Genomic DNA, 55,523 nt, shown 5'->3' on the forward strand with positions numbered 1-55,523 from the left:
AGCGGGTCTCTCAGGCCGGCAATATAGAATTGGCCATCGCGCACCTTTTGTTCGGCAACGATGATGCCCGGCTGGGTTCCCAGTCGCGACACATAGGCCTGCCAGTGCTCCGCCGCGCGTGCTTCGGGGCTCACATCACGAACCTTGGAGATGTCGAATACCGGTCCGCCTGCCTCAAGCTGTCGGGCCGCTGCGCGTGCCCGATCTATCCAGGTGTCGGGAGCGTCACCCTCGGCAACGATGCGATCCTCGACGATCGAAAGCCGAACCGATTTCGGCGGGGTCAGCGACGCCTTCAGCCGCTTCAGCACGAACTCCGGCTCAAGGCTCTGATAGAATTGCCACTGCGAATGAACGCGGGCGGGATCGACCTGGGTTCCGGACAACAGCGACTGCGGGTCGGCGGCAAGCGGGTCTCTCAGGCCGGCAATATAGAATTGGCCATCGCGCACCTTTTGTTCGGCAACGATGATGCCCGGCTGGGTACTCAGCCGCGACACATAGGCCTGCCAGCGTTGCCCGGATTGCCAGGAAAGAAAGAACCAACCGCCTGCCGGAATCAAAACCAGCAGGACTGCAGCCACCACCAGCCACGGAAATCCCTGGTTTGAGTCCTCCTGCTTCAGTTCAACGCAGGATTGCAACTGCGTCTCTATGCCGGCCAACTGCGAACTGTCGCCGTCAAACTGCTCTAAAGCCTGGGAGTATTCATCATGGATGCGAAACAACACATCGCGAACGATTTCATGTAATTCCTCTGGCGGATTTCCCCGGATCACCGCGACCAAGGTCGCAAACGGTCCAACTTCCGACCAGAGACGAAGCTCTCCGAAACGGATAGTGTCCAGGCCGCTTTGTTCTCTCTCGTTAAATGAGTCTTTCACAAAATCTTGAATAGCACTAAGCATCGAAGAAATGAGTTGAGGATCTTCGCTCGTTGCATTATCGGCTGTTACATGCGCTATCAAAATCCCGGAATTGCGGTTGATGAGAAATACATGCTCTACACGATAGACAAGAGAATGCTTAAGAACAACTTCTGAGAAGCTTGCACCCGTTCTCCAAGCTTCAAATCTCCACTTGAGCCCATGCCAGGTAAATATATGTCTTAGAGTTTCATTCAGCGACTGAAAGGTCTGATCGATCTTTTCCCCGATCGACTTGCGAATTGCCGGCAGAAACACCGGGTATAATATATCCGTAAGCGTGCGCGGGCTCTTCTGGATGGACCGCTGCACGGCCCTCTCGACAGCTGGCGCAAGGGCCTCGCCGAGTTGCGCATGAGGCGCACGTGCGGCTGCACTGGGGAGAACACCCCCCACTGCAGCCGCAAGCTGCTCAGGTTCGTCGAGCAGGTGCGCAACTCGTGAAAGCTCCGAAATTTCGCGGCCGACCAGCAACTGGCGCAGCGTCTCCATGCGAGGATCGGCGGTTGGAACTCCGTAGAGACGCGCACGGTAGTCCGGATCGACGTTCCGAGCAATTTCGACCAAAAGATTAGCCAGAGCCTCGCGATCAATCTCTGGATCGTTCGAAGCTGCTCTTTGAGGAAGGCTGATTGGGTCGACGGTCGACGTCAAGTTCCGATCAACTCACTTTCCAGCTGCGTTCCGAGTTGTGCTTGCTGCCGACGGGATCCTGATTTAGACATTTTGCAACCTCGACAAACAGGCCGGCCAAAAGATTTCGGTCGGTCTTGACGTTGCTGAGATCGGAAAACATTTTCTCAATCAGCATCTGAATGCTTTCATTCTTTTGCTTGATTTCCTCACGCAGCAATTGATCGCTTCGATTTATCCGGTCCGCGACTTCGCGCTCAAGCTCGCTCAATTGATCCGACAACGCGCGCACCTGCTTTTCAAGCGCCTGATTTTGCTCGCGAAGATTCCGGTCAATCTCCTTGTCGGCCTCCGCTCGTGCATCTTTTTCGTTCCGCAATTGCGCCGCGAGCGATTCGACCTGCTTCTTTGCATTCGACTCGTACATTTCAAGATTGCGCTTGGCCTCGGATTCGACATCCTTGAAGCGCTGCAAGAACCGTTCTTCAAGCTTGGAAAAACGGCGGTCGTAGTCCTGCATCTGGTTGCCGAACAGCAGATCACGTATCTTGTCGACACCTACAGCGTCGCCGGACACCCCGCTCTCGCGGGCCTGGACCCCCATGAAGGCCAGCCCGTTTCCATCTGCATTGCTTATCAGATTTTCGTCCGCTTTACTTGCCGAAGAAGCGGTACTCGAAGATTCCTTAGCCATCCTTATGCCCCTTCATTTGAACACCTGCCACAGTGCAAAACCCAAAAACGCCCAAACATGTCAGCAAAATAGCCGGATCGCAAGCCGGAATCTTCTTGGCTTAAGCCAATTCGTGGGTCCCTTTTACATCTCTTGACTAGCGGCAAATGAACGGGTTCCGAGTTACGTCGCTCGCACATCTCTTCGTGATAGCAGGCATAACCGGCTAAGCTAATCGACCATTTGACGAAATCTACTATAGAAATTAGTAATACAATGTCAGTCTATAGCTACTTGGAACTCAATTAAGTAGCGCATATTCATTAGAAGTATCTAAAATAGCGGGTCTGGCGGTGCACATACTGTCTCGCACCCGGCTGTATACTGCGACGATCAGCTTCCGATGCGGGCCCAACGGTAGAAGGAAGGTCTTGTTTCGCACGGAGAGTGGCTGTTCGAGAATGCACCTCGGAATCGAGGCGTTGCGGTCGATAGCAGGGGAGCAATAGTCCCAATCACTGCAGTCATTCCCCCCAACGCTTCAGTGGGCTTGCATCTATTGCGTCCCGATTGCAAAAGACGTCAGGTTGCCATAGCTATTGCACGATGCCAGGGACCGCAGCTCGTGGTCATGGCGCCGACTCCGGGGATCGACGACATGAGTATGCGGCATGCTTGGCCTTGACGTCCCTCTGCGACAGCTGGCGCCCAAGCTCGGCGGCACGGATGCGAATGCTGCGCCCGGCTTCCAACATCGGTAGCACGACAGGAGCAAGCTCGCTCTGCAGCCAAATGGCGGCGTCGCGGCGGCTCGGAAGTGTTCGCAGGAGACTGTTTGGACGCAGTGTCGCTGAGGACCGTTTCCTTTGGCAGGAAATCGCCGGCTATGTTTCGGGACTTTTGTTCTACCTTCGAACCAGGCGCGGGTAAGACGGCGTGGCGCATAATCCCTTGGTTTCAATCGTGGTTCCTGCGCACAACGCGGAGGTAACGCTGCCGCGCGCACTCGATTGCCTTGTCGATCAGGAAATAGTGGATTGGGAGGCGATCGTCGTCGACGACGTCTCCACGGACGCCACCGCCGCGATCATCGCCGGCTATGTGGAGCACGATGCCCGGTTTCGGACGTTGAGCGCTTCTGCGTATAGCGCCGCGGGCGCGCGCAATAGCGGGATTTCGACATCGCGCGGACGTTGGCTCATGTTCCTGGATGCGGACGATTGGGTGGACGCCGGCTTCCTTGCGAAAATGCTGGCCGCGCTTGAAGCCGCGCCCGATGCGGTCACCGCCTATTGCGGTTCCCGGCGCGTGATGCCCGATGGCGAACTCACCCCGTCGAGCATCCCGACGGAGGTTGCGATCCAGCCCTTCGAAACATTCGCGCGCCGTTGCCCCATCCGCACTCACGCGCTGCTCGTCGACCGGAAGACAATTGTCGAGTTGGGCGGCTTCGATGTTTCGCTGCGCACCTGCGAGGACTGGGATCTGTGGCAGCGCCTGGCACGTCTAGGCAAACGTTGGGTGATGGTCGACGAGTCGCTCGCTTTCTATCGGACCAGTCCCAACTCGCTCACCCGCAATTCGACACAGATGCTGGCCGATGCGGAAATCGTGATCGCCCGCGGCTTTTCTCCTGATCCCAGGGTCAAAAAGCCAGCATCGGCTCATGCCAATGGTGCGATCGAAACGAACGGCCGCACCGCTTCCGAAGCACTCGCGTGGTTCGCGTTGTGGAACGCCGCGTCGGATTGCGGCAGCGGCCGCTGCTCGATCAGCCCGCAGACCCTGCGCGCGCTCCCGGCAGGACGTAAGTGGGCGCGTGAGATCGCCAAGGTGGCCTTCGATGGCCTTATGGTAGGAAGCCTATCGGTGCCAGCGCAATTGGCTGCCAGATGGGACAGGTTCGGCGGCTCCCTCACCGAGTTGATCACCGAACTCGGCAAGGTCTGGGACGATCCCGTCGCGGGTCGCCGCGTCCAGTATCACCTTGAGGAAATGCTTCTCGACTTCGACGATCTTGCCGCGCCGCGCCGGCTGGCGCGGACGCTTGGAATTCGCGTCGATATTCGAAATCCGACCTCGATCGAACTTCCGGAAGGAATCGACCAAATTTATGCCTATCTGATGATGGATGGCCAGATCGAGGCTGTCGTGCAGTTCGGCGTACTCGGGAAAGTGACAAGGCGCCATTGGATTGAATTGGCCCGGGATTTCGTGCCCCCTGAGCGGCTTATACACAGTGCCGCACGGCTTGCGAGGCGACCGCCTGTACGTGCCCCGCAACAGGGCGCCCGTGCCGACATGTCAGACATATCTGCAGCCGAGGCATTGTTGTCCATCGCCGGACGCCGGTCCGATCGGCACAGCCACTTCGGCAAATTCGCGCGGTTGGCCGCGGAAGCGCGGAGGCTGGTTCGGTCGAGCGCCGAAGCTACAGAGCCGCTTGCACCACCGCGCCGTGCATCGGCTGCGGATGGGCACGACGATGATCGCAGGTCGTTCTGGAATCGCCGTTTCGCGACCGAGGATCCCTGGAACTACGGTTCGTCCTATGAGCAGGAAAAGTATGAGCGGCAGCTCGAAATTCTGCCTGCCGGTCCGATCGGACGGGCGCTCGAGCTGGCCTGCGCGGAGGGGCACTTCACGCGGCAGCTGGCGCCGCGAGTGGCCCATTTGACCGCAACCGACATCTCCGCCGTCGCTATCGGGCGAGCGCGCGCGCGATGCAGCGATCAGCCGAATGTTGAGTTCGGCGTACTGGATTTCTGCGCGGACACGCTGCCTGGTGAGATGGACCTGATCGTGTGTTCGGAAGTGCTCTACTATCTGGATGATCTCGCCGAGTTGCGGCGCATCGCCAAAAAAATCGTCGAGGCATTGGCGCCTGGCGGCAGTTTCATCAACGCACACGCATTCGTATTACGCGACAATGTTGAAAGGACCGGCTTCGACTGGAACACATTCGGTGCACAAGCGATCTCAGAGACGCTGGCAGGGACCGAAGGCCTCGTCCTCGATCAATCGATCCAGACCGAGCTCTATCGCATAGACCGCTTCCGCCGCCTGTCACCGGACGAGGTGGCGACGGAACCGATGATCGATCATGCGCCAATCCGCGCGCGCCTCGAAATCGGCGTCGCGCGAAATATCGTCTGGGGCGGGGCGCGGGCCCTGCGCCGCGACGTTGCGCGTAGCGAGCGGCGGCAGCGTATCCCTGTCCTCATGTATCACAGCGTCGCCGATGAAGGTCCGGCCGCGCTCGCCCGTTTTCGGCTCACGCCCGCCGCATTCCACAGCCAGATGGCATGGCTGCGCGCCAATGGGTTTCACGCGATTAGGTCCGAGCAGCTGGAACGGTTCATCGCCAGCCGTCAACCTTTCGCTGGCCGCCCAGTGCTCATCACCTTCGACGACGGCTTCCAGAACTTTGCCGACCATGCCTGGCCGATCTTGCGAGCGAACGACCTGACCGCGGAAGTGTTCCTGGTGACGGACCTAGTGGGTGAAAGTGCACTGTGGGACGCCGACAGCGGTCCGCCGACACAGCTTATGGACGCCGGGACGGTGCAACGCCTCGCCGCCGAAGGTGCGTTCTTCGGAAGCCATCTGGCGACGCATCGCGCCATCGATGGTCTGTCGAGCTCCGACCTGGCCGCCGAGCTCCTGCGCTCTCGCATGTTCATCGAACGGTGGACCGGTCGGCCAACCACGGCGTTCGCGGCACCCTTTTCTGTCACCGACCGACGGCTTGGCCGGCTGGCCAAGGAGTGCGGCTATCGGATCGGCTTCGGCGGCAGACACGGGCCGGCGGACCTCGATTGCGATCCCATCGACCTTCCGCGCATCGAGATTCGCGGGGATCGCTCACTCTATGACTTTGTAGCCAAGGTCGAGGCCGTGCTCGAAGAACGGTGAACTCGTCTCGTCAGTGTCATTTCAGTGTCCCGCCCGTTTACCTTACCTCGTTCGCAAGTCTATTGGGCGACTTGGGACACGGCTGACATCAGCTCCTGCGGGCTTGGCGCCCCAAACATGTATCGCCCACCCTCTGGAACCTCCGTGAAGCTCCAGCGGACGATCCCCTGCCGGTCCAGCAGGAACTGACCGACCAGTTGTCCGTGTCCCGTTGCCACCATCTGCTCGTCGGCTTCGGTCACTTCGTAATGGTCCATCTTGTTGAGGATTTCGGTGGCCGCAATAGGATCCATAGGACCGGGCAACTCGCCTGGTACGTCGACCCGCATATCCTTTACCGCTGCCATCGAGACCTTGTACGGCCAGTTCGTCTCGTTTTGGGTGAATTCGAGATTGGGCAGTCCAAAAGCACGATGTGAAGCGCGCTCAGGGTCGGAGGCCGCAAGCAGATTCGGCATCGGGTGGTAGCGGAAATAGAGGCGCGCCCGTTCGATCGGGGTGTTGACCACCGTCAGGCTCTCCACGCCCTTTTCGCGCAGCTCCGGATCAAGCCGCGCCTGGGCGGCGATATAGCGCCGGCAAAACGCACAATGCAGACCTCGAAACAGGCCGACCAGCACCGGTTTTTGTCCGCGATAGTCGTCAAGCGCGATCTTGCCTTCCTGGGTAATGGCGTCGAGTACCAAGTTCGGCGCACGGTCGCCCGGTTGAAGCGGTACCAAGTCACTACGCGCGGACATTTCCAACCTCCAACCCGGCTAGTCGAGAAAAGGCAGCACCACAAGCGCTTCCGGGTCGAGCCCGTGCTGGGCGCATATGCCCTGCGCCAGGGAAAAGTAGCGTTCGGCCTCGGCCAGATTGTCGAGGTCGAGATTAAGCGTTGCGAGACCATCATAGCACGGAAACAGCAGTTGGGGTTCGCCCGTTTCGCGGGCTACGTCCAGTGCTTCGTGGAACAAGCCGACCGCCAGTTCCGGACGGCCGTGGCACTGGTGGATCTGCCCAAGCACGATCAACGGCACCGCCAGGTGCTCGCGCTGGTCGAGCGCCCGGTCGATCTCGATGGCCTTCTCGGCAGCAGGCACGCCCTCCGTTGGACAGCGATCCGTGAAAGTACAACAAGCGACAGCCAGATTGGCGAGAAGGCGCGCCTGGAAACCCAAATCACCAATATGGCGCGCCACTTCAAGACCGCGCCGACAGACCTCCATCGCCTGTGCCGGATCGATAGTCGTGTAAAGCACGCCGAGATTGGTGTAGCCGCGACAGGCCGCGCCCAGTAGACCGGCGGCTTCGGCCAATTCAATGCTACGCTCAACCTGTCGCACGGCTTCACGGCTTCGCCCAAGGCGAGCCAGCGCAACAGCCTTGGTATTAAGTGCCTCGGCGGTCACAAGAGTGGCATCACATCCTACCTCGGAGACATGCTCCGTTGTCAGAGTGCGTACGCAATACAGCGCCGCGTCTGCCCATTTTACCGCGAGAGCGTGATCTCCGCTACGGAACGCCTGTCGGCCACGTTCTTGCCAGAGTTGCGCTTGCTCGATCGGAGCATCCGCTCCATCGAGGAGCGCTGCCGCTTCAGCATAGCGGGATTCTGCGTTGTCCCGCTTGCCGACGTCCCAGAGCAGCCGACCGATCTTACGCAAAACTCGCGCCGAAGCGACACGATTGGCTGACTCGCGGTATGCCTGCAACACCGTCTCGTAGTGGTGGTGCGCGATCTCGCGGCGGCCTACCGGGCCGCTCAAATCGGCAATGCGCTCTGCAATTGCCAGTTTGAGCGGTGTTTGCCCGATCGCGCCCAACGCAGTCAGTGCTCGATCGTAGAAACGAAGGGCGTCGTCGTTGGCGTATATCATGCGAGCGCGATCGCCCGCCGCCTGCAGGTAATGCGCGCCCTTCTCCCGCTCGGCGCTCTGTGCGAAATGATAACCGAGCACGGTCAAATCCTCGAGCCGTTCCGGCTTGTCGCCGCACAGTTGCTCCAAGGCAGCGCCGACCCGCCCGTGGATGTCGGTCCGGCGTTGCAGGAGCAGATTCTGGTAGATCACGTCCTGCAGCAGTGTTTGCGTAAAGCGGTAGCCTTGCGACGAGACCGAGCCTGATCCGGCAATTTCCTCGATGATTTCCGCATCGCAAAGCAGTTCGCAGCCGGCTTCTAGCCGGCCAGGGTCGGCTGTGACGGTTTTCAGAAGTGTGGCATTGAAGCGCGGGCCGATTACCGCGGCTTCCTGGGCCAACCGGCGCGCCTCTTGGGGCAGCCGGTCGACGCGAGCAAGCAACATTGCCTGGATAGTGGCGGGAATGCCGGTTGCCACTTCGCCTGCCACAGTCCGCCATCGCTGGCCCTCGCGCATCAGTACACCGCGATCGATAAGGCCGCGAACGATCTCCTCTACAAAAAAGGGGTTGCCGCCCGCGCGCTCGAGGATCTGGTCGAGAAGCCCTCCCGCGGAGTTTACCCAGCTCTCGCCGAAAAGCGCCGCCAGCAGGCTGCGTCCGTCATCGCTGTTGAGGGGCGAAAGCCTCAGCGCTGTGTGACTGACCCGACTTGAGTCGAGCTGGTCATTGTCCGGCGCCGGACGATGCGTGACCAGCACCATCAACCGCGTGCGCACTAACCTGTCCATCACGAAACGTAGTGCCTCGAGCGACACGGCGTCGGCCCAGTGCAGGTCTTCGACGACAATCAACAGCGGCGACAACGCAAGCCGCCGTTCGATGATTGTGCGGACTGCGTAGAGAATTTGCCGCCGCAGCTGCTCGGGCTCGACATGCTGCAAGGTGGTATCGGGGTCGCCAAGGCCAAGCACATGGTAGAGCAAAGGCATCAGCCGCTTCGCCTCCTCGCCCTGCAGGCCGAGATCGGCAAGCAAGCCTGCGAGCTTCCCCCGCATTTCGTCCCCATTGTCGTTTTGCATCATCCCGGCAGCGCTGCGCACCACTGCGCCCAAGGCGCCAAATGATTGTTCGCCCAGCGGTGAGCACGTGGCCTGCCGCACGGCGACGTTGCGAAAACGATCCTCGTCGCCGACGCGGGCGACGAACTCGTTCACCAGCCGCGATTTCCCGATACCGGCTTCTCCGACGAGGCGGACAAGTTGGGCCGAGCCGCCGCACGCCTGGTCAAGGCTCGCCAGCATTCTATTGAGCTCCGCACCACGACCTATTATCGGCGCACTGAGGCCGAGCGCCTCGAGCCCACGCGCTGCACGCGGCGCCGCAAGCGGTGCATCCAGTCGATGGACGAGCACACTGCCAGCCTTGCCGCGAAGCACGACATCACCCAGCGACTCGTAAGAGAAGGCGTGCCGGGTCAGCCTGTGAGTGAGCTCGCCTACCAGCACCTCACCCGGTGCGGCCAGCGATTGCAGGCGTTGCGCCGTATTCACTGTATCGCCGGTCACCGAATAGGATTTGGCGGTGCCGACGCCCAATCCGCCAGTGACGACCGGACCAGTGTTTATGCCGATATGGAGCGACAGAGGCGAGCCGGAGTGGGGGGTGCTTTCGCCGAGCCGCGCCGTCCGGGCGATCATGTCGAGAGCGGCGCGAAGCGCACGTTCCGGATCGTCCTCATGCGCGACCGGCGCACCGAACAAAGCGAGCAGTGCATCGCCGATGAATTTGTCGACGAAACCGCCAAAGTTTCGCACGGCCGCCGTCAATTCCTTGAACAGTTCGTTCTGCAGCGCTTGCATGACCTCGGGGTCGAGCTGCTCGCTGAGTGTTGTGAAGCCGCAAAGGTCGGCGAACAGGACCGTTACCGTCCGGCGATCGGCGTCAGAGACGGGATACTGCCCATCTTCGCTTTCGATGTTCGGAAGCAGCGACGGAGTTCGAGAAGGCTGCACAATGGTCCGGCTTGGCGTCGGAGCAGGCCGTTCGACGGCTTTTGCGGGCGCACCGACGCTTGCCCCACATTTCGGACAGAACTCGAAATCAGGTGCGCAGCGGTAGCCGCAACTGGCGCATGGCACGGGCTGGCGCCTGCCACACCTCGGACAGAAAGCGTAACCGCCCTCAACCTCGAAACCGCAGCCCGAGCAGTCCATCGAACAAGACCTCACTAGGGGCCGTGACGGCGTGATCTCGCTACGCACTTCACGGCCAAGGTTCACAAGAATGAACCGATAGCCGTCGACCAGCAAGCGGCAGCGCAAATGGGCATCGAGCGATCCGTGTGGGTCCGGTGGCAGAGCGCTGCCGATCGAGGGCGGAAGCCGTCGTCGAAATCCCGAAAGGCATCAGCGCCGAGGAAGCGGCCGGATCAGACGCCAGAGGCTCACCGATAGATCGCCGTCGCTTGCGGTTGCGCACCAGAAAATCAACCTGAAGTAGGCTCAGTTCTCCTTGATCTCTGCCTGGCCGATCTTGCGCCATCGGGCGTTTTCGCGAACCAGCTTCAGGTCGTCGGTCGCCTCGGCAAACGTCCGCAAACGGTATTGCCGGAGCAGGGCCGGGAAGAGCGCCCCTTCCGGCAGGCCGGCAAGCTGCTCGCGGACCGAGATCTTTTCGTCGATGACCCGCATGCCCCAGGCATTTTCCCGAACCTGCAATTCCGCAGCCAGATCGCGCTCTTCCGGCGCGTTTTCATCTAGCGCAGCCAGCAGGATCGAGTGGAAAAGCGCTACATAACCAATCTGTCTCAGGCCGCCCACAACCCGCACGCGCGGCAATATGGCAAGGACCAGGAACATCAGGAACAAGTTCGGCAGCAGCACGCCGTCCAGCAGCGCCTGCCTGAGATGCGGCCGCTCGAACGGAATGGAAAGACCATGCGGCCTGCCAGGCTCGATCAGGTGCCCGTTCTCGAGGACGAGCTTGCGCACGCGCTCCTCGCGGATGCCCCAGAAATAGGCCGTGGCATTGGGCAGGAACCTGCCAAATGGGCTCGATGCGGCTGCTTGCAAGGCACGTTCGAGACGCTGGCGCCTTGCGGGCTCAAGGAGCAGCCTGGAAACAAGGCTGCCGTCATGTTCCAGATGCCGCGCCATGGCAGCCGCGGCGAGCCGATCATCGATGAAAATCGGCTGGGCCATGCCGGAACGATCCCAATCGGCGACCAGATCCTCGTTGAGGGCTATCAGCGCATCGGCGGCGGTTCCAAACACCTTGTCCTGGCTGGCAAGCAGTGTACCCAGCCAGCGGCTGGCATCCGTTTCGTCGCCCACCGCTTCGAGCGCGCGCTTGTTGAGGGAGACGGGACCGGCCACGCAGGCGCTTTTGCGGCACAGTTTGTGGCGCCCCATTCCAAACAGGTTAACCTTGTCGTCGCCGACATCGAGCCATCCCGGCCCCTCCCGGCCAATTGTCTCCATGGTCATCGTCGTTCCCATGAAGCTGAAGAAGGCCGACAGCCCGTTTTCGACCGCGCCGAGCCAGGCAAGCAGGAGGGCATCGAAGGTGATCCGGTCCATCAGAAGCAGGCAGTGCAGGCCGGACTGAATCACCGGTCTGTGCTCGAATTCTTCGAGGGCCTTGCCGATCTCTTCGGGCTGCATGAACACCTCAAGGCGCTGATGCAGGACTTCGCGCAGGATCGAGCGGGCAGCGATTGCCGGGCCCGATGCAGGCCTTGCCACCGGCCGCCACACATGGCGGGCATAATCTGAAACCGGCGCATTCCAGTTCTGCTCGATGTCACGCACGACTTCCGGGCAGAGCAGCGACAGCACCGCCAGAATTTCCACCGGAGGCGTAGGGGTTGGGTCAAAGACGGCGGTCATTGGTCCCGTCTAGCCGCTTGCGGTGCAAACGCCAAGGGAGACCAGACAACAGCGGATATCAGAACCGCAGCCGGGCCATGCTCAGGAGGTCGTGGTACTGCCCGTCGGTAAACCCGGCCTTCACATGCCGGCCTTCGACCTCGAAGCCGTGGCTTGTGTAGAGACGGACGGCCGGCTCGTTGTCGGCAAAGACGGTCAATTCGACTCGCTTCAGGGCGCGCCAGTTGTCGGCCACGTCAAGCAGCGCGCCAAGTATGGCAGAGCCGATACCCTTGCCGACAAAGGCATCGTCAAGCCCGATATTGATCTCGCCGATATGCGAACGGCGCGGCGAACCCTGCACGACCAGGCTGCCATGGCCGACGACCTTGCCGTCCAACTCGGCAACGATCCAGGTGGTTTCCTGGCCGGACTTGGCGATGCGCCGCTCCACCTGCTCCACCATCTCGAAGGGCATCCTGAGCGTGCCCCAGCGGAAGCCCGGCATGTTGAAGATAGCGCAAAGCGCCTCCGCATCGCTTAGCCGGACGGACCGGAGCTGCGGCTGGATTTTCTTTGGGGATGGCGAGGTCGTGCTGGTCATGGCTTTCCCGGCAAAGGCGATCGGCCCGGCACGATGCACCGGACGTCACCTGAAAATCCAGCGGTCTCTTCAACCTATGACGCCGATTGCGAGCTAAAATACCGAGAGGCGGCGTAGAATTTGAAGACGCCGCTGATGCCGATCCAGCCGAAAAGGCCGAGCCAGCACAATGTCCTGGTCGCTGTCCAGTCAATCCGGTGCACCGCAGCGTCGGTGATAACGAGGCCAAGGATGGCAAGCAGGCCAGTGAGAAACTGCGCCAGGCCGAGCACCAGCAGTTCCTCGCGCGGCGCGCTTCTCCAGACGAGATATACACCGGCCGCACCGGCCAGGAAGATGGCGCTGTAGACCTGAGCATGGAAGGCATCGATCGGCCATGGCCAGAGGCTGCCGAATGTCAGGGGAAACAGCAACAGGCCTAGGCCATAGAGCCCAAGGATCGCCGATTCCACCGGCATGTAGCCGCGCCATGCCGGATTTAAGGTCACGCCTTTTGCAGAAGGACGGGCCTTGGCCCTCCACAGGAACAGCCCGGATACCGCGACAGAAGCGAGATAGACCAAAAACCAGAGCCAGGGCGCTTTGCGCTCGAAGTTGAAATAGCCGAGATTGATGAACGAAGCCAGCGACACGATGACGGTGAAGATGAAGGCCATGACGAGCACGAGCCTGCCGGGCGACCAGCGATTCCAGACCAGCAGCGCCGCCATCACGACCATTTCGGCGGTGTAGAAGCCGCCGAGGAAGCGGGCATTGAACGGCGTGACGGCCCAAGGCCAGCGCGGCTTGACCAGCACAGGCGCGAAAAACAGGCCGGCGCCTACGATCAGCACGATGATGACCACCACAGAGAATAGGCGCAGGGCCGCGGGAAATGGCGGGTTGTTGGATGTCGGCATGGGAGAAAGTCCCCAAGATGAATGCCCCATGGACCATCATAGTGCCGCTTGCGGCCGGTGAAAATCCGCCGAATGGAAATTGAACTGTCACCATGCCCATCTATTCGATTGGCCGTAGGATGCGTTTCGAAGTAAGATGGAGTACTGGGACCAAAGACGCCTCCGGGGGCGCATTTTCCGGAGCCTGCACGATGAACGAAGCTCAGGATCTGTTCTCGCTTCTGCGGCAATCGACCGGTGTCGATCCGCAGGCAATCGACGCGATCAAGCGAACCATCGCGGAGGGCAAGGACCGCGAACTTTGCCGCATCAATGCGCCAGCCTTCGCCAGCAAGCATGGCCTCGACGAGGAACGCGCCATAAGCGCCTTTCTCCATGCGGCACGGGTAGGCATCTTCGACATTTCCTGGAATGTTCTATGCCCCGGCTGTGGCGGCGTGCTCGACACAAACGCCACGCTGAAAACCCTGCAGAAGGACGAATACACCTGCGCGCTGTGCTCCGAGGGCTATTCGCCGACCCTCGACGAGATGGTCGAGGTGACATTCACCGTCAGTCCCCGCGTGCGCAGGATTGCCGCCCACAATCCACACGAACTGCCCTTGCTGGAATATTACCGCCAGATCTACTGGGCGTCCGGCGTCGATCTGCCGGAAGAGGATTTCGCGAAAAAGATCGAAGCGTTCTCGCTGGAGGATATCGAGCTTGCCCCCGGCGAAAAGGCGGTTCTGCCCATACAGCTTCCGTCTGAATTCGTCATCGTCTTCGAGCCGGTCACCCATTCAGCACAGTTCATCGACGTGAAGGGCGAACCAACAAAAGAGCGCCGAAGCCTCTCTTTGGTCTTCGACCGCGACCATGTCCAGAACCAGACGCTGGAGATGCAACCCGGCCCGTTGCGCATTTCGCTGGAGAACAGGACCGACACACGCGTGCTGCCGACGGTCTTCATCGCCGGCCAGGAATTGCATGGTCTCCTGGGTAAACGCCGGCCCTTCCTGACCGCCAAGCGCCTGCTCACCAACCAGACGTTCCGCGATCTCTATCGCACGGATACGCTCGACATCGACCAGCGCCTGAAAATCACCAGCCTGACCTTCCTGTTCACCGACCTGCGCGGATCGACCGAGCTTTACGAGCGGGTGGGCGATCTTTCGGCCTTCGATCTCGTGCGCGTGCATTTCCAGGTTCTGCACGAGATCGTTGCGGCGGAGGCAGGCGCGGTGGTCAAGACGATCGGTGATGCGGTGATGGCGACCTTCGCGACGCCTGATCGTGCGATTGCTGCGGCCCTCAGGATGCGCGATGCCATGCGTGAGCTCAACGACAAGAGCGGGCGCGAGGATCTGCTGCTCAAGATCGGAGTCCATGCCGGCCCGTGCATCGCCGTGTCCATGAACGAGCGACAGGACTATTTCGGCCAGACGGTCAACATTGCTTCGCGGGTCCAGAACCTTGCCAATGCACAGGCGATCTTCGCCACTCGTGCCGTGGTCGGCGACAATCTCACCGCCGATCTGTTGCACAGGAACGCGCTGACGCCCGTGCCCCACGACGTCTCGCTGCGCGGCATTGAGCGGGAGATAGCAGTATTTATGATCCCCTGAAGATTTGGCCCCGAAGATTTGGCCGCCAAATGTTTGGGTCGTCTCGGCCCCTCACACGCGCCTGCAGACAAAATAACGATCGGCGGGCACCGAAGGCGGCGGCTGGAGGCGTTGCAACAGCGGGTGGTCGAGGGGCGTGCCGCTGACCGCGAAGCCGCCGACGCGAAGCAGGCGCGCGATCAGATCGGGAAGCCAGGTAGAGGTCACTGCGTCGCGATCGTCATAGCCGGTGCCGATGTCAGCATGAACGAGAGCCGCGTCGATGCCAATGAACCTCTTCGCCGTCTCGCGTATTTCGCCGAGCACGAAGTCTTCAGCGTCGGGAATTGAGCTGGCGTGTGCGCTAAGTTCACGGTCGAACACCACGATCCGGCGTCCGGGCAGGCGCTCGCGCAGATGGTGGTACGTCCGGCCGTTGCCGAGGCCGAGCTCGAGCACCGGCCCTTCCATCTTCGCCACCTCGGGGCAAACCTGATCGAGAATGTCGCGCTGTGCGGTCATCCTGCTGATGAAATTCTCAAGGCGAGTCATATGCGTGTGTGTCCTGAAACCAGCTCAAGAGATCAGCAATGCCCGCGACCAGAGCGGTTCACGGGTGAAACCCGAGGGCGACATGTTAACCGCCGATCGCGTCCCGGCACGTATAGAGGCGAACGATGAACCCTGCAATAACCGAACAGGCTGCCGACAGGATCATACCGGGTGGAGCGGGTGGCCCGGCGCGCGGCGGAATAGCGATCTCACTTGTAGGGATCTGCGGCGTCCCGCAGGCCGTCGCCGAGGAAGTTGAACGCCAGGATGACGAGAATGACGGGGAGCATCGGCAAAAGCAGCCATGGATAGAACGCGATGACGCTGACGCTGCGCGCCTCCGTGAGCAGGATGCCCCAGCTGGTTATCGGCGCCCTCAGGCCGAGCCCGAGGAAGCTCAGCGCCGTCTCGCCCAGGATCATGCCGGGTATGGAGATCGTCGCCGTCGCGATCAGATGCGACATGAAGCCGGGAATGAGATGCCGCCCGATGATGCGGCTGCTTCTGGCGCCCATCAATTGCGCAGCCAGAACGTAATCCTCCTCGCGCAACGCTAGAAGCTTCGAACGCACGGCCCGCGCCAATCCGGTCCAGTCGAGTAGCCCGAGGATGACGGTGATGCCGAAATAGATCAGGATCGGACTCCAGGTTATCGGCATGATCGCCGCCAGAGCCAGCCATAGCGGAATACTGGGGATTGACTGCAGAACTTCGATTATCCGTTGAACGATCAGGTCGAATATACCGCCGTGATAGCCGGCCAGTCCGCCGATGACGATGCCGAGCAGGAAGCTGAAACTGATGCCGACGAGGCCGATTGTCAGTGAAATGCGTGCGCCATAGATGATGCGCGAGAGCACGTCGCGCCCCAGCCTGTCAGTGCCGGCCAGAAAGAGCTGGCCGTTTTCGGCAGGGCAGACAAAATGCCTGTCACCTTCGATCAGGCCCCAGAACCGATAACTGTCGCCCTTGCAGAAGAAACGGATCCGCTGAACATCATCTTGATTCTCGATGTAGTTCCGCTTGAGCGTGTCCATATCCAGCGTCATCTGGCGGCCATAAACGAACGGCCCGACGAACTGGCCGTTGTGGAACAGGTGCACCCGCTGCGGCGGCGAATAGATGTAGTCCATGTTGCGCGTGTGCAGATTGTAGGGGGCCAGGAACTCGCAGATCAGTATTCCGAAATAAAGCGCTGCCAGGAATATGCCTGAAATAACGGCAAGCCGGTGCTCCCGGAATTTCCACCACATCAGCCGCAACTGCGACGCCTGAAAGACCTTCGACTGCTCCGGCGTCATCGCCTCGACCGACTCCAGGTCAAAGGGCGCGGTGGAAACGTAGTGTTGCAGCGGAGCACCCGGAGCGGGCAGCGGCGAATGCGTGCTCATTTGGTGCTACCGCCCTGCAAACGAATTCTTGGATCAAGCAGCGCCAGCGCCAGGTCGGAAATCAGGACACCGATGACCGTCAGGAAGGCGAGGAACATGAGGAACGACCCTGCCAGGTACATGTCCTGGCTTTGCAGCGCCTTGATCAGCATCGGCCCGGTCGTTTCCAAAGACAGCACGATCGCCGTGATTTCGGCGCCGGAGATGATGGCCGGCAGGATAGAGCCGATGTCGGAAATGAAGAAATTGAGCGCCATGCGCAGCGGATATTTGACCAGCGCCTTGAACGGATGAAGTCCCTTGGCGCGCGCGGTCACGACATATTGCTTGTGTAGCTCGTCGAGAAGATTGGCGCGCAGCCGCCGGATCATGCTTGCCGTGCCCCCGGTGCCGATGATCAAGACCGGAATCCAGAGATGGGCGAGGATCGACTTCGCCTTGGCCCAGCTCATCGGCTCGCCGAGATATTGCTGGTCCATGAGATGGCCGATGGATGTGCCGAACCAGATGTTGGCGAAATACATCAGGATCAGCGCCAGCATGAAGTTCGGAATGGCAAGGCCGAGAAGGCCGAAGAGAGTCAGGCCGTAGTCGCCCCAGCTGTATTGATGCGTGGCGGAGTACATGCCGATCGGAAAGGCGATGAGCCAGGTGAAGATGATCGTGACGAAGGAAACCAGCACGGTCAGCCACATTCGGTCCCCGACGACGTCGCGGACCGGCAGCTCATATTCGAAGGAATAGCCAAAATCGCCGCGCAGCATCCCGCCGACCCAGTAGAAGTAGCGAATGACCGGTGGCTGGTCGAAACCATAGTCCTTGCGCATCATCTCGATGCGATCGGAATCCACCGCTTCGCCCTGAGCCCGAAGCTCGGCAACATAGCTGTCGAAATAGTCGCCGGGTGGAAGTTCGATGATCGTGAACACCAGTGCCGATATGACCAGCAGCGTTGGAACCATCACGGCAATGCGCCAGACAAAATATCGAAGCACGCTCAGGACTCTCCAAGCCAGAATGTATCCGGCATGTAGACACCGAAATAGGCGGTCGGGTCGTAGCCGTAGAGCGCCTTGTCAGGCAGATTGCGCAGCCGCGAGGACGCCAGAACCGGCTGATGCGTTCCGTTCACGGTGCCGATCGAAAACACCTGGTCGGTGTAGATCGACAGCATTGAATTCCAGATTTCCGCACGCTCCGTGGCTTCGGTCGATGCCTTCCAGCGTTTAAGCAAAGCCATCAGCTCGACCACAGGCGGAAGATCGGGCGCCTCACCGACCTTGCCATGAGACAAGTGGTGAGCACCCCAGAGCGGCCATTGCAGCTGGTCGTCCATAGTTGGGGCCAACTGGTACGGGTTCATGTCGGCGGTCGGCACGCCATTGTCGATGCCCGACCACATCGACATCATGATCTGGCCGCCAAGCGCGCGGCTGCGGAAGATATCGCGCTGCGAAGTCCGGATGAACAGGGCGATCCCGATCTTGCGCCAGTGATCGGTGATGAGTTCGAGCGCGTCGGTTTCCAGCGTGCTTTCGCCGGCCGTCTCCACTATGATCTGCGCTGGGCGTCCGTCGGGAAGTATCCGCAGGCCGTCATCGTCACGCGTCTGAAGCCCGGCCTCGTCGAGCAGGGCATTGGCCTGGTCGGGATCATGGGCGACCCAGGCTTTCGCGAATTCCGGCCGGTAGAGCGGGCTCTCCGGCAGGACCGTATCGGCACTTTCCTGCCCCAGTCCGTAGAACACGGCCAAATTGATCTCGCGCCTATCCACAGCGAGCGAAAGGGCGCGGCGCACGCGAACGTCACGAAGAAGGCCACGCCACACCTGGTCGGCACAATTCAGATTGGGCAGCAGCGCCAGCCGCGAACCCTGTGTGCGTTTCCAGAGATGCATCTTCACCGGGTAGCGCTTCTCCGCATCCTTCAGGAAGGAGTAGTCGGTGAAGTCAATTCCCATGCTTTGCAGGTCGCTCTCGCCCGCACCGGTCTTGGCGGAAATGATCGCCGGCGAGCTGACATTCATGACAATCCGGTCAACATAGGGCATTTGCCGGCCATTCTCGTCTACTCGATGAAAGAACGGGTTGCGCTCGAAGACGAATTGCTCGGCCGGGGGCTTGGTCCGGTTCCGCCATGGATCGAGCGTCGGCAGTTCCGGGTTCTCCGGGCGATACTGCCGCGACATGCGGATATGCAGGAGCGTCCATTTCTTGGCCCGGTTCTCCTTCATCAGGCCGGCGAGCCGAAATGGATCCTGGTATTTCTTGTGGAACTGCTTGAGATAGGTGGCCGGCAGAACCAGCGATAGCGGCGAAGCAGCAGCAAGCTTGGGCAGGAAGTCGGGATTGGGCGCATCCCAACTATAGCGGACCGTCGACGGATCGACGATCTCGAAGCGTGGCGGCTTGGCGTTCGCCAGCAGGGCAGGGGCAAGCCCGCCTTGCGAAAGCTCATCGTTCAGCCAGACATCTTCCCAGCAATAGCGAAAATCCTCCGGCGTCAGCAGGCTACCGTCAGACCATTTATGGCCTTCCCGAATCTTGAAAGTGAAGACGCGATCATCCGCTACGTCGAAACTTTCGAGAATGTCGGCTTGCAAGTTGAGCTTTTCGTCATAGCCGACCAGGCGAGCATACCCGTAGATCGTCATCATCCGGATATCTTTCTGGCTGCCGATGATCGTGCGCAGCGTGCCGCCATACTGGCCGGGCTGCCGGCCCATCGCGGCGAGGTTCAACGCGCGCGGGCTCTTGGGCAAGCGTTCGGCGAGTGCCGGCAGCGCCTTGGCCTTCAGCTGCGGCTGAAGAAATTCCGGCTCCAGATCGCCGGCGCGCGACGTGCCCGGCAGAAATGCCGAAGCCATAAGTCCAAGGACGGTGCGCCGGCTGATCAATGGCGTAACTCGCTGACATCGGCCGTACGCCGGGCCAGCACGAGGTGGCCGCCGCCAAGGTCGAGCGGCGACAGCATATCCTTGTCGCTCTCGTCGCGGAATTGCGGTCCCCATGCGCTGGTGTCGGAAGCGCCGTCGAGCTTCAGCGTTTTGAAGTCCATCGGCCTGTCGAGATCAGGGAAAGGTACTGCGGCGACCAGTGAGCGCGTGTAGGGGTGGACCGGTTTCCTAAGCAGAATTTCGCGCGGCGCGAGCTCGACGATACGGCCGCCGCACATCACCGCGATGCGGTCTGCCATGTAGTCCACCACCGCCAGGTTGTGGGATATGAACAGGTAGGTCAGGCCCAGTTCCTTCTGCAGGTCCTTCAGAAGGTTCAGGATCTGCGCCTGGACGGAGACATCGAGTGCCGAAACCGGCTCGTCGCAGATCAGGAGTTCAGGCCCCAGCGCCAACGCGCGCGCGATGCCGATACGCTGACGCTGCCCGCCGGAGAAACTGTGCGGATAACGCTTTATGAAGCGCGGATCGAGCCCGATTGCCTGCATCAGGCTCTTGACCGTGACGAGTCGGGACGCGGCATTGCCACGTTGATGGATTTCCAGCGGCTCGCTCAAGATGTTCTCCACCGTCATGCGAGGTGAAAGCGACGAAACCGGGTCCTGGAAGACCATCTGGATTTTCGCGCGCAGCATGCGCAGGGCGTCTCCCTCGGCTTCCAGGACGTCGATCGGACCATCGCTGCCGTTGAAGATCACAGAGCCGCCGCTTGGTGTGACAGCCCGCATGAGGACTTTGCTGACGGTGGTTTTGCCGGAGCCGCTTTCGCCGACAAGACCCAGACACTCACCCCGCCTGATATCGAAGCTCACGCCGTCGACGGCGCGAACAGAGGTTTGATGATCTCCGCCGAACCATCCGGACTTGCGGATGGTGAAGGTCTTTGTCAGATCCCTGACCGACAGCAGGATGTCGTCCGGCCCCTTCGATGCCGGCGCCGTCTGCTTGCCGAGCAAGTTCCCGACATTCACCGGCACCTCGCGGAGCGCCTTTAGCCTTTCGCCAGGCTTCAGGTCGAAATGCGGAACGGCTGCCATCAGGCCCTTCAGGTAAGGGTGGCCTGGCCGGCGGAATATCGCCTCGACAGGTCCCGCTTCCATGATCTCGCCATGGTACATGACCACCACCTCGTCGGCGACATTGGCGACCACGCCAAGGTCGTGCGTGATCAGCAGCATCGCCATGTTCAGCTTGGCCTGAAGCCCGCGCAGCAATTGCAGGATTTGCGCCTGGATGGTGACGTCCAAGGCCGTTGTCGGCTCGTCGGCGATCAACAGGGCGGGCCGGCAGATAAGCGCCATGGCGATCATGGCGCGTTGACGCAATCCTCCCGAAAGTTCAAACGGATACATGTCATAGGCGCGCTTGGGGTTGGGAAAGCCGACAAGGTCGAGCATTTCCTCGGCCCGCGCCTTGCGCTCCGCCCGCGCCATGGGCGTATGAATCTGCAGGGATTCGCTGACCTGATTGCCGACCGTGTGCAGCGGCGACAGTGATGTCATCGGCTCCTGAAAGATCTTGCCGATGCGGCTGCCTCTCAACGCCCGGATTTCGGGTCCGTCACGCGGCATCTGCAGGATATCCTGCGTCGTGCCGGGCTTTTCAGGATCGGAAAACAGGATACGGCCGCGAACATGGGCTGTGTTCGGCAAAATGCCCATCACTGCCTGGCTGAGAACCGATTTTCCGGAACCGGACTCGCCTACAAGCGCAGTGACCTTGCCGGGCAAGACGCGAAGATTTGCACGTCTGACGGCATGCAACGGTCCGCCGATAATGGCAAAAGAGATGCCAACATCCTCGATCCGCAGCAGATCAACACCCGAATTCATTCTCACACCAGCCCCACTCTGGCAGCCCGCCCGGCGGCGGGCCCAGAAAGCGAGACTAACGCATTGGCAGCGCAGAGCAACTTGGATTCGAAATCGGTCGCCAGTTCCCTGGCGGAACCGGCGACCGGACTGCGCACCAAAGGCGTTCGGATCAGATCGTGGCGGTTACTGGAGCTTCCTCCGGTCGGCCGCCGACAGCCGCGCTGCATCGCGATGAAGCAGCATGACCTGCTCGGCGTCGGATATTCGGTCGTGAATCGGCTCCAGCGCACCGTCTTCATCGAGTGCGAGAGCACCCGACAGATCGGGTGAAAGCACCGTCAGCTTCTGTTTGACGCCCGCCAGTTCCTCGTTGCCGAGCGTCAGCCAGCTGTTGGCGCCGCAATAGCTGGCGAAGTCTTTGCTGGCGAGAACGCTGTGCGGATATTTCTTGGTCAGGGTCTGGAGGCGCTGGACCTCATTTACAGCCGAGCCGAAGACAGAGAATGTGAGCCGGTCCGTAAGCCCGACATTGCCGAACATCACATTGCCGACATGCAGGCCGATGCCAAAGTTTATGTCGCCCAATCCCTGCTCCTTTCTGCGCAGATTGAGATCTTTCATGCGCGCCGTGGCCTTGTGCGCTGCCGCAAGAGCAGCCTGGCAGGCGATCTCGGACTGCGAGCGGTGCCTTTCGCAAGGGAAGACGGCAATGAAGCCATCCCCCAGGAAACTCATGATCTGCCCGCCTCTGCGATTGAAAGGTGCAGCAATGGCATCGAAGAACTGGTTCAGCGTATCGATGTAGATTTCGCGGCCGGAAGTTTCGGCAAGCCTTGTCGAGCCGCGCATATCGGCCATGACCAGTGCGGCCCGGATTGTGTCGCCCTCGCCGCGCTTGATCTGGCCGTCCAGCACGCGCCTGCCTGCGTCGCCGCCGAGATACGTGGTCATCATGTTGTCGGCCAGCTTGGTGAGCACCGCCATCTTCGTTGCGATAGCGAGATGGTTCTGGATGCGCAGCAGCGCTGAAATCATGCTGTCGCTGAAGCCTGCAGCGCTGTCGGTCGACCAGGACCCGAGCATGCCCTGACTGGTATTGCCGTTGAAGGGATGCACGAATGCCATGTAGTCGGTCACGCCCATAAGCCTGAGGTCATCGAAAACAGGAAATTCCGACGGTACCGACGGGTCGAGCCGGCGCCGCAGATGGTCGAGCTTGTTGCTGAGCAGATGGTAGTATGGGCTGGTCAGGAATCTGTCGGAATGAGCGCCGTCCTCTTTGCGGAAGCCTTCCACTTCCATGCCCTGGCCGCGAATCCAGGTGAAGCCAAGCGCGTCATAAAGCGGATGAAGCATCGAAAAGCTCAAATGCACCCGCTTCAGCGGCAGGCCGGCAGCAGCCAGCCGTTCACAAAAACCCTTTACCAATGTTTCCAGGGCGTCGCCCGCCAGCGCCGATCGGGTGAGCCAATCGGCAACCTTATCCATGAGAATGCTGGAAATTTCTGCTTGCGCTGTGCTCATGCTGTCTTGAGACCCGTCGAAGACGAGCCATTCTCCTTTGATCCGCCCCAACACGGTCCGCTAACGACCCCAGGGATAAGACCCTCGAAGTCAATGAAGCCGGCTTTGGGCAAAAGCCGGCGAGGGGCATTATGTGGCGAGGCTGCCGGGGGAGTGCAATCACGATCCTGACATCAGGCAAAAAAACTCGCCGGCTCAGACGCGGTCAGGCCTTCACCACCGTCTCTCGGGCCAGCCCGAGGCGGCCAAAAACATTGCGTGTGTCGATGATCAGAAGAGCGTGATCAGCGATCGCCTGATAGTCGATCGCGTCGTGGTCGGTTGCAATGACGACAGCATCGAAATCCTTCAATGCCGCCTCGGTCAATTCGACCGAGCGCCGCCCCTTGATCGTCATATGCTCCCGTGTGGTCGGGATCTCGGTAACATGCGGATCGTGGAATTCCGCCTTGCCGCCCCATTCCTCGATGAGTTCAATGAGCCGCAACGAGGGGCTTTCGCGGATGTCGGGCACATTCTTCTTGTAGGCGAGCCCGATGATGAGAATGCGCGAGCGGCTGAGCGCCTTGCCGCAGCGCTGGTCCAGCGCCTTCGCCAGTTCATCGACCACATGACGCGGCATGGCCGTGTTGATCTCTGCCGCCAGCTCGATGAAGCGGGTCGGCATTTCGTATTCGCGCGCCTTCCACGTCAGGTAGAAGGGATCGATCGGAACGCAGTGCCCGCCGAGTCCGGGGCCAGGATAAAAAGGCATGTAGCCGAAGGGCTTGCTCTTTGCCGCCTCGATCACCTCCCAGATGTCGATACCCATCGCACCGAGCACGACCTTCAACTCGTTGACCAGGGCTATGTTGACCGAGCGGAAGATGTTTTCCGTCAGCTTGACCGCCTCGGCGGTCGCCGTGGTGGAAACTGGAACGACGGTCTTGACCACGCCCTGGTAGAAAGCCTGCACGAGTATCGCCGCTTCAATGCCGTCGCCTGCCACGACCTTGGGGATTGTCGCGACTTCAAAGCTGCGGTTGCCGGGATCCTCGCGTTCGGGCGAGAAACCGAGGAAGAACTCTATCTTCGACTGCAAGCCGGTCTCTTCCAGTATCGGCTTGATCACGTCGTCGGTGGTGCCGGGATAGGTGGTCGATTCCAGCACGATCAGCTGGCCGAGACGCAGATGCTTCGCTACGGTGCCTGCCGTGTTCCTGACAAAGGAGAGGTCCGGCTCACGGTTTTTCGTCAGCGGTGTCGGAACGCAGATGATGATGACATCGCAGACGTCCAGTTCGGCAAAATCCGCAGTGCCGCGGAACTGTCCGCTCGCCACCTGGTCGGCAAGGGCTGTCGACGTCACCGCCTCAATGTAGGATTGGCCGTTGTTCAGGCTCTCGACCTTCTGGGCTTCGATGTCGAAGCCGGAAACCGGGAAGCCGGCGCGTGCGATCGCAACTGCCAGCGGCAACCCGACATAGCCCAGCCCGATCACGCCGACTTGCGCGGCGCGCGTCGAAATCAGGTTCAGAAGACGGTCATATGTCGATCGTGAGGCGTCCAAAAATCTGCTTTCCGTCAATTCGGACAGGCCGTCCGCGCCCATGGCGAGGCTCACCTGGTTCCCCAAGAACCCCGAGGCATATTGCGGAAAATCGATTTCCGCAAGCTGTCGTCAGACCGGCACCTTCGCCTTCAGGCTTGCGGCGGCCATCGCATAGCCGCCGGCGGCGCCATCGATGAAATGAACGTGATCGCGTTGCAGTGGCGAGGCGACGAGGCATGTCATCAAGGCCGATTTCTGGCGGTGCAGGCCATAGTTGCAGATGCCCGCCTCTTCCGCCTGTTTCAGCCGGTTCTCGATCCGTTGCAACACGTCCGCGTCAACGTCGATAGTCATCTTCAAGCCGTCGTCGAACTTCCGGAAATCCGAATTGCTGGCCACGTCGCGTTTGTAGATCTTCGGATCGAAGCTGCCGATCGTCCAGCCATATCTATCGGTGACAGCCGTAAGCGTCAGCTGGAACAATATCCACAGCTTCGACAGCCACCGCCATCCTGCCGGCGCCATGGCCCGCGCCTCGATATCGAGGCCGGCGGGCGAAAAACTGTAGGCCGGACCGTTCACCGGCAACGGGTGGCCATCGCGTTCCTGCCCCCCGGCAAGGGCGATGATGTCGGAAGCCAAAGACTGAAAACCGCGCAAGTCGCGCGACGGCCCCGGGATGGCTATGATCGAGACGATTTCGCCGTGCCGGGCGTCGATCGGGTTCCAGCGGCAGGAGAGGCCGGTAAGATCCGGCCGTGTGCCGGCTGGCGCAGGATCGATGCGGTAGCGCCCCGCTTTCATCTCGGCTTCCGCCCAACTGCCGCCACCGCCCGCAAACATGGCATAGAAGACCGCTTCGGAGGCCCGGAACCTCGCCACGCGAACGTCGAGGCCTTGCGCTCTTATATCCTCTATCGGCACGATTGCGGCACGCAAGGTCAGGTCCAGTTCGTCCGCCACCCATCTCTGGACAGCGGCCAGCGCGTTGCGGGTGATCTCCAGTGCCGAGCCGGGAAACGCCACGAGCGCGCCGTCGCCGCCGAAGACAAAGGGAATATCTCGCCGACCCAGCGCATTGAGCAGCGCCGAGATAACGCTGGCGCCGGCCATATTGACGGTTTTATAGCGCCCAGCGTCGATCGCCTTGGTCGAGCCGACGATGTCGGCGGTGGCCAGCGCCCAGCCATCCGGGAGAGGCCGATAGTTATCGATATCGGCAACGCTTTCGAACCTTGCGAAGACCGGCAAAGAAGCGACAAACGGATCGGACGCTGCAGCTGTTTCCATGAGCATCAGATACCACATTCCACTGCTTGAAAGTGAGTCGATCATGCTTCGAAATTGACTTGCGCAGGCTTTCCGATGATAGGGTCCGACGATGCGAATTGCCTTCTACGCGCCGCTGAAGTCGCCCAATCATCCCGTTGCCTCCGGCGACCGCCAGATGGCACGGACGCTGGTCAAGGCGCTGGAGCATGCAGGGCATAGCGTCGAACTGGCATCCGAATTGCGCTTCTATCTACGCGAACCGGTTCCGAAAAGTTTCGATGCGCTCAAGATCGAAGCCCGAGAGGAAGCCGCGCGGCTGACAAAGCTTTGGGATCGTGACGGCAAGCCCGATCTCTGGTTCTGCTATCATCCCTATTACAAGGCGCCCGACCTGATCGGACCCGAACTGGCGTCGGCCTTTGCTATCCCCTGTGTGACAGCGGAAGCCTCCTATTCAAGGCGGCGCAACGCCGGTTTGTGGGCCGACACGCAGGCGTTGGTGGCGCGAGCCGTCGAACAGGCAGCGCTGAACATCTGCTTCACGCAAAGGGATCGTCAGGGACTGGCTGATGCGATTCCCGACGCCGCTCTCGGTCTGCTTTCGCCCTTCATCGACACATCGGCATTCTGGGAAATGCCGGCACGGGGTTGTCCGACGCGCCTCGTTACCGTCGCCATGATGCGCCCGGGCGACAAAGTCGAAAGCTATCGCATGCTGGCGCAGGCGCTCGGTCCGATCGGCCACCTGCCCTGGACCATGTCCGTCGTCGGGGATGGGCCTGCCCGTGACGAGGTCAAAGCGCAATTCGCCGGCTTGCCCGCCGACCGTATCGTATGGCTTGGCGCGATTGAGCCGGCCGCCGTGCCGGATGTCCTCTACAGTGGGGGAATTTACGTCTGGCCGGGTTACGGCGAGGCCTATGGCGTTGCCTATCTTGAAGCACAGGCCGCCGGCCTTCCGGTGGTGGCTCAGGACATCGCCGGCGTGCCGGAGGTCGTGCGGGATGGCCAGACCGGGTTTCTCACCCCGCCGGGCGATGTGGCGGCGTTCGCTTCTGCCATTGAAAGGCTTCTCACCCGTAACGACGAAAGAACCATCATGGCCGCGGAAGCCAGACGTTTCATCCTCGAAGAACGCTCCCTCGGTGTTGCAGCGGGGCGTCTGGCCGAACTTCTTGCGAAGATCCCGGTTTCATGACATCCGATCGGATCTGGCAGCCCTTGGTGGAAGAACTGGCGTGCCGGCAACGGGCGGACCGTAAGGCAGAGTTCTGGCTCCGCGACGATGACGCCGTGGATCCGACGCCTGCGCTTGATCGGCTGCTCGACCTCACCGGTGAATTCGCAGTTCCGGTCACTCTGGCCGTCATTCCGGCCCTGACTGATGAGAAGCTTGTCGTCCGGCTCGACGAGGCGCCGCATGCCGCGGTCGCCATCCATGGCTGGGCGCACCGAAATCATGCGCCCGAGAACCAGAAAAAGCAGGAGCTCGGCGCGCATCGGCCACGCGAGGCGGTGCTCGATGATCTGGCTCGCGGGCTGTCGCATATAACCGGCCTGCACGGCTCACGTGCCGTTCCGATGCTGGTGCCACCCTGGAACAGGATCGACGCCGGCTTGGTACCCAACCTTGGATCGATAGGATTTGCGGCATTGTCGGTCTATGGGCCGCCGAAGCCGGCTCCACTGGCGGTCATCAACAGCAATGTCGACATCATGGATTGGCATGGCACGCGCGGCTGCCGAGATCATGGCCTATTGGTTCAGGCTATCATCGCGCAATTGCAGCGTGCACTCGGCGGCGGCGAACCGGTCGGCCTGCTCACCCACCATCTCGTACATGATGAATCGGCCTGGCTGTTCCTCGAACGGCTGTTCACAGTCACCGCACAGACTGAAGCGTGCGCATGGCTTCCGATCGGGACATTGATCGGGCGCAGCGCCAGTAGAGGAAAATAGCTCAGCGCTTTTTGTGCAACGAGCCCGGAAATTGGAGCGTCTGGCCATCCCGAGCGGCAAAAGCGCCGGCAAACCTGTCTTTGGCCAGTTGCTCGATCTCGTCCAGTTGCTCGTCGGTGCGTGTCGGATCGTGGTGAAACAGCGCAAGCCGCCGCGCACCGGCCGCCTCACAGAGCTTGACGCCCTGTTGCCACGTCGAATGCCCGTTACCGCGGCGGCGTTTCATTTCCTGGTCGGTGTAGGTGCAATCGTAAATGACGAGGTCGGCATCTTCGATCAGGGCGAGCACCGCCTGATCGAGTTTGTCCGGCTCGTGCTCAGTGTCTGTGATCACCGCCACGACCCGGCCGCCCCATTCGACCCGGTAGCCTATGCAGCCGCCCGGATGGATAAGACTGCCGGTTCGGACCACCACCCCATCGCGCGGGCGAAGCACGTCTCCGGATACGAAATCGCGGCAGTCGAGGCTTGCCTTGCAGATCTCCAGTTTCACCGGAAACCACGGCGGCCGCATGAACTCATCGACCATCTGCCGGGTCGTCATGCGTCCTGCAAGATGCCCGGACCAAAGCGTAAGCTTGACGCTCCGGTCATAGATCGGCGCAAAAAACGGCAGCCCGATGATGTGATCGTAATGGCAATGGGTGAAAAACAGGTCGAAATCGGTCACGCCTGACGCCCGAAGTGCGGCGCCGGCAGGCCGTAGGCCAGAGCCCGCGTCGAATAGAAGCGTATGCTTGCCGCATCGCATCTCAATGCAGCTCGTGTTGCCGCCATAGCGAGAGAATTCTGGCCCTGATACCGGAGTGCTGCCGCGCACGCCCCAAAACCTGACCAGGAAAACTTCGTAGTCCATGCTACCCCTTCCCAGTCCCCGTCGCCCATCGTAGCCAAACAACTGCTGCTAGGCGAGACAGGTTTTCTCCGGGGTAACCTTCTCAGCAAGAGGCCAGTGCCATCGCGACGGCGAGGATCGAGCGCACGTCATCCGTTATTTGGTGCTTCGTGCGTCGATCAGATCCGCGGTCGTATGGCTTAGGCGATCGGCAAGAACCCGCAATATCTCGATGGTCATTTCCGGGAACTCCCTCATAAGCCTCAGGAAATGATCCTTGCGGATCCTCAAGACTTCCAGCGGACTTGCCGCTCTGACGGTGGCGGTGCGAGAGCTGTTGCACAATATGGCGATCTCGCCAACAATCGAATTTGGCTCCAGTTCGGCAACTTTTATCGGTCCGCTGTCGGAATCGACCAGAATATCCGCCCTGCCTGAAAGGATGACATAGGCGGCGTCTCCCTCGTCGCCCTGCCGGAATAGGATCTGGCCGGCGCTGTAGCTCACACGATCGGATGTGAACGCAAGCAGCTTGAGCTTTGTCGGGTCGATGGCAGAGAACAAGGGAACGCGTTGCAGCATTGCAACTTCATCCTTGAGCAGCATTGTCGCAAACCTTCCCAAAATTCGCGTTTGCCAGACTAGAGCAATGGACGCCCAGATGGAATGAATTCTGTTTCCGGGATGGCGAGACGAACCGCGCGAAAGGTGGCGAGCCCGATGTCGTGCGATCGGGCGATGCCACCTGGCAATGGCGTCCGCCAACCGGAAACTCGAAGAGCCGGATGAATCTGCGGCAAACCCTTCGGGTTTCGGCGGGATGTGGCTTCGCTGCGCCCGTCGTCGAATCCCTTGACCTTGCAGTAAATTCCCACCGGCAGAATGATCCCATCTGAATGTCCGCTGCTCTATGACAACAGTCCCTTGAATGTACCGTTCCCTGCCAAAAGTGTCTCGGGTGTTCCGTCTTCCACCAATTTACCCGAATCGAAGACGAAAACGCGATCGAACATTATCGCCATCGCCGGATTCGTCACGACCCACACAATTGCCGGCGAATGGCCGTCGCGCCTGGCTTCCTCGAGCACGTTCCGCAGCACCTTGTCCTGCATGCGCTGGTCGAGCGCCGACAGCGGCCGGTTGAGAATGAGAAAATCAGGACGCTTGAGCAGGGCCCGGGCAACATCGAGTTTCTGTCGCTGCCCGCTGGTCAGCCGCCTGCCGCTGGAGCCGACGTTGAAGTCCAGGCCGACATCCAGAAGTTCGGCATAAAGCCCAAGTTCGTCAAGAATGTCATAGACGATGGAGCGTATGCGATCCGGCGCGTCGGGATGGTTGTTGCCCACACGCCCGAACAGGACATTATCCATGACGGTGGCCGCGGCAATGTATTTGGCGGGATCATACCGTTCGATGGCATTCTGCAGCTCGGGCGGCAGGTTTTCATAGAACAGGTTGCGTGCAGCGACGATCTTGCTCATCAGTTCGTCGCTCAGCAGGCCGAAGCGGTGCCGGGGCTCGATATAGGCAAAGCTCAAGGTGACGATCATGGCGCGGTCGCTCTCCGAAACCGCCTCGTGGGGACGGTTCTTGAGCCGTTGCAGCAAGGTTTCGTAGGTGGGTATCTCCTCGGCGCTCATGAAGGCAAGTTGCTGGAAGAACGGGTGATCGGGCGGCAGGTCGGCAAACAGCTCGATCGCCTGTTCGGCGATCTCCATGCCCATTTCGTAGAGCGTGCGGTCGAGGCCGGCTTGCCTCAGAACAGAAGCAAAATAGGGATTGGCCGCCAGAGCCCTGTCGGCCAGTTCGGGGCCGGCGGCAGCGCCGAAGAGCAGGTTTTGGCCGATCGTTGCTTCCTTGTTGTAGGCGCCCGGTTCGAAAGGAACCACCAGTCCGCTCAGCCCTTCGTGTTCCAGCCGGGCTCGCAGCGCCGCACGCAGTTCGACGATCCGCCGGGCAAGCTCGCTGTGACGCGTGAGATCGGCCGAAGAGCGCAAGCCAAGATCCAGGATATCGCGCGATAGAACAACCGCGTCGAGTACCCGGCGCACGGCTTCAAAGAGGTCGTGCGGGCCGGTAGCGCCGGCGGAAACATAGTTGATCCAGTCGCTGTGGATATCAAGATCCGGATTGCCCGACAGGCGCGCCTCATGCATGTTCCAGCGGTGCTGGTCTGCCGCAGCATCGTCATAAGGCACCGATGTCAGCGGCGCATGCTTCAGCCCGTAGAGCAGGTTATCGCGTAGGCTTGCCTGGAACAGGAAAACATCCGATGAGGCATAGGACATGCGCCGGCCGGTCACTGCTTCGGGGAGTTCAAGCAAGTCGTCGGCGCCCGAAGCGACCCTTCCGCTGTCCGGCCAGTTCAGCCTTGCGAAGGCTTCTGCAAGCGCCTCGGCTCCACCTGTTGCGGTACTGAGCAGCGCCACCGTCTCACCCGGCTTGATCTTGAGGGAGACACGGTCGAGGAGCATTGCACCGCCATCATCTGCTATCGACAGACCGATCGCCGACAGGGGCTTGGTCATCGGATCGGGATCGTCGATCGTCAATGCCCCGATCCTCGGCGCAATGAGCCGATCGACGGTGAATTGTTCAACGACCTGCTGATACTTGACCTGGACATCCTGCCGCGCCTGATCCCAGTCGATCAGTTCCTTCATCGGTCCGGGCAGGTCCTTGTAGGCGCCGATCACGGCCACGAGCTGACCGACGTCCAGCCGCCCCTGGATGACCAGATATCCGCCGATCATGTAAAACAGAAAGGGCGTGAGCTGCGCGAGAAAATTGTTCAGAAACTTCACCATGAATTTCCATTGGTAAAGATCGAAGCGGATCTTGAAGATGAGCCCGAGCCGGGCAGCTATGTCGGCGCGCTCGTAGTTTGATGTGTCGTGGACGTGTACCGCGCCGATGCCGTCGACGATTTCGCCAACCCGGCCCGAAAGCGCGCGCGCCGTCAACTGCCGTTCGCGCCCGAGCACGATCAGCCGCCGCCGCATTCGCGGGATGAGCACGATCTGGACCGCCACGATCCCGGCCGCGATCATTCCGAGCCAGAAATTCTGGACCACGATGAACAGCATGGCCGTCAGCGCCTGGCCGCCGAGCAGCACCGGCTGCACGAAGGCATCGCCGATGAAGCCGCCCAGCGGCTCCACCTCGTCCTTCACCATGGTCGCCACTTCGGCGGATTTCACCCGCTTGAAGTAAAACGGCGGAAACCGCAGCACACGATCGACCAGATCGAAGCGGATACGCCGCAGCATGCGTTCGCCGAGGCGGCCCTTGTAGGTGTTGATATAGAATTTGAACAGGCCGTTGATGACGACCAGCAAGAGGAACACAAGGCTCAGCGCAAACAGCGTCGCCACGCGGTCGAGCTGAAAACCGGAGAAGAACTGGACCTCTCCGATGAACGGCAGGTTATAGTGCAGCCTCATAAATGGCTGGGTCGCGCCCGGTTGCTCGAACCCGCTACCTTGGATCGGGCCGTTGATGATCAGCTTCGGCAGGTCGAAGGACATGAAATACGGGATCATCGAAAGCACGACGATCATCAATATCCAGAGCTGCTGCTTCTTGGTGTGCGTCCAGATATAGCGGGCTAGGCTGGGTTCCATATGCGGCTGTGGACCCTTCAGTTGGAACGATGCAGGATGTAAAAGCACCTGCCGGCGAATGGCGTGTCGGCAATTTCTTCGTCACCAAGAACAAGCTCGAAGCTGCAGCGCACGGAAATTGTCCTGCGCTCAACGATGGAAGGAACCTGCGACGCGGCGCGATCCAGTTCCGGCGCATGGTCGATGACAACGACATGGGCATTGCTGATCATCGAAGAAGGCGGCTGGCCAAACGGTTCGCGGCTTCGGTAGGGTTTCGGCGAATAGAAGAGCAGCACGAAGCCGCAGCTGAGCGGCTGGTGCTGGCGAATGGACGCCGATGGTACGGACAGATGCAACAGGCTCTCTCCGGCACCGGGCAATGGCGAAGCGGCTTGCAGCATAATCACGTCCGCGAATCAACAGCCTTCCGGGAGGCAAGATTGCGTTGTGTCGCCCGAAATCCCAACCTACAAGACGAATATGATGGATGTCACGCAACCACGCAATGCCGGCATGGACTGGCACGAGCAAGCCTTTGACCTGACGCGGGGAATTGCTGCCTATGTCAAGTGCCCCCTGGTGGCAGGGCTGGCGCGCGTCATCACCAGGCATCCGAACGCCGATATCGCCAACGCCTTCAACCACAAGCAGGTCGCCTGCAAGATGTGGGCGCTCGACAGGCTGTTCGAAAGCTGCGGCGGCCGGTTCGGGCGCATATGGGTTCTGGGTGGATGGTACGGCGTATTGCCGGCTATGCTTTTCAACGACGCCCGCTTCGACATCGCGGCAGTCGATAGCATCGACATCAATCCCGAAGTCGCGCCGGTCGCCCGGACCCTCAACCGGGAAGCCGGCGACCGGTTCCGGGCGCTGACGGCAGATATGTACGCACTCGACTATGCGGCCGGGCGGCCCGACCTGATGGTCAATACGAGCTGCGAACACATAGCCGATCTGCGCGCCTGGCTTGCTCTGCTTCCGCGGGGCACGACTGTACTGCTGCAATCGAACGATTATTTCAGCGAGCCGACGCACATCAACTGCGTGGCTTCGCTTGCAGCCTTCGAAGCAATGGCGGCGTTACGGGAGGTGGGGTTCTCCGGCGAACTGCCGACAAAAAAATATACGCGCTTTATGCTGATTGGAACTGTTTGACGCATTTCGCGCGGTTTGGGACAACGACATGCATAAACGAGGAGTTGAAGCGCGTCGCACGAACCTCGCCAGACGCGACGCGCGTTAGCATCTATCGTCTGTTTTGATCATGAACTTCTCCGAAACCGGGCCCCACTTTTAGGGACCATGTTCCATACCGCTGGCGCAGAATTTGCGCCGAGCGATGCGCGCCCTCCAGATCGAGACGATGCGCGGCTGGCGTCGGTCCCGCAAGCGCCTGTTGGATGGCTTGCGCCAAACCTTCAGGCGTTAGGTCCTTCTCCATCAGCACCGTTGCAAGACCGAGTTCTTCGAGCCTCAGGGTGCGAACCGTCTGTTCGGTTTCCCCGCCGGCTGCAAATGGAACGAGCAGAGAGCGACAACCCGCGCGCAGGACATCGCAGACCGTGTTGTAACCCGCCTGCGAGACCGACAGGCGGGCGCCGGTCAGCAGGCTGGCGAAATCCTCGCGGAACCGGAAGATGGACAGGACCGGCGAGGCATCGCGTGCGATCGCGTCAAACTCGTTTTTCGGCAGGTTTGGGCCGGTGATCAAACACCATTTCCAAGCTTTGTTGGCATTCCGCGCCGCTGCGATGGTGGAGCTGACAAGGCTCTTTCCGGCAGCCCCGCCGCCAACCGACACCAGAACGTCGAAGCGCTCGGAGGCCGCGGGCGATGGCGGCGCGGCAACGAGCCCTGTGTAGGTGACCTCGGCCTTGATCGCCCCAGCCAGTGGAAATGTCTTGTCGATGGTTGCGAAAGCCGGATCGCCATGGACCATGACAAGGTCGAAATGCCTGTTGATCAGATCGACCGTTTCCTCGTTTCGGCCGGGCTTGACGCGCTCCTGAAGGATATCACGGACCGACGTCGCCAGCAGCGGTCTGGGCGACGTCGCGTCGATGGCCTCGATCAGCGGCAGGAGTTCGAACCGCATCTGCCGGCGTCCAAATGGAAACGCCTCGACAATGACGATATCAGGCCTGCAATCCCGGAACGCCTGCAGCAGCATCTCTGAACGCCATCTCTTGAAATCATCGTCGATGGGTTTGCCCTGCAGGTCGACAAGTCCGGAAAATCCTTCATCACCGGAGGTGACAGGTGGCAGGGTTACAGATTTCACACCCACGCCCGGAAACCCCGCGATCGGCGCTCCGCCGGTCACGACGGTTACGTCAAACCCGTCATCGACCAGAGCCGCCGCGATGCGGCTGGCGCGCGCGAGATGGCCGATACCGAGCAGGTGCTGGACATAGAAGAGAGCGCGCAGCCGCTTCATTCGGCGGCCCGCCACTCCCGCTCGAACAGTTCCTTGAGCTGTCCAATGCTTGCCAAATGATCGAAATTACCGCGCACGCGCCGCTCTGCGGCGTCGCCGAGGCGGGCGCGCAGCACGGGATCACGGATCAGGCGCTCCAGCGCCTGCGCCAGGGAAATTGGGTTTTCCGTCGGAACCAGCAGCCCGGTTTCATCCGGCGATAGAAGCTCCGGCACGCCGGAAATATCGGTCGACACGCAGGCAAGCCGCTGGCTCGCCGCCTCCACCAGAACATTCGGCAGACCGTCCCGGTCGCCATTTGCGGTGATCCTGCAGGCCAGGGCGAAGATGTCGGCGCAGCGGTAGTGCTCAAGCACCTCCTCCTGCGCAAGCGCGCCTTTCCAAAAGACGCGGCCATCCAAGCCGAGCTTTTGCGCCAGCGCCTTGAACCGTTCCAGTTCCTCGCCGCCGCCGATATGCTCGAAACGCCACGCCAAATCACCAGGCAAGAGGGCAAGGGCCTCCAGCAACGTATCGTAACCTTTCTTTTCAACGGCGCGCCCGACACTCAGAATGATAACCGGTTCGTCCGGCGCCGAGCCGTCATGCTGTTTTCGCGCCTCGCCGAAACTGCCGAAGCGATCAAGGTCCAGCCCATGATAGCTCAGATGCACAGACGCGTTGCCGTTAGCGAGTTTTTTCAGGCGGTCGAAGCCGGTTTTCGTGCAAGTTACCGTCCAGCGGGCCGAGGAAAGCTTGCCAGCCAGATCCCAGTCCGCCGAAGTCCAGATGTCCTTGGCATGGGCCGAGCAACTCCAGGGCAGGCCACGAAGCTGGCTGGCATAGCGCGTCACCGATGCCGGTGTATGCGCGAAATGTGCGTGCAGCCAGCCCGCGTCTTCCGGCCATTCGGCCGCCAGCACGAGCGCTTGCCCGAAGCGGCGCGCGCGATTGCGCGTAAAGTCGCGGCCGAGGTCGATAGCCAGCGATCCGAGCGCGCGCCAGAAGCCCGGCCGAAGCAGATAAGCAAACAGGGAGCGAACCACGCGCAGCGGCTCTTCATGCAGATATTCCGGCAGATAATGGACGGGCGCTTTGATCTCGTCATGCACGGGGTGGCGTTTTGCGTCGGTCGGCCGCCTGAGCGCGAAGAGTATCAGGTCGAACCCCGCACGCTCCAGACCGAGCAGTTCCTGCGCGATGAAGGTTTCCGACAGCCGCGGATAGCCCTTCAGAACCACGACGATCTTGCGATGTTGCAACTCAGATCATGCCTTCAATGACCGAAAGGTGATGGCCGCCCCGCCGGTCGAGCAGTTCCGAGACGATTTCAGAAATGTGAGGCAGCCCTTCCAGCGTCAGATGCGGATGGCTCTGCGATGGGCCGGGCCGGGCCGGCAGCACCTCCAGCGCATTGGCAAACCGCTGGGAATCCTCGGCTTCTTCCGGCAAAAGCATCTCAATGAGGCCGAGTTCGGCTGCGCGCCGTGCTCGAATCAGTTGTTCCTCGCGGGGCTTGACGCGCGGCACGATCAGCGCCGGCTTGTCGAAAGACAGTATCTCGCAATAGGTGTTGTAACCGCCCATCGCCACGACCGCCTTGGCGCCGGCAATGAGATCTTCCATGCGGTTGTCGAACTCGATGATCTTGATATAGGGGATCTTGGCCCCCTTCTTGAGCAGCTTGTTGCGCTTGCGCGCCGGCATGTAAGGCCCAAGCACGATCAGCGCCCTATGCTGCAATTGCGGATCCTGCTGATAGGCATCGATGACACTGTGGATCAGGTCGCCGCCGTCACCGCCGCCACCGGTGGTAACGAGGATATAATCGCCGTCGGGCCGGTGGCCGGGCAACTCGTTCTTCTGCAGGCTCCGTTGCAGGAAACCGACGAACTTCATCTTTGCCCTGACAGCCGGCGGCACGTCCAAACCGATCAGCGGATCGTAGAAATCCGGCGGACCATAGACCCAGACCTTGTCGTAGAACAGGCCTATCTTGCGCATCACATCCCTGTGTGCCCACTCTGCTTCGAGCAGATGCGGCGCGTCCATCACCTCGCGCAGGCCGAGCACGAGCGTGGTGCCCCGCGTCTTAAGGTAGGACAGCGTGTCCTCGATCTCACCGCGCAGGCCAAGCGGTTCCTTGTCGACGATGAAGATATCCGGCCGGAAGGTCTCGGCTGTGTGGCGGATGATCGACTGGCGCATCCTTAGCGTCTCATGCAGATCGATATCCTTTTCCAGCGAGGTGTATTCGCCGTTGCGCAACTTGATGACGCTGGGGATCTTCACGAAGTCGACACGGGCGCGGTAGTCGAAGGCGCCAGCGATAGTCGCACCCGAAATGATAAGCACCTGAAGTCCGCGGAAATCCTCGACCAGCGAATGCGCGATCGTCCGGCAGCGCTGCAAGTGGCCGAGCCCGAACGTGTCGTGGCTGTACATGAGAATTCGAGCATTTTGTACGTGCTGGGTCATTGTTGAACGTCTTTTGGAATTCTCGCCTGAGGACCGTGGACGACCCCGCACGAAACCATCCTCGCGGGTCTGCCGACCTGTTTTGGAGCATGACGGCGCAATTATCAATTACCCAAGAGGGTCCATATGCAGAAGCCAGGAAGCTGCGTCAGCTCAGCTGCCACGCTGGTCCAGAAGAACCTGCATCATTTCTGGTCTTGATCATCTCGGATTGGCAGCGAAGATTCGGATAAGGCGGCGTTGGCAGAAATAGACGTTTCCAAGGTTGGGGTCGAGCGTTCGAATCGCTTCATCCGCTCCAAGTTCTCTCAAGGGAATCAAGCTATTGAGAGGCGCCTTTCGGGACGCTTTTTGCTTACAAGGCCAGCTTTGCCGCCTCCTGAAAGCCGATGTCCGAGTGACCAGGTTGACGGTCTCTCTCGCGCTAAAAGCAGCCATCAAAGGGTGACAGGTCAGCGCTATTTGTCATCTGTCCAAAATCTGCCCCTGCTGATAACCGGCGCTTGCATACATGCCAGTGGTTCTGAATTCTGTCGGACTGACGCCGAAGCCACGTCGGAATACCTTGGCGAAGTAGTTGGGATCTTCGAAGCCGCACATGCCGGAAATATCCTTCACCGGAAGGTCGGCGGACATGGTCAGTAGCTTTGCGGCGCGGTCGAGGCGTCTGTTGAGGACGAACTCAGCCGGAGGAATACCTTCATGCGCTGCGAACACACGTGAGAAATGCGCGCGACTGAGACCGGAAAGCCGCGCCAGCTCATCGACCGGCAACGGCAGATGCAGATGCGCACCGATATAGTCAGTCACCTGACGCACTACCGAATTCTCCGCCACGTCATTTCCGTGCAGTTCGAACACGTCGTCATAGAGTGCCATGGCCGCCTCGTAGGAAATTGCCGAGGCGCGTGCCGGCGTTGAGCCGTCGCCTTTGACCAGCCGGTAGGCGCAGTCGGCCAGATTATCGACGGTCCCTGCCCGAAGGCTGAACACCGGTCCTTTCGTTGCCAGGACTTCTCTATGGATGCGCAACGCTTCCGCCCCATGCATCGATATCCAGAAAAACTCCCAGCGCCCGCCTTTTTCGACCCAGTAGCGGTGCGAATGCGGAACAACCAACAGCATCGTCTCGCCCGGAGCGATGCGGTAGGACCTGGTTCCGTAACGCAGGTTTCCGGTGCCGCTGATGGTGTGCTGTATCACTGTGAACGGCGTCTGCCCGCGTCTGCGGCCATCCCAGCTATAGCCGGCATCCGTTCTCACGTCGTAGCCGGTGCTCGTCGGCATGGTGTGCAATCGCTGCCGAGCGCGCGGCAGGGAAATCATTTTCATCACCGGTCCAAGGTCGACGAGTTTTTGCAGCACAAAATTACCCTACAAAGCACATCTACGCCCTACCGGAGGGGCGTGATCTTACGCATATTGACCAAAAAACAAAAGAGATGAGGATGAAACCCCGGTTGCACGCCGCTTGGTTGCGTGTCTTCCGAATAACACGCCTGGACTGGATTTCTACGAACCGATTTTACCTATCGGTCCAATCCGCTTGCGGGAGAAGGTTCGAATGAGCAGATTTAAGATCGCAATCATTGGCGCGGGCAGCGTCGGTTTCACCAAGAAGCTGTTCACGGACATTTTGTGTGTCCCGGAGCTGCGCGACATCGAGTTCGCACTGACCGACATCAGCGAGCACAATCTCAAGATGATCGAGTCAATTCTCCTGCGGATCGTCAAGTCGAGTCAGCTTCCTGCACGGGTGACCGCGACGACGGACCGCCGCAAGGCGATCGAGGGCGCGCGCTACATCATTAGCTGTGTGCGCGTCGGAGGTCTCGCCGCCTATGCCGACGATATCCGCATCCCCTTGAAATACGGCGTCGACCAGTGCGTCGGCGATACGATCTGCGCCGGTGGCATTCTCTACGGCCAGCGCAACATCCCGGTCATTCTGGATTTCTGCAAGGACATTCGCGAATTGGCCGAGCCAGGCGCCAAATTCCTGAACTATGCCAACCCGATGGCGATGAACACCTGGGCGGCGATCGAATTCGGCAAGGTCGATACGGTCGGTCTCTGCCATGGGGTCCAGCATGGGGCCGAGCAGATTGCCGAGATCCTCGGCGCCGGGGAAGGCGAGCTCGACTATGTCTGCTCCGGCATCAACCACCAGACCTGGTTCGTCGACGTTCGCGTCAAGGGCCGCAAGATCGGCAGGGATGAGCTCGTCGCCGCCTTCGAGGCGCATCCGGTCTTCTCGCGGCAGGAGAAACTCAGGATCGACGTGTTGAAGCGCTTCGGCGTCTATTCGACCGAAAGTAACGGCCACCTGTCGGAATATCTGCCCTGGTATCGCAAACGGCCTGAGGAGACTGCCAAGTGGATCGATATGTCGGACTGGATCCACGGCGAAACCGGCGGTTATCTGCGCTATTCGACCGAAACCCGGAACTGGTTCGAAACCGAGTTCCCGCAATTCCTCGAAGATGCAGGAAAGCCCTTCGATCCCGGGCGCCGCTCGAACGAGCACGCCAGCCACATATTGGAGGCGCTCGAGACCGGTCGGGTCTATCGCGGTCACTTCAACGTCAAGAACGAAGGCGTCATCACCAATCTTCCGTCCGATGCAATCATCGAATCGCCTGGTTTCGTCGATCGCTTCGGCATCAACATGGTGGCCGGCATCACGCTTCCGGAAGCCTGCGCCGCGACCTGCATTTCGTCGATTAATGTCCAGCGCATGTCCGTCCACGCGGCAATCTCCGGCGACATCGACCTCCTGAAACTGGCCGTGCTGCACGATCCGCTGGTTGGCGCCATCTGCACGCCGGAAGAGGTCTGGCAGATGGTCGACGAGATGGTTGTGGCGCAAGCGCAATGGCTGCCGCAATTCGCCCATGCGATCGACAGCGCCAAGGAGCGGCTGAGCCGCGCGACGGTAAAAACGCGGGAATGGAAGGGCGTTGCCCGCCGCGAGGTTCGCTCGATCGAAGAGATCAGGGCCGAAAAGGACGCATTGCGCGCGGCCGGCTGAGACATTGGTTGCGATAAGCCAATGTTCCGGAAAACCGGGCGGCCAGGATCGTGCCTCGGCGAATGCGCCCGGGCAGCACGGCACTGTCATCCGAGAAAGCGGAATACCGCTTCTGAGAAAGCGGAATACCGCTTCGATCGAATGCTTGTAGGAGGAGAGCCAGGCCATCGCGGCAGGCCCGAAGCATAAGGGAGAGACCAGGACAATGAACATTTTTGGCCGCATGAAAACCGCCGCCGCGCTCCTGTTTGGTGTATCGGCGTTCGCGATCCAGGCCGTGGCCTCCGAGCCGACGATCGTGCCGGAACAGCCGCCGTTTCCGGCGCAAGGCAAGATCAATTACGTGCCGCGCGATTCAATTCTGGAATTCAAGGCGCTATCCGAATATCGCGAGCCGGAGTGGGTCACCGAAAAATTCGTCAAGACCGGGAAACTGCCTCCGTTGGCCGAGCGGCTGCCGAAGGAGCCGATGGTCTTCAAGACAGGCAACATGCCCGACGGGATAGGCGTCTATGGCGACACTATGCGCCACGTCATCGGCGGCCGGCCGGAAGGCTGGAACTACAGTGCCGGGCAGACGCAAGGCTGGGGCGGCATTGACATTGCGATGTTCGAATGCCTGACGCGCACCGCGCCGCTCTTCCAGGTCGATGCCAAAGACGTCGAGCCGCTGCCCAATCTTGCCCGGAGCTGGGAGTGGTCGGAAGACGGCCACACACTGACGATGAAGTTGATCGAAGGCGCAAAGTGGTCCGACGGAGATCCCTTCGACGCCGATGACGTGATGTTCTATTGGGACGACAATGTCGTCGATCCGAACGTCTCGCCGCTGAACGGTGCAACACCGGAAACGTTCGGAGAAGGCACCACCCTGAAGGCGGTAGACAAATATACGATCGAATGGACTTTTAAGGACGCGTTCCCGCGCCAGCATCTCTATGCGATGGCCTATGGAACCTTCTGCCCTGGCCCCTCGCACATTTTGAAGACCAAGCATCCGAAATATGCGGGCACCACCTACGACGAGTACAAGAACGGCTTTCCGCCGGAATACTTGAATATGCCCGTCATGGGCGCCTGGGTGCCTATCGAATACCGTTCGGACGATGTCATCGTGCTTCGCCGCAATCCTTACTTTTGGAAGGTGGACGAAGAGGGAAATCAGCTGCCCTATCTCAACGAACTGCACTACAAGCTTTCGACCTGGGCCGATCGTGACGTGCAGGCGATCGCCGGGTCCGGCGATATCTCGAACCTGGAGCAACCTGAAAATTTCGTGGAATCGCTGAAGCGCGCCGCACAGGAAACGGCTCCCGCGCGGCTGGCCTTTAGCGCCCGGCTGATCGGCTACAATCTGCGCATGAACTTTTCAGCCAATGGCTGGGGCGAGCCGGACGAGCGGGCGCAGGCCGTACGCGAGCTCAACCGCAACGTCGATTTCCGTAAGGCCGTGACCATGGCCATCGATCGCAAGAAACTCGGCGAATCCCTCGTCAAAGGACCCTTCACCGCGATCTATCCCGGCGGCATTTCCTCTGGCACGAGCTTTTACGACCGCGCCTCGACGGTGTACTACCCGTTCGATCTGGAAGGCGCCAAGGCGCTGCTGGAGAAGGTCGGGTTGAAGGACACGGACGGCAACGGCGCCGTCAACTTTCCGGCCGGTACAGCTGGCGGCTCGGACGTACAGATCGTGCTTCTGGTGAATTCCGACTACAGCACCGATCGCAATCTCGCGGAAGGTCTGGTCGGCCAGATGGAACAGCTTGGCCTCAAGGTCGTGCTCAACACAATCGATGGCGCGAAGCGCGACGCAACCCAGTATGCCGGGCGCTTCGACTGGCTTGTTCGCCGCAACGAGCAGGAACAGACCTCAGTTGTGCAGAACACGACCCAGCTTGCCCCGACCGGTCCGCGCACGAGTTGGCATCACAGGGCAGGAACGGACGGCACGGTCGATCTGATGCCGTTCGAACAGGAACTCGTGGACGTCGTCAACAAGTTCATCTCCAGCAACGACAATGACGAGCGGGCTGATCTGATGAAGCAGTTCCAGAAGGTCTCGACGACGAATCTCGATACGATCGGCCTGACAGAATATCCGGGTGCGCTCATCATCAACAAGCGCTTCTCTAACATTCCGGAAGGCGTGCCGATCTTCATGTTCAATTGGGCGGAGGACACGATCATCCGTGAACGGGTCTTCGTCGCTGCCGACAAGCAGGGCGACTACGAGCTGTTCCCCGAGCAGCTTCCGGGCAAGCCCGGTGAAGGCGGTCCGATCAACTGACCGCAGTCGATTTCCCCTCCGGCGAGCATCCGCCGGAGGGGAGGTTGCGAATTGAACCGTGGAGATACCGCGCCTCGTGAAGGAGCAGATCGCCCACGAGCCACAAGAGAAGCAAACACGATCATGTTCAGATTTCTGCTTGTGCGTATCGCCTCGGCGATTCCTGTCCTCTTCGTCCTGAGCGTCGTGACGTTCGCGATCATCCAGGCCCCGCCGGGCGACTACAGCGACTATGTGCGCTCGCAACTGATCAACCAGGGTGGCGCATCCTTCGAAAAGGCCGACGCCCAGGCGCAGGCCTACAAGATCGCGCATGGCCTCGATAAGCCCTTGCCCCTCCAGTACGTCAACTGGATCACGGGCATCGTCACCCGCGGCGATTTCGGCCACAGTCTCTTCTACAACAAGCCTGTCGCCGATGTGGTCGGCGAACGTTTGCCCAGTACGCTGGCGCTGGCGCTCGTCTGCCATATCCTGGCTTCGGTGATCGGCATCACCTTCGGCGTTTTGGCGGCAACCCGGCAATATTCCTGGGTGGACAGCCTGCTGTCGGGTATCTCGTTTCTCGGCATGACGATACCGCGATTCCTGATGGCGCTGATTATCGTCTATATCCTGGTGTTCCACTTCAATGTCACTGAGATCAACAGTTTCCATTCCGCTCGCTACGGCGGGGCGCCCTGGTCGTGGGGCAAGTTCGTCGACCTGGTCAAGCATGTCTGGCCGGTGATCGCGATCGCCACTTTGGGCGGGCTCGCCTACAACATGCGCGTCATGCGGGGCAATCTTCTCGATACGCTGAACGCCCAATATGTCGAAACGGCTCGGGCCAAGGGCCTGAGCGAGGGCGCGGTGGTCATGCGCCACGCCGTGCCGAACGCGCTGCATCCGCTCGTCATGTATCAGGGCGTCGTGCTGCCCTACATGCTGACCGGCGAGATCGAGACCGCGATCATCTTCGCCCTGCCTACGGTCGGCCCGGCCATCGTCGGCTCGATGTGGGTCGGCGACGTCTATGTCACGGCGACCTTCATGCTGGTTCTGTCGGTGACGCTGATCGTCGGCAACATCATCGCCGACATGCTGCTCGCGGCACTTGACCCGCGCGTTCGTCTTGGGGGAGGGGCCGACGCATGAAAGCCGACGTCCAATCTGTAGTCTGCGCCTCCGTGCCGCCGGCCAAAGGCAACGGCAATGAAACCTATACCGCGCTTGTCTGGCGCCGTCTGAAGCGATCCTGGACCGGCATGATAGGGCTGATCCTTGTCTGCCTCCTGATGATCATGACGATTTTCGCGGAGTTCTTCGCACCCGTCGATCCGAAACTGACCGGCGTCGGTTTCGCGCCGCCGCAGACAATCAGCATGACGGATCGGGAGGGGAACTTCGTCTTTCCGCCGCGCAGCTATCCGATTCGTGAAACAGATGAATTCGACCCCGTCACGTTCCAGCCGATCGTCGGCCCCGACTACGATAACCCGCAGACGCTCGGCTTTTTTGTCAAGGGGTTCGGCTACAGGCTATTCGGACTGATCCCGGCGCAGCGGCATTTCTTCGGCGCCACCGACGGAAGCCCGGTCAATTTCCTCGGCACCGACAAGTTCGGCCGCGATGTGCTGTCGCGCATCATCTACGGCTCGCGCATTTCGCTGATGATCGCCCTGACCGTGGTGTTCATCATCACGGTAGTCGGCACGACGGTCGGCATGGTGTCCGGATATTTCGGCGGAAGGTTCGACGCATGGGTGCAGCGCTTCGTCGAACTGGTGCTCGCCTTTCCGCAACTGCCGCTCTATCTCGCGCTCACCTCGCTGATTCCGGTGACGGCGCCGACCAATGTCTTCCTCGCGTTCGTCATCTTCGTGATGTCGGCGCTCGGCTGGGCACAGCTGTCGCGCGAAGTTCGAGGCAAGACGCTGGCGCTGGCGCGGATCGACTATGTGCGGGCGGCGATGGCGATCGGCGCCACCGACCGCCGGATCATCTTTCAGCATATTTTCCCCAACGTCATGAGCCACGTCATCGTCGCCGTCACGCTGGCGATCCCCAATGTCGTGCTGCTTGAATCCTTCCTCGGCTTCCTCGGTTTCGCGGTGAAGCCGCCGCTGATCTCCTGGGGGCTGATGCTGCAGGATACCGCGACATACTCCGTCATTGGGTCCTATCCCTGGATCCTTGCCCCCGTGGGTTTCGTGCTGGTCACCGTCTTTGCGTTCAATGCGCTGGGCGATGGTCTTCGCGACGCCGTCGATCCCTATGAGAAGGCCGGCACCATGGCTCTGACGGAAAAGACCTCGATGGCGCCGGACGAACGTCACGATCATGCGGTGAGGACCGGCAGTCCGATCATCGACGCCCGCAATGTCGCGGTGACCTTCAAGGTAGAAGGCGGGACGGTCGACGCGGTCAAGGATGTCTCGTTTCAGCTCTATCGCGGCGAGACCATCGCTGTGGTGGGAGAATCCGGCTCCGGCAAGTCGGTGACGGCGCGCACGGTCATGGGCTTGCTCACCAAGCGCGCCGCCGTGGCCGTGCACTCGCGGATCGAATATGATGGGAAAAATCTGCTGAAATTCTCCGACCGGCAGCGCCGGGCGCTGCGCGGCGACCGCATTTCGATGATATTCCAGGAGCCGATGAGTTCGCTCAATCCGGTCTACACGGTCGGCGCGCAGATCATCGAGGCGATCCGCGTTCATCAGAAGATGAGCCGCAGGCAAGCAGCGGAGCGTACGCTGGAGCTGTTGCGGCAGGTGCAGACCCGGAAAGCCGCTTCAACCAATATCCGCACCAGCTTTCAGGCGGTCAGCGCCAGCGCGTCATGATCGCCATGGCGCTCGCCAATAATCCGGACGTACTCATCGCCGACGAACCCACGACGGCACTCGACGTCACCGTGCAGGCGCAGATACTCAACCTCATCCGTGATCTGCAGCAGAAGGTCGGTATGGCGGTAATCCTGATCACTCACGATCTGACGGTCGTTCGCCAGTTTTCCGACTACGTCTATGTCATGAGCCAGGGCGAGGTGAAGGAGCACAACACCACTGAAGCGCTCTTCAAGAACCCGCAGCATCCCTATACACGCCATCTTCTGGCGTCCGAACCAAAGGGCATGGCCAATCCGACGCCGGTGGACTCAGCCGTCATTCTCGAGGGCAGCAATGTGCGGGTGTCGTTCATGCTGAAGCATGGTGGGTTCTTCAAGCCGCGGCTCAAGGAACTCGTCGCCGTCGACAGCCTCAGCCTAAAGCTTCACCGGTACGAAACGCTGGGGCTGGTCGGCGAATCCGGGTCCGGCAAGACGACGTTCGGGCAGGCGCTGGTGAAGCTTCTGACGGCCGACGGCGGCGAAATCTTCTTCGACGGCGAACCGATCCACGCAAGGACACGTGACCAGATGCGGCCGCTCAGATCGCGCATGCAGGTCGTCTTTCAGGATCCGTTCTCCTCGCTCAATCCGCGCATGTCGGTCGGCCAGATCATCGAGGAGGGGCTGATCGTCAATCGGCTCGGCGACGACAAAAGTGATCGGTTGAAGCGCGTGGAGCAGGCGCTTGTCAGCGCCGGGCTTCCGCACAACATCCTGTCGCGCTTTCCGCACGAGTTTTCCGGTGGCCAGCGCCAGCGCATCGCTATTGCGCGGGCAATCGCACTCGAGCCGGAATTCATCCTGCTCGACGAGCCGACATCGGCGCTCGATCTCTCCGTTCAAGCCCAGATCATCGACCTCCTGCGCAAGCTGCAGGACGAGCGCGGACTGAGCTACCTCTTCATTTCCCACGATCTCAAGGTCGTACGCGCGCTCTGTCATCGGGTCGTGGTGATGCAGCACGGTAAAATCGTCGAGGAGGGACCCGTCGACGAGGTTCTTTCCCATCCGAGGACCGCCTACACTGAACGGCTCGTCAGGGCCGCGTTCGAGGTAGCCGCGTAAATCGCAGACAAGAGGCGCAATTCATGACGAGACAACCCAAAATCACGTTCATCGGGGCCGGTTCCACCGTCTTCATGAAGAATGTCATCGGCGATGTGCTGCAGCGGCCGTCTCTTTCGGGCGCTACCATCGCGCTGATGGACGTCAATCCGCAGCGCCTGGAAGAAAGCGAGATCGTCGCCGGAAAGCTGGTCAAGACGCTTGGCTCTGCGGCGACGATCGAGACGCATTCCAGCCAGCGCAAGGCCCTGGAAGGCGCGGACTTCGTCGTCGTTGCCTTCCAGATCGGCGGCTACGAGCCCTGCACGGTCACTGATTTCGAGGTGCCGAAGAAATACGGCCTGCGCCAGACGATCGCCGATACGCTCGGCGTTGGCGGCATCATGCGGGGTTTGCGCACCGTTCCGCACCTCTGGAAAATCTGCGAAGACATGATGGCAATCTGCCCCGACGCAATCCTCCTGCAATACGTCAACCCGATGGCGATCAACACCTGGGCGATTGCGGAAAAGTATCCGCTCATCAAGCAGGTCGGTCTCTGCCATTCGGTGCAGGGAACGGCTTTCGAGCTCGCCCGAGATCTCGAAATCCCGCTCGAGGAAATCCGTTACCGTGCCGCCGGCATCAACCACATGGCCTTCTACCTGAAATTCGAGCATCGGCAGGCCGATGGCAGCTACCGCGACCTTTATCCGGATCTCGTGCGCGGCTACCGCGACGGGCGATTTCCGAAACCCAGCCACTGGAATCCGCGCTGCCCGAACAAGGTGCGTTACGAGGTGCTGACCCGCCTCGGCTATTTCGTCACCGAAAGCTCGGAGCATTTCGCCGAATACACGCCCTATTTCATCAAGGACGGCAGGCCCGATCTGATCGAGAAATTCGGCATTCCGCTCGATGAATATCCCAAGCGCTGCATCGAGCAGATCGAGCGGTGGAAAGGGCAGGCGGCCGCCTACCGGAGCGCCGAGAACATCGAGATCGAGGAGAGCCATGAATATGCTTCCTCGATCATGAACTCGGTCTGGACCGGCGAGCCCTCGGTTATTTACGGCAATGTCCGCAACAATGGCTGCATCACCTCGCTGCCGGAAAATTGCGCGGCCGAAGTGCCGTGCCTGGTCGATGCGTCCGGCATCCAGCCGACCTTCATCGGCACCTTGCCGCCGCAACTGACGGCGCTCATCCGCACCAATGTCAATGTGCAGGAACTGACTGTCGCGGCCTTGATGACGGAAAACCGCGAGCATCTTTATCACGCGGCGATGATGGATCCGCATACCGCCGCCGAGCTCGATCTCGACCAGATCTGGTCGCTGGTCGACGACCTGCTCGCCGCGCACCGCGACTGGATTCCGGAGTGGGCGCGGATCTCGAAAAACGTGCAGGCAGCGTAAGGACGGAACGGTCCTGGTTTGGAACCGCGATATGGCGTCTCCAACGCCGACGTTCAGCCGTACCGGAAGTCATGACCCTGACCGGCCTTTCGGCCGCCGCCTCGGAAGCGGCATTCAGCCGGATGCCAGAGCGTATGAGCCCGCTCCCGTCCTTTTCGATTCGCATCTCAAAAGGCAGACGTCCGGAAAGTGTAGCCGAATGGTCTTTGGCGCCTGGATAAACCCGCCTGTCAGCCAACGAAGAGTACCATCGCAGGATGTAGTTTTTTGAGATTTGGCAGCGATTTCGACTGCCAAGGTATTTCCGAGCTTCCCCGGACAATGAGTTGGATCTCTGGATGCTTTCTGACCTCTATGGTAAATTTGGCCAATAAATTGATGCCCGACGAGTTAAGGAACTCCAAGTCTGATACATGTATCGTTATAGTAGTAGGATTGGAGGTAAGGACATTCATCATTAGCTGCAAAATGGGCGCATAGGCCTCAGAACTGGACAACCTCATTACGCCGTCAAAATAAACATCGCTTCCTTCGTTCCACACGCGATAATTTGTCGTTGTTATGTCCACGATTTTGTCTTCATTTCGTTTTAGTTATAAGTTTCTGATGATACCACAATTGAAGCATATGTTTCCAGGCGAACCTGGTCCCTTTCGTCGGCGGGGCTGAAGACCCAAGCCAGGCTCGCGCCATAGTCGTTCATCAACGTCAGCAATCCAAGACCGGAATTTGTTGTCTGAGGGTCCGCGGCATTCTCTTCGATTCGCTGGATCAGGAGCTCACCCGGATCGCCGGCTGTGATCTCCGACAGAAGATTTTGAAATTTAGCGGTTGTTTCGACGTCAACAACATTCGAAACCTTGATTTTAAAGCTTTCCGATTCTATGGCCGCCTCGATCGTGATCTCGCCTGGCGCACGAAACTTGACCGCATTTTCAATCAGTTCGTTGACTAGATAGCCAATGCTGTGTCGCACTTCCCTGTAGTCGTTGCGAGAAGACTGGAAGCGCAGGGCAAAAACGTCCGCGATGAAGTCCGAAGTAGTAGCGCAATGATGCCAACTCAGGTCGAGAGGTCCATCGAACAATCGCACGCGGCTGACGCTCTCTCTCATTCCAATTGCAAAGTCGGCTGTTCCGAACAGTGTTGTCATTCCTACTTGTGCCTCATGATCACGAGCGTGATGTCGTCGTGGATTTTCTGTGTTCCGATATGCGCCATCAGGTCCTCAATAATTCCAGTTTTGATCTCCTCGGCGCTCCTGCGATGATAGTGGCGCGCACTGTTAGAGAGGCGTATCAAACCGAACAATTTTCCCTCCTGATCTTCCGCCTCGGTCACACCATCCGTGTGGAGCACGATCACATCGCCGCTGTTGAACGGAATGTCGCGCGTTGCGATAAACGGCAAGATGTTGCGTTCGAGGCCGATCGGCAGACCAAGATTGGCGGTATCGATACGCTCGATCTCTCCATTTGCACGAACGACGAGAACCTCCTCATGCTGCCCTGACAGGGTCACCCTCCCATTCTCAAAGTCAAGAAAGGCCAGCGAGAGATGCTTGTCGGTGTTGGTCCGTTCGATATTTTTATAGATGGCTCTGTTCAGTCGATCGAGAAACTGACGTGGATTGTCCTCGCCAGTCTCCTGCAGTGCGCGTGCAACGGATTGAACCATCAGCATCAGCACACCGCTTTCGAGCCCGTGGCCTGTCACATCGCCGATCCCGATCTTGACCCGCGATCCCTCTTGCAAGACGTCGTAGTAGTCGCCGCCGACCTCGTCGGCCGGCCGCATATAAGCGGCGATTTCGACCCCGTGGATGGCTTCGAGTTCGCTGGCTCTCGGCAGAACCATCATCTGGATATGTTTGGCAACTGCAAGCTCTGCACCAAGGCGGAGGTTCTCATCTCGCAATTTGCTGTTGAGGGCGGAAATCTCCTGATTTGCGTCTTCAAGCTCCTTCGTTCTTTCATCGACGATTTGCTCGAGATTTTCCGTATGGAAGCTGATCTCCTCCGCCATCCGGTTGAACGCGACCCCCACCTCTCCCACTTCGTCATGCGTCGGAATGCTTACTCGAACTGAATAGTCTTGTGCCTGGAGCCGCTTTGCGGCTGCTGCAAGCGCGCTGAGGCCTGCGGTGATCCGCTTTGAGATTCCGAAGACAGCCGCAAAGACAATCAGGAGCGAAATGATAATTGCGATGATCTGGGAGACCAGGATCCGGTTGGTCGCGCTGGAAATGCTCTGTTGCGCTGCAAGCAGGGAAGCATAGATTTCCCGCTCCGGGACGACGAAGCCGAGCATCTGGTTTTCGGCTGTGATGGACCCCGTGCTGTTCCAGAGATTGACTGCCTCCAGTCGGCGAAGCGCGACGATGTGAGGTTCGGCTTCGCCATCCTCCCAAATCGAAATATGCTTGATGACCGTCTTGTCGTCGGCAGGAAGTTCGAGCGCCGCAACGGCCGAATGCGTACTCTTTTTGAGCGAGCGATCGAGTCCGGTAACGCCTTGACCCGCCGCACCGCTTGCAATCTTGAGCCCGAGCGTTTTCTCGCCTTCGGGCTTGATCGCGAGCACATTGCCATTCGACATGGTGAGAAAACCGAAGCCCGTCTCAGCGACCTTCACGCTTTCGACGATTTCAGCGAGTTGATCGAGCGTTACGTCGGAAGCGACCATGCCGGCGACATCCTTGCGGTCCTTCGTCCAGAGCGGATGGAAGAAACTCACTATGAGCTTACCGGTAATCGCATCGATATATGGGGCAGTCGCCGTGATGTCATCGCCTTTTACGGGGCGCGAATTCGGGTCCCTGATCCACCCCTGCCAGCGCTCATAGACGCCAGGAAAGAAGAAATCCCAGAAATTTGCGTTGTTGTGGCCCGGATAGAGCTTGTCGAAGGTTTGCGCCTGATCGGAGTAAGGAGTCGTGCGCATGATAGGTGCTGCCTTCGGTCCAACGTAATAGACCTGCAACTTCCTGGCGCCTGTTGCCATTTGGCTTGGGCCAAAAATGTCGAACGCCGCACTCTCCTGAATTTTGTGGAGAATTTCGGGCTTCGGTCGGCCATCGGGGGAGAGAAGATATCCCCAGATACTCAAGACCGAAGGCGACCCTTGTGGGCTCTGCATCCAGTTTCCCTTGGGGTCATGTATAAGCGGCGCATTGAAATAGGAGTCCGTCGCCAGCGCGTTGCCGATTGCCTCCTTCGCCTCTGGATGATCGATCAGTCTCTGCATGGAGCCTGCAAGTGCGGTAACCTCGGAGTGCATTTGGTCGAACAGGAGATCGGCGCGCAGAGCAGTCGTCTCGATATAATTCTGGAGGTATTCCTGGCTCGCCTTGGTGAGGCCGCTCTCGATCTGGTACGTCGCGTCGCGGGAAAGCCGGTTGACGTTCCACAGGGCGACGCTCCCACCGACCAGGAGGTCGAACAGCACCGCCCCGCCTACAACGATTATGAATTTCGCGCGGAAGCTGTTAGGCCGGAAAACGGACCAGGGTTTGGGGGAAATGGCATGCGACTCGCTCACAGTGGCTTACGTCCCGATGCAACCCAGATTGGCCAGCCGGCATATCCCTTGGGGTGGAGCGCAGCGAAAATGTGATCCTGGAAACCCTGTCGGAACCGTCTGATGAACGCCGGCGGGTCACCTCGCTTTGTCGCCATCTCGCCTGCATAGACGTTCTCCCATGCCGCGACGACATCTGCGAAGTCCTGCGGATCGCCGTCGTGGTTGGTGACCACGAAAGACTCGACTCGAATGTCTTCGAACCCCGCTTCGACCAGGTATCGACGGCTTTTGGGGCCAAGCTCGATATCCATCTGGAAGTGCGCCCAAAGCTTGGCGACTTCATTATAGGTCCACTGGATGCTATCGGCGCGCGGTTCGCCCAGACAGTGCGAGTTCTTTTCATTCGTGATGTAGACGCGTCCCCCCGGCTTGCAGATGCGAAAGAGTTCCTTGAGAATCAGTTCGGGCTTGTTGAACACCTGCAGGGAGTGTCGGCATGTGACCAAGTCAAACTGATCTTGGTCGAGCAGCATTTCTGACGCGTCGCCATAGGTGTATTCAATTCCTCCGATATCGAACGCCGCAGCCACGCTTCGCGCATAAGCAAGGCTTGATCTGGAATGGTCGAGAGCGACAATCCGTGATGGCTGAAATTCTTTCTGCACGAGTACGGCGAAATCACCAATTCCGCAACAGATGTCGGCCATGATGATACCGGGTTGCATGCCGTGTCGCGGCAAGATTGTGCGCTCGTGGCGCCAAGTCATCTTCGTCTGTGTGCGGAGGATCGGAATGAACCCGCCTTCTTCGAGGAAGCTCTGCCCCGGATAGAAATCACTGTCATACTCTTGAACAGTGATGTTCGCTTCGATTCCGTTCAGGCGCCCGAATTTTCTGGTCGTCCACCCGACAACGCTTGACGTTACGAGTACGAACCTGAGATCTGGTCGAACGCGACAGGCGTCAATAATGACCCGCGAGAAAGCATGAAATGCGGTGTTGTTCATTTGCGTCAATCGTTTGACGTTTACGTACAGAGTGCCGCGTACACGAGCGATTGATTCCTTCAACAGGGCAATGCTGGGCGCAAGCTCATCGATCGATTGGGGCCGCAGTATTCCCGATATCGAGAACTCCTGATCGTTTGCATCGTATTGCGCTCTGAAACGCGGGAAAAGGTTGTACGCGCTCAACTTGGCATGCCCTCAAGCGGAAGATCGACGACAAGAGTGATGATTTCAGCGCCGACTTGCTCGACTCGAAGGGTCGCGTTGTAGTCGATGGCGAGTTCCAGGAGAACGACTTCACGACTGGGCGCGAGGTCTCCGGACACTGAGTTGAGATAGCGCTCCATTGCCTCGGATCCCGTAATTTGAAACACCGCTTCTTCAAAGAATTGTCGTTCTTCGGGCATGCAAGGGAACGTCAGTTCGATCCTGTCCGTCTCGCCCCGGCGGGACACTCTACAGGCTATTTCACCGCCGTAATGCCGCGTACGAAAGGCGACCTCCAATAATTCGTTCAACGCAGAGGAAAAGAGGTTTGAATGCCGTACGGAGTCAGTTCTGTTATGGCTGATCATCCGCGCCGAGTAGGTCGAGAGTTGATCGCAGAGTATCCAATCAGACATAAAAGTTTTGACGTCCAAATCGATCTGGATCATTGTCTCAAAGACTGCTTCGCCATCTTCGGCATGAGAAGCAATATTCATTGGCGTTCCTCACTCGTTTCTGGCTGCATTTTAGTCAAGCGATGCGACCCCTCAGTTTCGTCCACGCCGCTATGCATGGGGCCGGACGCTGGATCGCCAGATTTCGTCCCCACTTTCGCGTATTAGTTCCTTGGGAGATCGCCTGATGAAATCGCGCGTCGCCTCGGCTCCGAGTGGCCGTCCAAGGAAATCGCCCTGGAGGTAATCACAGTCTTCCCTGATCAGCCACTGTGCTTGTCCCGGCGTTTCAACCCCCTCCGCGGTGACGCTTATCCCCAAGCCGTGCGCCATGCCTATGATCGATCGCACGATCGTCTGACTTTTTCGATCGGTTTCTAAGTCTTTTATGAAGTATCGGTCTATCTTCAATGTGTCGAACGGGAAGTTCTTAAGGTAACTCAACGAGGAGTAGTAGGTGCCGAAATCGTCTAGCGCGATCCTTATCCCGAGGACATTCAGGGTATTCAGTGTGTCAATGTTGTCGACGGTTTGCTCGAGAAGAACGGTTTCGGTAATCTCGAGCTCAAGCCGGTCGGCGCGGATTCCGACTGCGTCGACGATCTGAGCAACCGTGTCCGTGAGCGAACCGCTCAGGAACTGCGCCGGCGACAGGTTCACGGCGACCGTCAGTGAAGACGGCCATCTCGTTGCTTGGCGGCAGGCTTCTTCGATCACCCATCGTCCAATCTCGTCCATGAGACCGTCGGCTTCGGCGATCGGTATGAACACGCTCGGAGGAATGGTCCCGACTTCGGGATGCCGCCATCGCAGCAGCGCTTCGAAGCCCACGACCGACGCGGGAGCCCGAATGAGCGGTTGATATTCAAGATAAAGCTCGTTCCGGTCCAGCGCCATTCGAAGACTGCGCCTCAGGTTTTCACGCTGTTCGAGCAGGAGCTGCATCGAGCGATTGAAAATTCGCGCACAGCCGCGTCCGTCTCTTTTGGCGGCATAAAGGGCGATATCCGCGGCCTTCATCAACTGCTCGCCCTCGGTCGCGTGTCCCGGTCCGAATGCAATTCCGATGCTCGCGCCGACGAAGACGGGGATGTCGTTGATCATGAACGGCGCCTTGAATGCTTCAATTAACGCCCCCGCGAGGCGTTCCGCTTCGGCGGGCTGTCCCGTACGCGATTGAATGACGGCGAACTCGTCTCCAGCTAACCGGTATGCGAGTTCGCCGTCCTGCAGCGTGTCCCGGATCCGGCCTGCTGCCAGTTGAAGCAACGTATCGCCCGTGCCATGGCCGAGCGTGTCATTGACCGCTTTGAAACCGTCAAGGTCGATTTGCAGCAGGGCAGTGGCATTTGGCTCATCGACCACCGACAGAGCTTGTTGCAGGTTTTCGCTGAACCCCCGCCGGTTCTGCAATCCGGTTAATGCGTCGTGCGTCGCCTGATGAAGGAGCATCATACGCTCTTGCTCTTCCGGTGAGCCCCGCCCGCCCCGCTCCCTTTCTCTGGATTCAATGATTCCAATTCCATTCGCAGCGCCGAAAACGACAGCGGAACGGGGCGCCTCCCCCAGCGATCGCTGGAGATTGACATTTATTGGAGTGCCGCCGCGCAGCACGCGAACAAATTTTTCGATGAGCTCAGTGTCGACGTTCGGATAAATCTCCCACAGAGCGTCGCCCGCAACTGGCGGGCGGCTGTGGATGCTTTTGAGGTTGGTTGCGTAGTGCGTCAGGCGGAAGTCCTGATCATAGAACGACACACCATCAGTCGTGTTCGCCAAAAAGTCCAGGAGACGTGCTTCGCTGATGGAGGACGGATGACTCGGTGATAGCTCCTCCCTGTTCGCTCCGGCACCCAGCGCTTTCGGACGTAAGAGCCACTTCCAAAGGCGGTACAAAATCCGCATCTCCTCATCCCTACGGTGAAGCTAGCAAACCATAAGGCTAGTTGCAAACCTATAGGTTGCGGCGGTGCTTGCGGGCAAGTCATAGAGACGCCATTGGCCGAACCATTGGCGGAAACGCAAAGTTTGTGCCCGCGGATGGGCCGGACCGAAGATCCAAAAGGTTCCCCAGCTTCGGAGAATGATGGACATTCGGAGAGCAGATTGAAGGGAAAGTTGTTTCCGCTCTCCCCAGCTTTCGGCCGCACATCCCGCAAACGCTGGGCTTCCGGGAAGCCATGAAGGGGCCGGAGAATTGTTTGGGCAATTTTGAAGGTGGTAGAGGGAGAGCACCTGAAATCCAACCTTCTCCACCCCGACTCGCAACCGGCCCCTTCACGTTGCCGCCATGCACCACGCCCACGGCGAAGCCGCGAATCTTCCTTGACCTTCTTAACGATGTCCGGCAGGGCGGCCACCGCCTTCTCGACGCTCCGACACTGCCAACAGCCCCAC

The 55,523-nt window shown here is 59.9% G+C and carries 37 protein-coding genes and 3 pseudogenes; 12 read left to right on the forward strand and 28 right to left on the reverse strand.

The features are described from left to right. A pseudogene (locus AC0L2M_RS22630) lies at positions 1-1,580 on the reverse strand (OmpA family protein); the annotation flags it as partial. Positions 1,581-1,587: 7 nt separating this feature from the next. Beyond that, positions 1,588-2,253 (reverse strand): coiled-coil domain-containing protein, encoded by a 666-nt coding sequence (locus AC0L2M_RS22635; RefSeq protein WP_031254520.1) that lies wholly within the window; start codon positions 2,251-2,253, stop codon positions 1,588-1,590. 915 nt (positions 2,254-3,168) lie between these two features. Here AC0L2M_RS22635 and AC0L2M_RS22640 point away from each other — a divergent pair. Beyond that, positions 3,169-6,147: a trifunctional glycosyltransferase/class I SAM-dependent methyltransferase/polysaccharide deacetylase gene (locus AC0L2M_RS22640; RefSeq protein WP_473535939.1), complete on the forward strand. Its 2,979-nt coding sequence runs from the start codon at positions 3,169-3,171 to the stop codon at positions 6,145-6,147. Positions 6,148-6,206: 59 nt separating this feature from the next. Here the strand turns inward: AC0L2M_RS22640 and AC0L2M_RS22645 are convergent, their stop codons facing one another. The 5 genes from AC0L2M_RS22645 to AC0L2M_RS22665 all read right to left on the reverse strand — a co-directional run bounded on the left by AC0L2M_RS22645 (position 6,207) and on the right by AC0L2M_RS22665 (position 13,361). Then, complete coding sequence (locus AC0L2M_RS22645) at positions 6,207-6,887, reverse strand: redoxin domain-containing protein (protein ID WP_023797979.1); 681 nt, start codon at positions 6,885-6,887, stop codon at positions 6,207-6,209. Between the two features lie 18 nt (positions 6,888-6,905). Further along, positions 6,906-10,205 (reverse strand): ATP-binding protein, encoded by a 3,300-nt coding sequence (locus AC0L2M_RS22650; RefSeq protein ID WP_473535958.1) that lies wholly within the window; start codon positions 10,203-10,205, stop codon positions 6,906-6,908. 288 nt (positions 10,206-10,493) lie between these two features. Continuing rightward, on the reverse strand, positions 10,494-11,879 hold the full coding sequence (locus AC0L2M_RS22655) for a hypothetical protein (RefSeq protein WP_473535940.1): 1,386 nt from the start codon (positions 11,877-11,879) through the stop codon (positions 10,494-10,496). Positions 11,880-11,937: 58 nt separating this feature from the next. Beyond that, positions 11,938-12,462 carry a GNAT family N-acetyltransferase gene (locus AC0L2M_RS22660; RefSeq protein ID WP_128168936.1) on the reverse strand — a complete coding sequence of 175 codons (525 nt, stop codon included), beginning with the start codon at positions 12,460-12,462 and terminating at the stop codon, positions 11,938-11,940. Positions 12,463-12,536: 74 nt separating this feature from the next. Next, on the reverse strand, positions 12,537-13,361 hold the full coding sequence (locus AC0L2M_RS22665) for a hypothetical protein (protein WP_473535941.1): 825 nt from the start codon (positions 13,359-13,361) through the stop codon (positions 12,537-12,539). A 191-nt stretch (positions 13,362-13,552) separates the two neighbouring features. On the opposite strand from AC0L2M_RS22665, the gene AC0L2M_RS22670 reads away from it, so the two are divergent. Beyond that, positions 13,553-14,968, forward strand: a complete 1,416-nt coding sequence (locus AC0L2M_RS22670) for a DUF5939 domain-containing protein (RefSeq protein WP_473535942.1) — start codon at positions 13,553-13,555, stop codon at positions 14,966-14,968. A gap of 51 nt (positions 14,969-15,019) precedes the next feature. On the opposite strand, the gene AC0L2M_RS22675 is transcribed toward AC0L2M_RS22670, so the two are convergent. From AC0L2M_RS22675 to AC0L2M_RS22710, 8 genes are all read right to left on the reverse strand, one after another. Then, entirely contained in the window at positions 15,020-15,499 is a 480-nt protein-coding gene (locus tag AC0L2M_RS22675) for a class I SAM-dependent methyltransferase (protein ID WP_473535943.1), read from the reverse strand. A 209-nt stretch (positions 15,500-15,708) separates the two neighbouring features. Then, positions 15,709-16,890 (reverse strand): ABC transporter permease, encoded by a 1,182-nt coding sequence (locus AC0L2M_RS22680; RefSeq protein ID WP_091594734.1) that lies wholly within the window; start codon positions 16,888-16,890, stop codon positions 15,709-15,711. Next, positions 16,887-17,885: an ABC transporter permease gene (locus AC0L2M_RS22685; protein ID WP_023797971.1), complete on the reverse strand. Its 999-nt coding sequence runs from the start codon at positions 17,883-17,885 to the stop codon at positions 16,887-16,889. The genes AC0L2M_RS22680 and AC0L2M_RS22685 overlap by 4 nt, the downstream gene beginning before the upstream one ends. Positions 17,886-17,887: 2 nt before the next feature. Beyond that, positions 17,888-19,786, reverse strand: a complete 1,899-nt coding sequence (locus AC0L2M_RS22690) for an ABC transporter substrate-binding protein (protein ID WP_419694572.1) — start codon at positions 19,784-19,786, stop codon at positions 17,888-17,890. Beyond that, positions 19,783-21,678 (reverse strand): ABC transporter ATP-binding protein, encoded by a 1,896-nt coding sequence (locus AC0L2M_RS22695; RefSeq protein ID WP_023797969.1) that lies wholly within the window; start codon positions 21,676-21,678, stop codon positions 19,783-19,785. Before AC0L2M_RS22695 ends, AC0L2M_RS22690 begins: the two co-directional genes overlap by 4 nt. A 165-nt stretch (positions 21,679-21,843) precedes the next feature. Continuing rightward, positions 21,844-23,184 (reverse strand): adenylate/guanylate cyclase domain-containing protein, encoded by a 1,341-nt coding sequence (locus tag AC0L2M_RS22700; RefSeq protein WP_473535944.1) that lies wholly within the window; start codon positions 23,182-23,184, stop codon positions 21,844-21,846. Positions 23,185-23,389: 205 nt separating this feature from the next. Beyond that, positions 23,390-24,733 (reverse strand): nucleotide sugar dehydrogenase, encoded by a 1,344-nt coding sequence (locus tag AC0L2M_RS22705; RefSeq protein WP_473535959.1) that lies wholly within the window; start codon positions 24,731-24,733, stop codon positions 23,390-23,392. A gap of 111 nt (positions 24,734-24,844) precedes the next feature. Beyond that, positions 24,845-26,023: a DUF3095 domain-containing protein gene (locus AC0L2M_RS22710; RefSeq protein ID WP_473535945.1), complete on the reverse strand. Its 1,179-nt coding sequence runs from the start codon at positions 26,021-26,023 to the stop codon at positions 24,845-24,847. Positions 26,024-26,096: 73 nt separating this feature from the next. Here AC0L2M_RS22710 and AC0L2M_RS22715 point away from each other — a divergent pair, with 73 nt between their 5' ends. Next, complete coding sequence (locus AC0L2M_RS22715) at positions 26,097-27,185, forward strand: glycosyltransferase family 4 protein (protein ID WP_128173708.1); 1,089 nt, start codon at positions 26,097-26,099, stop codon at positions 27,183-27,185. Continuing rightward, positions 27,182-27,946 carry a polysaccharide deacetylase family protein gene (locus AC0L2M_RS22720; RefSeq protein WP_128173707.1) on the forward strand — a complete coding sequence of 255 codons (765 nt, stop codon included), beginning with the start codon at positions 27,182-27,184 and terminating at the stop codon, positions 27,944-27,946. The genes AC0L2M_RS22715 and AC0L2M_RS22720 overlap by 4 nt, the downstream gene beginning before the upstream one ends. 1 nt (position 27,947) lies before the next feature. On the opposite strand, the gene AC0L2M_RS22725 is transcribed toward AC0L2M_RS22720, so the two are convergent. From AC0L2M_RS22725 to AC0L2M_RS22735, 3 genes are all read right to left on the reverse strand, one after another. After that, entirely contained in the window at positions 27,948-28,802 is an 855-nt protein-coding gene (locus AC0L2M_RS22725) for an MBL fold metallo-hydrolase (RefSeq protein WP_473535946.1), read from the reverse strand. 135 nt (positions 28,803-28,937) lie between these two features. Further along, the gene (locus AC0L2M_RS22730; RefSeq protein ID WP_091594718.1) at positions 28,938-29,387 is read right to left on the reverse strand and encodes a cyclic nucleotide-binding domain-containing protein; all 450 of its coding nucleotides are present in this window, start codon (positions 29,385-29,387) and stop codon (positions 28,938-28,940) included. Positions 29,388-29,689: 302 nt separating this feature from the next. Then, positions 29,690-32,404 (reverse strand): ABC transporter transmembrane domain-containing protein, encoded by a 2,715-nt coding sequence (locus tag AC0L2M_RS22735; RefSeq protein ID WP_473535947.1) that lies wholly within the window; start codon positions 32,402-32,404, stop codon positions 29,690-29,692. Between the two features lie 29 nt (positions 32,405-32,433). On the opposite strand from AC0L2M_RS22735, the gene AC0L2M_RS22740 reads away from it, so the two are divergent. Both AC0L2M_RS22740 and AC0L2M_RS22745 read left to right on the forward strand, forming a co-directional pair. Next, positions 32,434-32,925 (forward strand): hypothetical protein, encoded by a 492-nt coding sequence (locus AC0L2M_RS22740; protein WP_473535948.1) that lies wholly within the window; start codon positions 32,434-32,436, stop codon positions 32,923-32,925. After that, positions 32,870-33,541 carry a class I SAM-dependent methyltransferase gene (locus AC0L2M_RS22745; RefSeq protein WP_473535949.1) on the forward strand — a complete coding sequence of 224 codons (672 nt, stop codon included), beginning with the start codon at positions 32,870-32,872 and terminating at the stop codon, positions 33,539-33,541. The genes AC0L2M_RS22740 and AC0L2M_RS22745 overlap by 56 nt, the downstream gene beginning before the upstream one ends. A 91-nt stretch (positions 33,542-33,632) precedes the next feature. Here AC0L2M_RS22745 and AC0L2M_RS22750 read toward each other — a convergent pair whose 3' ends face one another. From AC0L2M_RS22750 to AC0L2M_RS22765, 4 genes are all read right to left on the reverse strand, one after another. Further along, complete coding sequence (locus tag AC0L2M_RS22750) at positions 33,633-34,823, reverse strand: glycosyltransferase family protein (RefSeq protein WP_473535951.1); 1,191 nt, start codon at positions 34,821-34,823, stop codon at positions 33,633-33,635. After that, a complete protein-coding gene (locus AC0L2M_RS22755; protein WP_287240405.1) occupies positions 34,820-36,064 on the reverse strand; it encodes a glycosyltransferase in 1,245 nt (414 codons plus the stop codon). The genes AC0L2M_RS22750 and AC0L2M_RS22755 overlap by 4 nt, the downstream gene beginning before the upstream one ends. Position 36,065: 1 nt before the next feature. Beyond that, positions 36,066-37,280, reverse strand: a complete 1,215-nt coding sequence (locus AC0L2M_RS22760) for a glycosyltransferase family protein (protein WP_023797956.1) — start codon at positions 37,278-37,280, stop codon at positions 36,066-36,068. 465 nt (positions 37,281-37,745) lie between these two features. Then, on the reverse strand, positions 37,746-38,612 hold the full coding sequence (locus AC0L2M_RS22765; protein WP_473535952.1) for an AraC family ligand binding domain-containing protein: 867 nt from the start codon (positions 38,610-38,612) through the stop codon (positions 37,746-37,748). A 232-nt stretch (positions 38,613-38,844) separates the two neighbouring features. On the opposite strand from AC0L2M_RS22765, the gene melA (AC0L2M_RS22770) reads away from it, so the two are divergent. The 6 genes and pseudogenes from melA (AC0L2M_RS22770) (at position 38,845) to melA (AC0L2M_RS22795) (ending at position 47,935) form a co-directional block, all read left to right on the forward strand. After that, on the forward strand, positions 38,845-40,311 hold the full coding sequence (gene melA, locus AC0L2M_RS22770; protein WP_128173703.1) for an alpha-glucosidase/alpha-galactosidase: 1,467 nt from the start codon (positions 38,845-38,847) through the stop codon (positions 40,309-40,311). A gap of 205 nt (positions 40,312-40,516) precedes the next feature. Further along, a complete protein-coding gene (locus AC0L2M_RS22775; protein WP_473535953.1) occupies positions 40,517-42,601 on the forward strand; it encodes an ABC transporter substrate-binding protein in 2,085 nt (694 codons plus the stop codon). 123 nt (positions 42,602-42,724) lie between these two features. Next, complete coding sequence (locus AC0L2M_RS22780) at positions 42,725-43,738, forward strand: ABC transporter permease (RefSeq protein ID WP_473535954.1); 1,014 nt, start codon at positions 42,725-42,727, stop codon at positions 43,736-43,738. Then, positions 43,735-44,859 (forward strand): annotated as a pseudogene (locus tag AC0L2M_RS22785) (ABC transporter permease); the annotation flags it as partial. The gene AC0L2M_RS22780 and the pseudogene AC0L2M_RS22785, both read left to right, overlap by 4 nt. Positions 44,860-44,874: 15 nt before the next feature. Then, positions 44,875-46,538: pseudogene (locus AC0L2M_RS22790) on the forward strand (ABC transporter ATP-binding protein). 23 nt (positions 46,539-46,561) lie between these two features. Next, the gene (gene melA / locus AC0L2M_RS22795; RefSeq protein WP_287259345.1) at positions 46,562-47,935 is read left to right on the forward strand and encodes an alpha-glucosidase/alpha-galactosidase; all 1,374 of its coding nucleotides are present in this window, start codon (positions 46,562-46,564) and stop codon (positions 47,933-47,935) included. Positions 47,936-48,165: 230 nt separating this feature from the next. Here melA (AC0L2M_RS22795) and AC0L2M_RS22800 read toward each other — a convergent pair whose 3' ends face one another. The 6 genes from AC0L2M_RS22800 to AC0L2M_RS22825 form a co-directional block, all read right to left on the reverse strand. Beyond that, a complete protein-coding gene (locus tag AC0L2M_RS22800; RefSeq protein WP_023797948.1) occupies positions 48,166-48,504 on the reverse strand; it encodes a slr1659 superfamily regulator in 339 nt (112 codons plus the stop codon). 20 nt (positions 48,505-48,524) lie between these two features. Next, on the reverse strand, positions 48,525-49,088 hold the full coding sequence (locus AC0L2M_RS22805; RefSeq protein WP_287240399.1) for a slr1658 superfamily regulator: 564 nt from the start codon (positions 49,086-49,088) through the stop codon (positions 48,525-48,527). Positions 49,089-49,090: 2 nt separating this feature from the next. After that, complete coding sequence (locus tag AC0L2M_RS22810) at positions 49,091-51,457, reverse strand: SpoIIE family protein phosphatase (RefSeq protein ID WP_287240522.1); 2,367 nt, start codon at positions 51,455-51,457, stop codon at positions 49,091-49,093. Between the two features lie 14 nt (positions 51,458-51,471). Continuing rightward, positions 51,472-52,650, reverse strand: coding sequence for a class I SAM-dependent methyltransferase (locus tag AC0L2M_RS22815; protein ID WP_128168955.1), 1,179 nt, complete (start codon positions 52,648-52,650; stop codon positions 51,472-51,474). Beyond that, positions 52,647-53,168, reverse strand: a complete 522-nt coding sequence (locus tag AC0L2M_RS22820; RefSeq protein ID WP_287240397.1) for a ubiquinone biosynthesis methyltransferase UbiE — start codon at positions 53,166-53,168, stop codon at positions 52,647-52,649. Before AC0L2M_RS22820 ends, AC0L2M_RS22815 begins: the two co-directional genes overlap by 4 nt. A 69-nt stretch (positions 53,169-53,237) precedes the next feature. Next, complete coding sequence (locus AC0L2M_RS22825) at positions 53,238-55,031, reverse strand: putative bifunctional diguanylate cyclase/phosphodiesterase (RefSeq protein WP_128247152.1); 1,794 nt, start codon at positions 55,029-55,031, stop codon at positions 53,238-53,240. Positions 55,032-55,523: the final 492 nt, after the last annotated feature.

The organism is Mesorhizobium sp. WSM4806 (genome assembly GCF_055811635.1).

What these genes read in the sequence shown, in the direction of transcription:
- AC0L2M_RS22805 (WP_287240399.1), bottom strand. Translation starts at nt 49,088, where the DNA reads ATGACAACACTGTTCGGAACAGCCGACTTTGCAATTGGAATGAGAGAG.
- AC0L2M_RS22650 (WP_473535958.1), bottom strand. Translation starts at nt 10,205, where the DNA reads ATGGACTGCTCGGGCTGCGGTTTCGAGGTTGAGGGCGGTTACGCTTTC.
- AC0L2M_RS22645 (WP_023797979.1), bottom strand. Translation starts at nt 6,887, where the DNA reads ATGTCCGCGCGTAGTGACTTGGTACCGCTTCAACCGGGCGACCGTGCG.
- AC0L2M_RS22740 (WP_473535948.1), top strand. Translation starts at nt 32,434, where the DNA reads ATGCAGGATGTAAAAGCACCTGCCGGCGAATGGCGTGTCGGCAATTTC.
- AC0L2M_RS22820 (WP_287240397.1), bottom strand. Translation starts at nt 53,168, where the DNA reads ATGAATATTGCTTCTCATGCCGAAGATGGCGAAGCAGTCTTTGAGACA.
- AC0L2M_RS22695 (WP_023797969.1), bottom strand. Translation starts at nt 21,678, where the DNA reads ATGAATTCGGGTGTTGATCTGCTGCGGATCGAGGATGTTGGCATCTCT.
- AC0L2M_RS22680 (WP_091594734.1), bottom strand. Translation starts at nt 16,890, where the DNA reads ATGAGCACGCATTCGCCGCTGCCCGCTCCGGGTGCTCCGCTGCAACAC.
- melA (WP_128173703.1), top strand. Translation starts at nt 38,845, where the DNA reads ATGAGCAGATTTAAGATCGCAATCATTGGCGCGGGCAGCGTCGGTTTC.
- AC0L2M_RS22665 (WP_473535941.1), bottom strand. Translation starts at nt 13,361, where the DNA reads ATGCCGACATCCAACAACCCGCCATTTCCCGCGGCCCTGCGCCTATTC.
- AC0L2M_RS22675 (WP_473535943.1), bottom strand. Translation starts at nt 15,499, where the DNA reads ATGACTCGCCTTGAGAATTTCATCAGCAGGATGACCGCACAGCGCGAC.
- AC0L2M_RS22780 (WP_473535954.1), top strand. Translation starts at nt 42,725, where the DNA reads ATGTTCAGATTTCTGCTTGTGCGTATCGCCTCGGCGATTCCTGTCCTC.
- AC0L2M_RS22745 (WP_473535949.1), top strand. Translation starts at nt 32,870, where the DNA reads ATGGATGTCACGCAACCACGCAATGCCGGCATGGACTGGCACGAGCAA.
- AC0L2M_RS22660 (WP_128168936.1), bottom strand. Translation starts at nt 12,462, where the DNA reads ATGACCAGCACGACCTCGCCATCCCCAAAGAAAATCCAGCCGCAGCTC.
- AC0L2M_RS22635 (WP_031254520.1), bottom strand. Translation starts at nt 2,253, where the DNA reads ATGGCTAAGGAATCTTCGAGTACCGCTTCTTCGGCAAGTAAAGCGGAC.
- AC0L2M_RS22735 (WP_473535947.1), bottom strand. Translation starts at nt 32,404, where the DNA reads ATGGAACCCAGCCTAGCCCGCTATATCTGGACGCACACCAAGAAGCAG.
- AC0L2M_RS22730 (WP_091594718.1), bottom strand. Translation starts at nt 29,387, where the DNA reads ATGCTGCTCAAGGATGAAGTTGCAATGCTGCAACGCGTTCCCTTGTTC.
- AC0L2M_RS22825 (WP_128247152.1), bottom strand. Translation starts at nt 55,031, where the DNA reads ATGCGGATTTTGTACCGCCTTTGGAAGTGGCTCTTACGTCCGAAAGCG.
- AC0L2M_RS22710 (WP_473535945.1), bottom strand. Translation starts at nt 26,023, where the DNA reads ATGTGGTATCTGATGCTCATGGAAACAGCTGCAGCGTCCGATCCGTTT.
- AC0L2M_RS22700 (WP_473535944.1), bottom strand. Translation starts at nt 23,184, where the DNA reads ATGAGCACAGCGCAAGCAGAAATTTCCAGCATTCTCATGGATAAGGTT.
- AC0L2M_RS22760 (WP_023797956.1), bottom strand. Translation starts at nt 37,280, where the DNA reads ATGACCCAGCACGTACAAAATGCTCGAATTCTCATGTACAGCCACGAC.
- AC0L2M_RS22765 (WP_473535952.1), bottom strand. Translation starts at nt 38,612, where the DNA reads ATGAAAATGATTTCCCTGCCGCGCGCTCGGCAGCGATTGCACACCATG.
- AC0L2M_RS22725 (WP_473535946.1), bottom strand. Translation starts at nt 28,802, where the DNA reads ATGGACTACGAAGTTTTCCTGGTCAGGTTTTGGGGCGTGCGCGGCAGC.
- AC0L2M_RS22775 (WP_473535953.1), top strand. Translation starts at nt 40,517, where the DNA reads ATGAACATTTTTGGCCGCATGAAAACCGCCGCCGCGCTCCTGTTTGGT.
- AC0L2M_RS22720 (WP_128173707.1), top strand. Translation starts at nt 27,182, where the DNA reads ATGACATCCGATCGGATCTGGCAGCCCTTGGTGGAAGAACTGGCGTGC.
- AC0L2M_RS22655 (WP_473535940.1), bottom strand. Translation starts at nt 11,879, where the DNA reads ATGACCGCCGTCTTTGACCCAACCCCTACGCCTCCGGTGGAAATTCTG.
- melA (WP_287259345.1), top strand. Translation starts at nt 46,562, where the DNA reads ATGACGAGACAACCCAAAATCACGTTCATCGGGGCCGGTTCCACCGTC.
- AC0L2M_RS22670 (WP_473535942.1), top strand. Translation starts at nt 13,553, where the DNA reads ATGAACGAAGCTCAGGATCTGTTCTCGCTTCTGCGGCAATCGACCGGT.
- AC0L2M_RS22715 (WP_128173708.1), top strand. Translation starts at nt 26,097, where the DNA reads ATGCGAATTGCCTTCTACGCGCCGCTGAAGTCGCCCAATCATCCCGTT.
- AC0L2M_RS22750 (WP_473535951.1), bottom strand. Translation starts at nt 34,823, where the DNA reads ATGAAGCGGCTGCGCGCTCTCTTCTATGTCCAGCACCTGCTCGGTATC.